Consider the following 57671-nt stretch of genomic DNA (forward strand, 5'->3'; position numbering starts at 1 on the left):
TGACGCCTTGGGCGATCGGCAGCGCGCGGCCATGGATGCCGTGCAGGCCATAGGCGTTGATGTAGCCGGAAATCCGGCCCGAGCAGCCGATGCCCGAGATGACGGCGAGCTGCTCAGGCTCGAGTCCGACGTTCGCCGAAGCCCGCTGGATGGCGGCCTGGATGGAGAAGTCTCCGCAGCCCGGGCACCAGTTCGGCTTGACGTTGTTGCGGAATTCCTTAAATGTGGCCAATTTGGCTCATCTCCTTCGACGCTTCATAAACCTCGGACGGCAGGAACGGATTGCCGTCGTATTTGAGCAGGCTGCGGATCTTGTCCGCGCGGCCGCAATGGAGCTTGATCTGCGCCGCCAGCTGGGCGGTCGCGTTGTTCTCCAGGACGATGACGGTGCCGGCCGCCTCCAGATACGGAGCCAGCTGCTCCGCCGGGAACGGATGGATCTGGCGGATCTGGATCTGGCCGGTCGAAGCTCCGTCCCGCTCGAGACGGGTGCGCGCTTCCTCGATCGTGCCGCCGGTCGAGCCCATGCCGACGATCAGGATGTCCGGGCGCTCCTGCGGCACGTCGACGCGGATCGCCTCGGGGATGAGCAGGTTGGCCAGCTTGCCGAGACGCTTATCCATCATCCGCTTGCGGTTGAGCGCATTCTCGGACGGACGTCCGGTCTCGTCGTGCTCGACGCCGGTCACATGATGCAGGCCGCCCTTGTCGCCCGGCAGCGAGCGCGGCGATACGCCGTCCTCGGTGAGCTCGTAGCGCTTGAACAGCACGTTCGGCTCGAGCTCAGGCAGCTCGCGCTGCAGCTTGCCGCGGCGGATCTCGATGCGGTCGTAGTCGAGCGGCTCGCAGCTCTGCTTGCCGAGCGACAGCTGCAGGTCCGTCATGAGGATGACCGGTACCTGGTACTCCTCGGCGATGTTGAACGCCTCGACCGTATCGTAGAAGCAGTCCTCGATGCTCGCCGGGGCGATGACGACCTTGGGAATCTCGCCGTGCGTGCCGTAGACCATCGCATTGAGGTCGGACTGCTCCTGCTTGGTCGGGAGTCCGGTGGAAGGACCGCCGCGCTGCGTGTCGACGATGACGAGCGGCTGCTCTGTCATGCCGGCGAGGCCGATCGCCTCCATCATGAGGGACAAGCCGGGGCCGGCGGATGCGGTCATCGTCCGCACGCCGGCGTAGTTCGCGCCGATCGCCATCGTGACGGCCGCGATCTCGTCCTCCGTCTGCACGACCGTGCCGCCGAACTTCGGCAACTTCTTGATGAGGTATTCCATGATCTCGGACGCCGGCGTGATCGGATAGGCGCTCATGAGGCGGCAGCCCGCGGCTACGGTGCCGAGGCCGATCGCCTCGTTGCCGATCATGAACAGCTTCTGCTTGCCGTCGGCCGGCTCCAGCGCGAACGCCTCCAGCGGTCCCCCTGCCTGCCCGAGGACGAATTCGGCGCCGCGCTTGACGGCTTCGACGTTCTTTTCGACGATCGCCGGACCTTTGCGTCCGAACTCTTCCTCGACCGCCTGGTTGAACACCTCAAGCGGCAGGCCGAGCAGCGCCCAGGAAGCGCCGGAGGCGACCATGTTCTTCATGAGGGACGTTCCGAGCTCTTCGGCGATCGCCGTGATCGGCACGGCGAACAGGCGGGCGTCGATGCCCTCCGGCAGCTCCGGCTTGAATTTCGCGTCGGCGACGACGACTCCGCCGGGGCGCAGCTCCGGCGCGTTGAGGTCGATGCTCTCCTGATCGAATGCGACAAGAATATCGAGATCGTCCGAGATCGCTCGGATCGGCTGCGTGCTGATGCGAATCTTGTTATTGGTATGGCCGCCCTTGATTCTCGAAGAAAAGTGGCGGTACCCGTACAGATAGTACCCGAGACGGTTGAGGGCGGTGGAGAAGATCCGGTCCGTGCTTTCCACGCCTTCTCCCTGCTGGCCCCCGATCTTCCAAGACAGCTGACTAATCACGATAAGTCCAACTCCTCATCTGCTGTGAGAACTGCTTTCAATCCTTCTAAATTTTATGCCTCGCTATTGAAAAATGCAAGGAAATATCGGAACTTGCCGCATTCGGCATTCCAATGAAAGCGATAAAGATTCCTGATAAAGCAGTCATATCCGTTTAATCCGGGAGGTTTTTCAATAAAAAGCGGACCGCGTTGCCGCCCAGGAGCTTTTCGGCGAACGTCGCGCCGTAAGCCCGCTCGACTTCCTGCCGCACATGGACCGCTTCGCCGGCATGGCGCAAGCCTTTCGCATATTGCTCGATGCCGTCGAAATCCGATCCCAGCATCAATTGGTTTTCCCCTCCGAGGGAGCAGATATGTTCGATATGAGGCAGCAGGTCGCGCGCCTCGGCCTGCCCGCGATCCGTCATGAAATAAGGCACGTAGGTCAGTCCGATGCGGCCGTCCATGGCGATCAGAGCGCGCAGTTGGTCGTCGGTCAGGTTGCGCGGATGCGGGCAGATGCGCCGCGAGTTGGAATGGGAAGCGATCAGCGGCCGTTCGGTCCGCTCGACGAGCTCCCAGAAGCCGGTGTCGGTCAGATGGGAGACATCCAGCATCAGGCCGAGTTCGCGCGCCTCATCGACCAGCTTCCGGCCTTTGACGGTCAGCCCACCTTGCCTCGGCTCCAGCACGCCGTCCGCGGCCCAGTTGGCGTAGTTCCACGTCAGCCCGAGCACGCGCACCCCGAGGGCGAATGCCGTCCGGAGCAGCGCCCCGTCTCCTTGCAGCGCATCCGCTCCCTCCAGCGTCAGCAGCGCGGCGATCTTGCCCTCCTGCAGCGCCCGCTCCAGATCGCGACGTCCGCGAATCTTCCGGTACCCGGCATGAGCGGCGATCTTCCGCTCGAACAGATCAATCGACCGGAGCACCGCATCCATCGTCTTCGGCTTCGATTCCGTCAAATAGATCGCATAAGCCTGAAGCATGTAGCCGCCCGCCCGCTGACGGTCGAGCGTCGCGTCGACCGTGACCGGCCCGTGATTGTTGGCCGAGTCGATCGGATCTAGATCGGGATCCGCCAGCAGCTTGCTCAGCACGTCGCAGTGGAAATCTGCGATGAGGCCCTCTTGGCCCAATTCCTTCACGTTCAATTCGTCCGCCTCCTGTCCGTTCGCGGCCCCCGATGCCGGCCTTTCCTCTACGTTATGCCGCCGGCTCGACGAAAACGCAAAAAAACCTGCTTACGCCGTAAACAGGTCGTTGCCTATGAGACTTATGCTCCGCTCAGCGAGGCTCTACGATCAGCTTGATTGCGGTTCGGTCCTCGCCGTCGATGACGATATCGGTGAAAGCCGGGATGCAGATCAGGTCAACGCCGCTCGGCGCGACGAATCCCCTTGCGATCGCGACCGCTTTGACGGCTTGATTCAAGGCGCCTGCTCCGATCGCTTGAAGCTCGGCCGCACCACGCTCCCGGAGAACTCCTGCCAGCGCCCCTGCTACGGAATTAGGATTGGACTTTGCGGAAACTTTTAAGACGTCCATGTCGAGTACCTCCTCAGGAATAGTGGCGTATCCCTATATCCCTAAACCTATTCGAGAGAGGACAAAAAATTCCTTCTTCCGCAGCGCATTACCCCTGCCATGCGATGTCAGGTCAAGAGGCAGCTTAAAACATCGCGAGCGACGTTTCCGTCAGCCGAATCTTCTCGAACCGCTGCGCCCGTCCTGTCGCTTCATCCAGCACAGCCAGCACGCCGTGCAGATGCCAGTCTCCCTCCGCCACGACGAAGCGCGACGGCAAGCCGGTCAAGAACTTGTGCAGCACCGCATCGCGCTCCATCCCGAGGATGCCGTCCATCGGCCCCGTCATGCCGACATCGGTCAGAAACGCCGTGCCCTCCGGCAGAATCCGGTCATCGTTCGTCTGGACATGCGTATGGGTGCCGACGACGATGGAAGCCCGGCCATCCAGATACCAGCCCATCGCGATCTTCTCCGATGTCGCCTCGGCATGGAAATCGACGAGCACGCAGCTCGTCTCGCGCTTCAGCCGCTCCAAATGCGCGTCGGCCGTCTTGAACGGGCAGTCGTTCGGAGGCAGGAACGTGCGTCCCTGGACGTTGAGGATGCCCAGCTTTTTGCTGCCGGCCTTGATGACCGTGGAGCCGATGCCAGGAGCTTCGCTCGAGAAGTTCGCCGGACGGACGAGCCGCGATTCGTCGTCGATCCAATCGAACAAATCCTTGTTGTCCCACGTGTGGTTGCCCATCGTGATGCCATTCACGCCCCAGTCGAAGAACTCTTTGGCGATCGCGGCGGTGATGCCGCGGCCGGCGGCGGCGTTCTCGCCGTTGACGATGACGATGTCCGGGTTGTGCTTGGCTCGGAGCGCGGGCAACGCCTTGCGCAGCGCCGCTCGGCCGACGTTGCCGACGATGTCGCCGATAAACAGAACTTTCATTCTTGTTGCCTCCTGTCATGACAAAATCCCGCTCCGGCAGGAGCGGGATGGTCTGGGTCGCCTACTTGGCGTATTCGACCGCACGGGTTTCGCGGATGACCGTGACCTTGATATGTCCCGGATAATCCAGCTCCCCTTCGATCTTTTTGGTGATGTCGCGCGCCAGGCGGAACGCTTCCGTATCGTCGATCTTCTCGGGCTGAACCATGACGCGAACCTCGCGCCCAGCCTGGATGGCGTACGATTTCTCGACGCCGTCGAACGATTCGGAGATCGCCTCGAGCTTCTCCAGACGCTTGATGTACGTCTCGAGCGTCTCGCGGCGCGCTCCCGGACGGGCAGCGGACAGCGCGTCCGCAGCTCCGACGAGCATCGCAATGACCGAGGTCGCCTCGCAGTCGCCATGATGGGACGCGATGCTGTTGATGACGACCGGATGCTCCTTGTACTTGCGGGCCAGCTCGACGCCGATCTCGACATGGGAGCCCTCGACTTCATGGTCGAGCGCCTTGCCGATATCATGCAGCAAGCCGGCACGCTTGGCCAAGGTGACATCCTCGCCCAGCTCGGCAGCCATCAGGCCGGTCAAATAAGCGACCTCCATCGAGTGCTTCAGCACGTTCTGGCCATAGCTTGTCCGGTACTTCAGGCGGCCGAGAATTTTGATGAGATCCGGATGGATCGCATGCACGCCGACCTCGAAGGTCGCTTGCTCGCCGTATTCGCGGATCCGCTCGTCCACCTCGCGGCGGGACTTCTCGACCATCTCCTCGATCCGGGCGGGATGGATCCTGCCGTCGGCGACCAGCTTCTCCAGCGCCGTGCGGGCAATCTCCCGACGAATCGGATCGAATCCGGACAAGATGACCGCTTCCGGCGTATCGTCGATAATCAGGTCGATGCCGGTAAGCGTCTCGAGCGCGCGGATGTTGCGGCCCTCGCGGCCGATGATACGGCCCTTCATCTCCTCGTTCGGCAGCGTCACGACGGATACCGTCGTCTCCGCGACATGATCGGCGGCACAGCGCTGGATGGCCAGGGAAATGATGTCGCGGGCTTTTTTGTCCGCTTCTTCCTTGGCTTGCTGCTCCAGCTCCTTGATCATCTGCGCCGTCTCATGACGGACCTCCTGCTCCACGTTGTTGAAGATGATCGTCTTCGCATCCTCTGTGGTCAGGCCGGAAATCCGCTCCAGCTCGCTCTGCTGCTGACGGTAGATGGAGTCAATCTGCTCTTGCGTTTCCTCGATTCGTTTCTCCTTGTTGGCTACCAATTCTTCTTTGCGTTCGAGTGCCTCAATTTTCTTATCCAACGACTCCTCTTTTTGCAGCAAGCGCCTTTCAAGACGCTGATTCTCATTGCGTCTCTCCCGAATGTCCTTGTCCGCTTCCGAACGGAGTTTATGGATTTCGTCTTTCGCTTCCAGCACCGTTTCTTTTTTCACCGCATCCGCTTCCTTTTTCGCCTGTTCGACGATTTGGAGGGCGGCCTGCTCGGCACTGGAAATCTTAGCCTCGGCAAACGACTTTCGGACGAAGTAACCAATCCCAAAGGTAATCGCGCCAACAACGAGAACGATCAAGATCCACCAGATGGTGTCCATCTTGTTCACCTCCTCGTTGCATTCACCAAGGCATCAGCCGGGAATGATATTCAATTGTTGCCATTCGGATCCATACTGTGCTTTACGACTGTAGAAATGGAGACAAAAAACCTGAACCCATTTACGGAAGGAAAGGCATCCCATACCAGATGGATGCTTTATTATTGTAGCTTTCCATAAAATCAATTGTCAAGCCAGCCCCCGTCGGCATCGTCCTCGCCTCCGGCAGCGCCTTGAATATGCCGCACGGTCTCCCGCACGAGATCGCTCGAAAAGCCCCTTCGCAGCAGAAAGCCGGTCAGCTTCATGCGCTTGTCGCGCTCGTCTCCCTTCAGGCTTCGCCATTTCTTCTCTCCGGCCTTGAGCGCGGTCCGCCGTTCCTCCTCGTCGTCGAGAGCTTCGACCGCGCGGCCTGCCGTCTCCTTGGGGATGCCGCGCTGCTCCAGCTCCATCCGGATGAGCCGCCTGCCCTTCTGGCTGCCTCGCAGCCGCTGGGAAGCGAACATGCGGGCATAGTCGCGGTCGTCGATAACGCGCTCCTGCTGCAGCCGCTCGATCGCGTGGCGGATGTCCTCCTCCTCGAATTCCTTTCGCTTCAGATAAGAGGTCATTTCCTTTGTCGTCCGCATCTTGAAGCCGGCGTAGAAGACGGCGGCCGCATACGCCCGGTATCGGGCGTTCTCCTCCGCGATGCGCGCCATCAGCTTCGGCTCGATCCGCGCACCCTTGAGCAGGCGGTATTTGACGAGGATGTCCTCATGCACGGACAGCTCGGGCTCCTCGCTGCCTTCGATATAGATCCAATAGATCGATGCCTTTTTCTCATCCTGCTCGACGCGCGTAATCCGTTTTTCCTGTTCCTCCATCCCAGCCGCCGCCTCCCTCGTCCTTTAATGAAGAAAAAGCATCCCTGACTCCATCAGGGATGCTTGCCATGCCGGTATTTCCGCAGAGCGGAAAGGAAATCAGACGTCGAGCTCCAGCTCCTCGAACTCGTCCTCCTCGTCCTTGGAGACTTCGGCGCCGGCGGCGCGGTCCGCAGCCGCGTTGAGGTTGTGCGCTTCGCGAATCTTGCCTTCAATCACACCCGCGACCGCCTCGTTGTCCTTGAGGAACTGCTTGGCATTCTCTCGTCCTTGGCCCAGACGGTCGCCATTATAGCTGAACCAGGCGCCGCTCTTCTGCACGATGTCCATCTCCACGCCGATGTCGATGATGCTGCCGACGCGGGAAATGCCTTCGCCGTACATGATGTCCAGCTCGGCCTGACGGAACGGAGGCGCGACCTTGTTCTTGACGACCTTGATGCGGGTCCGGTTGCCCACGACGTCCGTGCCTTGCTTGATGCTCTCGATGCGGCGCACGTCCAGACGCACGCTGCTGTAGAACTTCAGGGCGCGTCCGCCTGGAGTCGTCTCCGGGTTGCCGAACATGACGCCGACCTTCTCGCGAAGCTGGTTGATGAAGATGGCGATCGTCTTGGACTTGCTGATCGCTCCGGACAGCTTGCGCAGCGCCTGCGACATGAGGCGCGCCTGCAGGCCGACGTGGGTGTCGCCCATCTCGCCCTCGATCTCGGCCTTCGGCACGAGCGCCGCGACGGAGTCGATGACGATGATGTCGACGGCCCCGCTGCGCACGAGCGCCTCGGCGATCTCCAACGCCTGCTCGCCCGTATCCGGCTGGGACAGCAGCAGCTCGTCGATGTTGACGCCGAGCTTGCTGGCATAGAGAGGATCCAGCGCATGCTCCGCGTCGATGAAGGCGGCTTGTCCGCCCGTGCGCTGCACTTCGGCGATCGCGTGCAGGGCGACGGTCGTCTTGCCGGACGATTCCGGTCCATAGACTTCAATAATGCGGCCGCGAGGGAAGCCCCCGATGCCGAGCGCGATATCCAATGCGAGCGCGCCGCTGGAGACCGTCTCTACGGCCAGCTGGGCGGATTCGCCTAGTTTCATGATGGAGCCTTTTCCGAACTGTTTCTCAATCTGGCGAAGCGCCATATCTAAAGCTGCGCGGCGATCTGACAAGAGATCCACATCCTTCATTCGTCGATTTATAGTTCTATTTTAGTCTACTTGAAGCGGTTTGCCAAGACTTTTTTCGAACATACATTCGCTTTTTTTGAAGCGCGCTCCGTCCCTCCCCGAGTCCCGCCGCAGCCCTGAGAAAGACAAAGAACCGCAGCTGGTCCGACTCGCTGCGGTTCTTCCGTCAACTGCTTCTATTGTACGCCATCGGCGCCGGCCCGCGCAAGCGCCCGCACGGCGCGGCAGCTACTCCGCAAGCGCCAGCCAGAGCCGGTACAGGGCGTGCTTGGCGGCGCGGATGCGCACCATGTCGCGGTTGCCGCCCGCATTCAGCTCATGCGTCTGGACCTCCCCGCCCTTGCGGGCGATGCCGATATAGACGAGCCCCACCGGCTTGCCCTCCGAAGAGCCCGGTCCCGCCACGCCGGTGACCGACACGCCCCAGTCGCTGCCGGTCGTCTCCGCCACCCGCTGCGCCATCAGCGCCGCGGTGGACGCGCTCACGGCACCGGGGGCGTCCGGACCGTCCAGCTGGGCAAGCGGAATGCCGAGCAGCTTGTGCTTCATCGTATTCGTATACGTGACGATACCGCCGAGGAACTCGCCGCTGCTGCCGGGGATGCCGGTAATCAGCTCGGCCAGCAGGCCGCCCGTGCAGCTTTCCGCCACGCTGACCCGCATCCGCCTCGTCCGCAGCCTTCGCAGCACCGCCTCCTCGAGCGAGATGTCCTCCTCCGCGTAGATATGCGCGCCGAGGCGCTCGCGGATCCGCTGCGCCATGCGCTCGATGCGGTCGAGCGCCTGCGCTTCGTCGGCAGACTTGCTGGAGAGGCGGATCGCGACCTCTCCCTCCTTGGCATAGGGGGCGATCGTCGGATCGCTCTGGCTCTCGATCAGATCGATCAGCTCATGCTCGAGCCGCGACTCGCCGATGCCGGCGAAGCGCAGGATGCGGGAGTGGAGCGGCGCCCCCGCGCCGATCTCGGCCAGCAGCCAGCGCGTCGCCGGTCCTTCGAACATCGGGACCATCTCCTTGGGCGGGCCGGGCAGCAGGATGTAGCGGGTGCCGTCCTGCTCCAGCGCATTGCCGACGGCAAGCCCCGCCTCGTTCTCCAACGGCTCGCTGCCCTCGATCCAATTGGCCTGCCGGCGATTGCTCTCCACCATATGGCTGCCCCGGGAGGCAAAAAACCGCTCCATCGCTTCCATCGTCGGCTCGTGGACGAGGATGCGGCGGCCGAGATAGCCGGCAAGCACGTCTTTGGTCAGGTCGTCCATCGTCGGGCCGAGCCCGCCGGTGAACAGCAGCAGGTCGGCACGGGAGCGCGCCGTATCGATCGCCTGACGGATGCGGGCGGCGTTGTCGCCGACGACCGTCTGGAAAAAGACGTCGATGCCGAGGGCGGCGAGTCCTTGGGAAAGATAGCGTGCGTTCGTATTGACGATCTGTCCAAGCAGCAGTTCCGTTCCAACAGCGATGATTTCGGCTTTCACAGCGCTTCACTCCTGTCGTGGATTGGGCTGTCGGTAACGGACAAGGTCCCTTTCCCGAAAAGGAAAGAGACCTTGTAAGCTACTCGACGGGAATCAGGTTGCGGTTCTTGACGAAGTAGTCGATGCCGGACCAGATCGTGATCAGCGCAGCCGCCCAGCTGAGGATGATATCCATGCGGATGTCCACCAGCGCGAACGGGAAGTTGTTGAGCAGCAGCGCGATGATCATCGCGATCTGGATGCCGGTCTTCCACTTGCCCCAGGTGCTTGCCGCAAGCACGGCGCCCTCCAGCAGGGCGACCTGGCGCAGGCCCGTCACGGCGAACTCGCGGCTGATGATGACGATGGCGATGAACGCGGAAAGCTTGTCCATCTGCACGAGCGAGATGAGGACGGCCGCGACGAGCAGCTTGTCCGCCAGCGGATCAAGCAGCTTGCCGAGATTGGTGACCATCTTGTTCTTGCGGGCCAGATAGCCGTCGAGCCCGTCGGTGCTCGCCGCGATGATGAAGATCAGGGCGGCGATGATTTGCGTGTATGTAAGCTCGAAATCTTCGAACCGGACCGTTCCCAGATCGAACCGGATCAATAGAAAAAACAGGATGACAGGCACTAAGAAGATGCGCGCGAGCGTGATCTTGTTGGCCAGGTTCAAGCCCTTCCCCTCCCTGACGTTTCAAACTTCACAAGTATAATCGAAGCGGAAGCGGCCTGTCAAAACGAGGATCGACGGCCGTCAGCGATAGTTGGTGAACTGCAGCTCGAGCTCGAGGTTGGCGCCGCGCAGCAGCGAGATGACCGCTTGCAGATCGTCCCGGCTCTTGCCCGTCACGCGCAATTGATCGCCTTGAATCTGGCTTTTCACCTTCAGCTTGGAATCGCGGATGAGCACGTTGATCTTCTTGGCGTCGTCCTGGCCGATGCCTTGCTTGAGCTTGATCCGCTGGCGCACCGTGCCGAGCGTGGCCGCCTCGATCTTGCCGAAGTCCATGTTCTTGATCGGCACTCCGCGCTTGATCATTTTCGTCTGGAGGATGTCGATGACGCTTTTCAGCTTGTACTCGTCGTCGGAAGCGACGACCAGCTCCTCCTTCTCCAGCTTGATGCTGCTCTTGCTCCCCTTGAAGTCGAAGCGGTTCTCGATTTCCTTTTCCGCCTGGACGATGGCGTTGTTCAGCTCCTGCAGGTCTACCTTCGATACGATATCGAACGAACTTTCCGAACTCATGGATCCAGTCCTCCTTGCGTTTTCATCGTCCTCTATTATAAATCATCCGAAAGCGAAAGTATAACGCGCCGCCGCGGCGCAGAAAGGCGCTTCTTCCCGCAGGAAGAAAGCGCCCTTCAACCTTCTATCGCCCGTGCCTGCCGACCCTCGCGGCAAGCGGGCGGCCGCGCTTCAAGCGCCGAATTACTCGCCCGCCTCGTCCTGCGATGCCGCATCGCCCGAGGACGGATCGAACTGGAAGCGCTTCGGACCGGGACGGTCGCCGTCCTCGAGAAGCGTGCCGTCGATGTAGAATTCGGTGTTGTCCGCGCGTCCCGTGTTCACGTAGATGACCGCATCAAGCGGAATTTCGATCGTGTCTTCAGCCGTAACGTTCTGGTTGTAGAGGCGCTCGCCGGATTTTCCGCCTTTGCGGACCTCCAGCCAGGCTCCGCCGGAAAACTTGAGCTGAAGCATCGGCTGGCCGGTGACTTGATAATAGTCCACTCCGCCCGACTTGCGGTCGAACGTGACCGCGCCTGCCGGAGGCGTCGGAGTCGGCGTAGCCGTCGGGCTCGGGGATGCGAGCTCGCCGCTGCCCGGGGACGCCGTCGGCCGGCTGTCGTTCGGTCCCGGAGTCGCCGTCGTCATCGGCGTCCGGTCCGTGGAGTCGGCGCTCTTGGCGCCGTCGTCCCGAATGACGAACATCCAGAGCAGGAACACGATCAGCCCGAGGAACGCCCACATCAGCACGGAAAAGCCGAGCTTGCCGAAGCGCTCCGACATCGTCCGCGACGTCGACGCCTTGCGCGGCGGCTGAGGAGAAGCCGACGGCTCGGCGGCGGAAGTCTGCGGAGCGGAGGGCAGCTCGTTCTTGTAGTAGCTGAGCACTTCCTCCGCGTTCAGCCCTACCGCCTCGGCATAGTTTTTGACGAACGCGCGGGCGTAGAAGCTGCCGGGCAGCGCGCTGTAGTTGCCTTCCTCGATCGCGATCAAATAATGCTTGCGGATCTTGGTCATCTCCTGCAGCTCGTCGAGGGACAAGCCGGATTCTTCCCTTGCGGTCCGCAGGGTTTGGCCCAGTTCAGACATGGCTGGCATAGCCTCCTTTCCGATTAGAAGTCATTGTAGTTGACCGTGAAGGAGTCGTAGGAGATCTCCTCGTCCGGGGTGTTGCGAAGCTCGATGATCGTCGTAAAAGTGCTGTAATCGAAATTGGATTCGCGGATGAAGATGTCCGGATGCTCGATGACTTTGGTCGACGGCATCTCCATGATTTCCTGCAGCAGCGAATGATGCCGCTCGTTGGAGCGGATCGTGCTGACGATGCCATCGATGATGAAGATGTTGTCGGGGTTCATCTCCTCGCTCGAAAGCTGGCTGCGCACGGTTTGCCGGAGCAGCGTGGAGCTGACGAACGTCCAGCGCTTGTTCGAGCAGACGCTGCCCGCGATGATCGACTCCGTCTTGCCGACCCGCGGCATGCCGCGCAGCCCGATGACCTGGTTGCCGTCGCGCTTGAAGATCTCGCCGAGAAAATCGACGAGCAGGCCGAGCTCGTCGCGCGTGAAGCGGAACGTCTTGCGGTCGTCGGAGTCGCGCTCGATATAGCGTCCGTGGCGCACGGCCAGGCGGTCGACCAGGCTTGGCGGACGGAGCTTGTTGACGGTGATGTTCTCGACCTTCTGCAGCATCTTGCCGAGAATCTCTATCTTCTCGTCGTCGTTGGTCTGCAGCAGCATGCCGCGGGTGCGGTCCTCCACCCCGTTGATCGTAATGATGTTGACGTTGAGCATGCCCAGCAGCGAGGCGATGTCGCCGAGCAGGCCTGGCCGATTCTTATGTATTTTGTATTCCATATACCACTGTTTCGATTCCATCAATCACACCGTCCCAAGGTTGCAGGCGCTTCGAACCGCCTTCATTATAAGCCTACATTCTACAGGATTCGCCACGTTTCCGCAATGAGCACGCTCGTTCTACATGACAGAAAAGCTCCCGTTAGACCGGGAGCTCTCTGCCGTGACGCCGATGACTAGCGATGTCCGACCAGCTTCACCATCAGCCGGGCGATCGTCTTGCGCTCATTTTCGTCGCCGACATCCCAGATTTCCTTCAGCATGCGCTGCTCTTCGTTTTTCGGGTCGACCTTCTCGTCGAGGAAAGAGCCGATTTCGTAAGCGAGGTTGCCGATCGCCTCTTCGCTCAAGCCGAGCTTCTTGCCTTGTTCCAGTCGCTCTGCAAGAAATTCCTTCCAGGAATCGAAGTTCGAAAGTACGGTAGACATGCTCGGTTCGCCTCCTTAAAGTCGTTGAGGAATAGCACCATCAACGGCATTAGTGTGCGCGGCGGCCGGGTCAGCTATACGACGATCAGGGCTGGCAAAAGGTTTCAATCTTCAGGTGATCCAGCCGCCGTTCGGGCTGATCACCTGTCCGGTGATGTAGGACGACTCCGGCAGCGACAGGAAATAGACGAGCGAGGCGATCTCGTCGGGCTGGCCGAGCCGCCCCGCGGGAATGTCCTGCTCGAGCTGCTTCAGCTCCTGGGAATCGAAGCCGCCGAGCATTTCCGTGTCGATCGCGCCGGGAGCGACGGCGTTCACCGTCACGCCCGAGGGGGCGAGCTCTTTGGCGAGCGCTTTGGTGAAGGCGTTGACGCCGCCCTTGGTGGCGGAATAAAGCACCTCGCACGAGGCTCCCGCGACGCCCCATACGGACGAGATGTTGATGATGCGTCCCCAGCGGGCGCGGATCATCTCGGGCATGAACAGCTGGGTGCAGAGGAAAACGCCCCGCAGATTGACCGCGGTGACGTCGTCCCACTCGGCGTCGGTCAGATCGGAAAGCAGCCCGTAATGGGAAATGCCGGCGTTGTTGACGAGGATGTCCGGCAGCAGATCCGCTCCGGCCAGCTTCTCGCGCATCCGCTCCAGGCTCTCCCGCGAGCGCAGGTCGGCCGACGCCGTCATGACGCGCCCGCTTCCGAGCGCGAGGCATTCGCGCGCCGTCTCGTTGGCCTGCTCATGCGAGTGAAGGTAATGAAGCGCGACATTCATGCCCTCGCGGGCGAAGCGCCGCGCGATCGCGGCGCCGATGCCGCGGCTGCCTCCGGTGACGAGCACGTTCATTTCATGCAAGGGCTTCAGCTCGGCTCCGCCTCCTGCTCGGCTGTCGGCAGCACGAGCGAGACGGCGAGCTGTCCGAAGTCGAAATGCTCGCGCAGCCGCGCGTTCGCCTGCTCGAGCGTCAGGCTCTCGTAAGCCGGCAGCAGCTCGAACAGATCCTGGCCGCGGAATTTATAGCGGGTGAATTCCCCGGCGATCGATTCCGGCGAATTGAGCATGCGCAGGTAGCTGCCGATCCGCTTTTTCTTCGTGCGCTCGAACGCGGCGGCGTCGAGCCCGGACTGCAGCGCCTCGCCGATCGCCTCCTTGATCCGCTCGACGAGCCGATCCGGATCGTTCGTATCGCCGCCGATGATGCTGAAGCCGTAGTCCGTGCTGCAGTTGTACTCATAACCGAACGAGTCGGAGATGAGATTGTCGTCGTACAGGCTCTGGTACAGCGGCGAGCTCGAGCCGAGCAGCGTCTCGAGCATCAGCTTCGTCGTCACGTCGCGGCGCAGCAGCTCGGCGCTGCCGAGGCCGTTCGTCTTTTCTTTGAAGCCGAACAGGCACTTGGGCAGCGACACCTGCAGCGAGAGCGACTTCAGCGGCTCGCGCACGCCCTGCGGCTCCGGATCGAAGAAGCGCTCGATCTCGCCGATGTCCTCGAAGGACTTGGCCGCCTGGTTGCTCCGGATCAGCTCCATGATCCGCTCGGCATCAATGCCGCCGACGACAAACAGCAGCATGTTGGACGGATGGTAAAACGTGTTGTAGCACAGGTAAAGCAGCTCCTTGTCGATCTGGTAGATCGACTCCACGGTGCCGGCGATGTCGATGTGCACCGGATGCTTCTGGTACATCGCCTCGATCAGGCCGTAGTACACGCGCCAGTCCGGATTGTCGCTGTACATGTTGATTTCCTGCGCGATGATGCCCTTTTCCTTGTCGACGTTCTGATCCGTGAAGTACGGATGCTGCACGAAGTCGATGAGGGTCGTCAGGTTGGCCTCGATCTGCTCCGTCGCCGAGAACAGGTAGACGGTGCGGTCGAAGCTCGTGAACGCGTTGGCCGAAGCCCCCTGCGAAGCGAAGGTGGCGAAGATGTCGCCCTGCGGCTCCTCGAACATCTTGTGCTCCAGGAAATGGGCGATGCCGTCCGGCACGCGCGTCAGCGGCTGGCTGCCGCTGCGGAAATGGTTGTCGACGGAGCCGTAGCGGGTCGAGAACGTCGCGTACGTCTTTTGGAAGCCTGCCTTCGGAAGCAGATAGACGCTCAGCCCGTTCGGCAGCTGCTCGTAGTACAGCGTCTCCTCGACGCCGGGGTAATGTAGCTTCTGCATGTCGGCTAGCCCTCCTTTCGGTCGCGCAAAAAGTACACCGTATCCAGCTCGACGCCCTCGGCTACGGATACGATCTGCTCCGGCGTCACCGCCTGCACCGCATCGAGCAGCTCCTGCGCCGTGCGCCGGCGTCCGGACAGGACGCTGTTGAAGTCGAAGGCGATCATCTCGTAAGCCGAATCCTGCAGCTCGCGCAAGGAGTTGACGAGCATCGCCTTGGTCTGGCCGAGCTCCAGCTCCGACAGCTGCCCTTGGCGCATGCTCTCAAGCTGCTCCTTGATGATGGCGACCGCTTTTTCGTAATTGGCGATCTCGATGCCGGACTGGATCGTCAGCAGCCCCTTGTGTCCGTCCATGCGCGAGGAGGCATAGTATGCGAGGCTCTCCTTCTCGCGCACGTTCATGAACAGCTTGGAGTGCGGGAATCCGCCGAGAATGCCGTTGTACAGAAGCGCCGCCGCGTAGGCGTCGTCGCCGTAGGCGATGCCGGTCCTGAGGCCGAGGTTCAGCTTGCCCTGGGCGACGTTGAGCTTCTCGACGACCGTCTTGACCTCGCCGCTGCGGCGGCGGATGTCCGGCGGCCCGTACTCCGACGGACCCGTCGACGGCAGGCGGAACGAAGCCTCCGCCAGCTCGCGCACCTCGTCCAGCGTCGTATCGCCGACGACGTACAGGTCGAGCACCGCCCCGGCCAGCCAGGCGGCATACGCCTCATGCAGGCTCGCCGGATCGATGCCGGGCAGATCCTGCAGCCGGCCGAGCGAGTGCAGCCGGTACGGATCGCCTTCGCACATGATTTCCAGGCAGCGCTCGCCCGCGTAGCGGATCTTGTCGTTGATGATGCTCTCCAGCTTGCGCGCGAGGGTGCGCTTCTCGCTGTCGACATATTTGGATCGGAACGCTCCGTCCTCCAGCGCCGGCGAGGTCACGGCCTCGCCGAGAAATTTCATCGAGCGCGCCAGCAGGGAGCTGTCCGAGCGGACGAACCGATCGTTGATGACGTCCATGCGGAACTGCACGATCTGCGAGCTGCCGCGCTTGTAGACGTCGAAGCCGAATCCGGCTCCGTACATCTCGTCGAGCTGCTCGCGGAACGCGATCGTCTCCGGAGCGCTCTGCGTGCCGCGGCGAAGCACGAAGGGCGTCAGCGCCGTCTTGGTGACGGTATCCTCCTGCAGAGGAATGCCTGCGAACAGGGAGATTGCAAAAGTCTTGAACCGCTTCGTCGGCAGCACATGCAGCCGGATCCGGCCGGTTGTCGCTTGCTGAAAAGACATGGATGGAAACGCCTCCCGCCATCGCTTATTGGTCGAACTTGCACTTCCGCTTGCTGTCCTTCCATTCTATCCCAAGGCGGCCTTGGCCCGCAAACAGAGAAGGCAACCGGAAGGAATGCCCTCCCGGCTGCCCGTGAGCCGGCGCAGCCGGCTGATGCTACATGCAGAAAATATGCTTGCCGATCGTCTTCACCTGCGGACGGCTCCAGATCCATTTGGAGGTGGCCGTAACCGGATTGAAGTAGTACAGGCAGCCGTCCGAAGGATCCCAGCCGTTGATCGCGTCCTGCACGGCCTGCTTCGCCCGTTCGTTCGGGGTCAGCCAGATCTGGCCGTCCGCGACCGCGGTGAAGGCGAGGTTCTGGAAAATGACGCCGGTGATCGAGTTCGGGAACTCCGGCGACCGCAGCCGGTTCAGGATGACCGCCGCGACCGCGACCTGGCCTTCGTACGGCTCTCCGCGCGCCTCGCCGTAGACGGCGTTGGCCATGATCTTGATGTCGTTGGCGGACAGCCCGAGCTTGTTGGACTTGTCCATCGAGCTGTTGGAAGCGCCGGCCGATCCGGCGGATCCGCCTCCGGAGGCGCCGCTGCCGCCGCCGCTCGAGCCGCTTTCGCCGCCGGGAAGGTCCGCTGCAGTCGGCTTCCAGCTCTTGGTCGCTTCCCACAGCTTCAGCTTCGTTTTCGGCCCGACGACGCCGTCGGACTTCATGCCGAACTTCCATTGGAACCAGGTCACCGAGTTTTTCGTCTTCGGTCCGAACTGCCCGTCGATCTTGCCTTCGTAGTAGCCGAGGAAGCGCAGGCGTCCCTGCAGCTCTACGACGTCCTTGCCGGACGCGCCCATCTGGAACGTCGCGTTGCTGAATGTCTCGGCCGCGCGCGGAGGCCAGCCTTCCTTGAGCGTATACAGGCTGAGCAAAAGCAGCGTGGCTGCGACCGTCATGACGATCAAACGCATTTTTTTCATGGGGATCTGCCTTTCTGCTACGGGATGTTTAACCGTCCCTAGTATGAGAAAGGCAAGTCCCTTCTATGCATGTTTCTGGTTCGCCTGGAACTGGTCGAGCGTCATCATGACCTCGCGCGGCTTGCTGCCTTCGTAAGCGCCGACGATGCCCTTGGCCTCCAGCTGGTCGATCAGCCGGGCCGCGCGCGTATAGCCGACGCGCATCCGGCGCTGCAGCAGCGAGACGGATGCCTGCTGCGCCTCGACGACGATTTGCATCGCCTGGTCGAACAGCTCGTCCAGATCTTCGCCGTCCCCGCTCTCCCCCGCCTCGTCCAGCTCCGGCACGAGGTCCTCCTTGTACTCCGCTTCGGCCTGCGAGCGGGCGTACTCGACGACGGCCTCCACCTCGCCGTCCGACAGGAACGCTCCCTGGACGCGGATCGGCTTGGACATGCCGACCGGCAGGAACAGCATGTCGCCGCGGCCGAGCAGCTTTTCCGCTCCGACCATGTCGAGGATCGTCCGCGAATCGACCTGGGACGAGACGCCGAACGCGATCCGCGACGGAATGTTGGCCTTGATGACGCCCGTAATGACGTCGACGGAAGGCCGCTGCGTGGCGATGATCAGGTGGATGCCGGCCGCCCGCGCCATCTGCGCGAGCCGCGTGATGCTGTCCTCGACGTCCTTGGCGGCGACCATCATCAGATCGGCGAGCTCGTCGACGATGACGACGATGTACGGCAGCACGGCGTTCGGATTGTCCTGCATCAGGCTGTTGTAGCCCTCGATGTTGCGCGTGCCGGACTTGGAGAACAGCTCGTAGCGCTTTTCCATCTCGACGACGATCTTCTTGAGCGCGAGCGACGCCCGCCGCGGATCGGTGACGACCGGCGCGAGCAGATGCGGGATGCCGTTGTACATGTTGAGCTCGACCATCTTCGGGTCGATCATCATGAACTTGACCTCGTCCGGAGCCGCCTTGTACAAAATGCTCGTGATGATGCCGTTGATGCACACCGACTTGCCGGAGCCGGTCGCCCCGGCGACGAGCAGATGGGGCATCTTGGCGAGATTGCCGACGATCGACTGGCCGGCGATGTCGCGCCCGAACGCGATCGACAGCTTGGACGAGGCGCTGGCGAAAGTCGGCGTCTCCATCACCTCGCGCATCGTCACGACCGCCACCTCGGCGTTCGGCACCTCGATGCCGATCGCCGACTTGCCCGGGATTGGAGCCTCCATGCGGATATCCTTGGCCGCGAGCGCGAGCGCGATGTCGTCGGTCAGCCCGACGATGCGGCTGACCTTGACGCCGGTCGCGGGTTGCACCTCATAACGGGTCACGGCCGGTCCAGGCACGACATCAAGCACCTTCGCGCGGACGCCGAAGCTCTCGAGCGTCGCCTCGAGCTTGCGGCGGGAGTCGTTGTTGATGTCGGTCATGTCCCCCGCCCGCCCGGTCGAGGCGGGCTTGGCGAGCAGCGACAGCGGCGGCAGGCGGTATGGCTTGGCCGTCCGCGCCTGGGCCGGAGCGCCCTCGCCGTCGCCCTCCGGGCCGGCGAGCGCTTCCGACTGCTCCGCCGGATGGACCGCCGGCGGCGGAATCGGAAAGTCGGCCGCATCGTCCAGCAAGCCCGCCGACCGATCGGCAGCTGCCGGCTCCGGCAGCGGTTCCGATTCGGGACGGACGGCGGAGACGGCAGGCGGCAGCGCGGCCGGAAACGGCTGCGCGTCCTCCCAGTCGTCTCCATCGTCGTCTTCCCACGGAGCGGCGTCGCGAGGCGGCTCCGCTTGCCGCCCGCGCAAGGAGATGGACGGCTTGACGGCTGCCTTGGCCTGGCTCAGCGCGGACTCCTCCATCAGCCACTCCTTGTCCGCTTCGCCGGCAGAACCTTCCTGCTCGCCCTCGTCCTTGCGGCTGCCCCAGGAAAAGAAGAGCGAGCGGCTCTTGGCCGCCGGCGCGGCGACCGTGCTGCCGAAGTCGTCGTCCTCTCCGTCGGCGTTGAGCCCGTAGCCCAGATGATCCGGCCCGGCGGAGGCCGCGGCTGCCGCCCCGGCGCCGGTTCCGGCGGCCTTTTTCGGAGCCTTCGGCTTGCGCGGCCGGCCGGCGGCCTTGGCCTGCAGCAGCTTGGCCAGCCGGCCCAGCCGGTCCCGCACGACCCGCCCGAGCTCGACGTACGAGCGGCCCGTGATGAGCATCGCCGAGATGGCGAACATGACGATCAGCAGCAGCTTGGAGCCGAAGTAGCCGAACAGCGTGTAGAGCAGCGAGTATTGGAGCGCTCCGAGATAGCCGCCGCTGACCGAGGCTCCGATCGGTCCTCCCGGATCGGCCTCGGTGCCGTCCGTGAGCAGGCCGTCGCGGATGTCTTGTCCAAGCTGGGCAAAGATGGCCGAGCCGCTGACCAGGTCCGCAGGCGCGAGCTTGCGGTCGATCTCCCCGATCGAGCTCATGAGCGTCAGCGCCATGAGCAGCAGCAGGAAGCCGGTCCTGCGGTACGTCCACCCCTTCGGCCACCTCCTCGTCACCATGACATATAGGCCGGCCGCGATGCCGACGAGCGCGAGCGCAAAATGAAACTTGCCCAAAACGAGCGCGAACAGCTTCGTCAGCGACCTGCCGACCGTAGCCTCGCCTGACAAGGCGATTACCGACACCGTTATGAGCAAGATTCCGTAAACCTCGTATTTTAAGTTTTCTCCGAACGTGCGTCTTTTGCGCCGCCTTTTCTTGGCCAATCCTCTCACCTCTGGTTCAGTATTATACCATAGGTGGTGGAATGTTCCTATCGGACGGGCAGCACCGAGCCCGGCTGGAACCTCGGGTCCAGGTAGCATTCCAGCGGGCCGTCGACGATGCGGACGACCTTTCCCCAGCCCGGCTCGAGCGGCTCGAGCTGCAGCAGCACGCCGTCCAGGCGCGCCTCGAGCCAGGGCTCCCGCTCGGCATCCGCTCCGTTCAGGACGAGCTCCAGCGGCATGATCGTGTAGAGGGTCATTGAGGCAGTCCGCCTTCCGCTGCGGGCGCCGCAGCCGTCAGCGGCGCGGCAGGCGCGAACGGCGCCGCAGCCGCGCTTGCCTTCGGCCTGCGCTCCTGGATGAGCCCGTTGAGCGCCGCGAGCGCCTTGCCGAGTCCGCCGACCTCGTCGATCAGCCCATGCCGCACGGCATCCTCGCCGATGACGGTCGTGCCGATGTCCCGCGTCAGCTCGCCCATCTTGAACATGAGCTCCTTGAACGTCTTCTCCTGCACCCGCGAATGCGACGTGACGAAGCGCACGACCCGCTCCTGCATTTTTTCCAAGTATTCGAACGTTTGCGGCACGCCGATGACGAGGCCGTTCATCCGGATCGGATGGATCGTCATCGTCGCCGACTCGGCGATGAACGAACGGTCGCCCGCCACCGCGATCGGCACGCCGATCGAATGGCCGCCGCCGAGCACGAGCGTAACGGCAGGCTTGCTCAGCGAGCTGATCATCTCGGCGATCGCGAGGCCCGCCTCGACGTCGCCGCCGACCGTGTTGAGCACGATCAGGATGCCCTCGATCTTGCTGCTTTGCTCCGCCGCCACGAGCTGCGGGATCAGATGCTCGTACTTCGTCGTTTTGTTTTGCGGCGGCAGCACCATATGGCCCTCGATCTGGCCGATGATCGACATGCAGAACACATTGGACGGGTCCGCGGCCGGCACCGCCATCTGCCCCAGCTGCTGGATCGCGTCGAGCTTCGCCTTGTCGATCGCCGCCGCAGGCTCCGCTTCCATGCGCGCGCCGGTGGATTGCTCGTTCAAGCGTCATCTCCTCCTTTTTCTCCCTTGGATTGCCTGTCTAGTATGAGGCGGGAGGCATCGCCCCATACGCGGCCTTGGGAGCACGAAAAAGCCTGCCTCCGGAATGGAGGCAGGCGGATCGCATTTCAATTATACTTCCATGATGATCGGCAGGATCATCGGGCGGCGGCGGGTCTGCTCATAAAGGAAGCGGCCGAGCGCATCCTTGACGTTGGTCTTGAGCGAAGCCCACTCGTTGACCTTGTCGTTCATGAGCTTGTGCAGCGTCGTCGTGACGATGCGGTTGGCCTCGTCGAGCAGGCCCTCCGACTCGCGGACGTACACGAAGCCGCGGGAGATGATGTCCGGACCGGACTTGATCGTGCCGTCCTGCTTGCTGAGCGTGACGACGACGACGAGGATGCCGTCCTGGGACAGCAGCTTGCGGTCGCGCAGGACGATGTTGCCGACGTCGCCGACGCCGAGGCCGTCGATGAGCACGTTGCCGGAAGGCACCTTGGAGCCTTTGCGGCCGACGCCGCCTTGGAACTCGACCGTATCGCCGATGTCGCAGATGAAGATCTTGTCTGGATCGACGCCGACCGCCTCGCCCAGCTTGGCGTGCTGGCGGAGCATGCGGTACTCGCCGTGGATCGGCATGAAGTACTCCGGCTTGATGAGGTTGAGCATCAGCTTGAGCTCTTCCTGGCTGCCGTGGCCGGATACGTGGACGCCGGAGACGGAGCCCGGACCGTAGATGACGTTGGCGCCGAGGCGGAACAGCTCGTCCACCGTGCGGCCTACGTCGCGCTCGTTGCCCGGGATCGGCGTCGCCGCAATGATGACGGTGTCGCCCGGCAGGATGTCGATCTTGCGGTGCGTCGAGCGGGCCATGCGCGTCAGCGCCGACATCGGCTCGCCTTGGCTGCCCGTGCAGAGGACGACGACGCGGTCGGCCGCCATCTTGTTCACTTCCTCCGGCTCGATGATCATGCCTTCAGGAATGTTGAGATAGCCGAGCTCGCCGGCGATCGTCACGACGTTGACCATGCTGCGGCCGACGATCGCGACTTTGCGCTTGGTCGCCATCGCCGCGTTGAACACCTGCTGGATGCGGTGGACGTTGGACGCGAACGTCGCGACGACGACGCGCTGCTGCGACTTGCGGAAGATCTCCGTCAGCTCGACGCCGACGTTGCTTTCCGAAGGAGTCATGCCCGGACGCTCCGCGTTGGTGCTGTCCGACAGCAGCGCCAGCACGCCGCGCTTGCCGATCTCGGCGATGCGCTGCAGGTCGGCGTACTGGTCGTTGACCGGCGTGAAGTCGAACTTGAAGTCGCCGGTATGGACGATCGTGCCCTCCGGCGTGTCGAGGCAGACGCCGACGGAGTCCGGAATGCTGTGGTTCGTCTTGAAAAAGCTCGCCGTGATCGAGCCGAGTTCTAGCACGGAGTCGGCGTTGATGAGGATGCGCTTCGTCTCGCCGAGCAGGCCGGCTTCCTTGAGCTTGCCCTCGATGAGGCCGAGCGTCAGCTTGGTCGCGTAGACCGGCACGTTCAGGTGGCGCAGCACGTACGGCAAGCCGCCGATATGGTCCTCATGGCCGTGGGTGATGATGATGCCGCGCACTTTGTCGCGATTGTCGGTCAGGTACGTGATGTCAGGAATGACGATGTCGATGCCGAGCATGTCCTCCTCGGGAAACTTCAGGCCGGAGTCGACGACGACGATGTCATTGCCGTATTGGATGACATACATGTTTTTGCCGATCTCGCCTACGCCGCCTAGGGCGAAGACGAGCAGCTTGTCTTGGGGATTCTTTTTGGACAAGGGAAATCTTACCTCCTAATATATGTGAAATAGTTAACGATCGAACGAATCGTGTAAGCCGCGAAACGGCTCGCCCCCCCTCGAGGACGGTCTCCGCAAAGAAGACGGAAGCCGGAGCTCGTGCCGCTCCTGTCGATCCCAAAGCGCCGAACCGCGGCCGGAAAACCGCTTCCATGCGGGGTACGACCAAATACATGCAACGTTATGCACGGATCCACCCATCCGCCGCGCGAATGGGGTCGAAGCCATATTCACTTTGCCGCACCAGTCATTTAGGAATATTATACATGATGCAAAAGATGGAACACAAGCCGAAGCTCAACCCCTTCCGTCCAAGCGCCGGAATTCCGTCCGGAAACGCGCAAAAAAGCCAGCCCCGGCGGGGCTGGCGATGGATAAGTCCGGAATAAATTCAGTGCCGCTGGCAAAGCGAAGGGCTCAGTACCGCTCCAGCAGCCGCTTCAGCGTCTCGGTCTCGGCCTCGTCCGCTTCAATCAATGGCAGGCGCACGCCTCCGACGGGCAGCCCTTTGAGCTCCAGCGCCTTTTTGACCAGCGTCGGGCTCGGAGCCGCGAACAAGCCCTGATACAGCGGAAGCAGGCTCCGGTGCAGCTCGGCCGCTTCGGCCGTGCGGCCGGCGAGGAACGCGTCGATCATCGCTTTCATCCGGCTGCCCGCGATATGCGAGGCTACGCTCACGACGCCGTGAGCGCCGACCGCCAGCGCCGGCAACGCCGCGCTGTCGTCGCCCGTGTAGACGCGGAAGCTGTCCGAGACGCCGCTGATGATCGCGGCCACATACTCCAGCGAATGGCATTCCTTGGTCGCGATGATGTTGGCGACGTCGCGCGCGAGCCGGATCGTCGTCTCCGGACTCATGCTGACGATCGTGCGTCCGGGAACGTTGTACAGCATGACCGGGAGCGAGGTCGATTCGGCGATCGCCTTGAAGTGGCGGTAGAGGCCTTCCTGGCTCGGCTTGTTGTAATAAGGGACGACCAGCAGCGCTCCGTCGACGCCGGCCTGTTCGGCCGCCGCCGTAAGATGGATGCTATGGGCGGTGTCGTTGCTGCCCGTGCCTGCGATGATGCGCGCGCGCCCGGCGCTGCGGGCGACGGCGAAGCGGAACAGCTCGAGCTTCTCCTCGTCGGTCAGCGTCGGCGATTCGCCCGTCGTGCCGCTGATGACGATGCTGTCGCTCTTTTGGACGTCGATCAGCTCGTCGATGAGCTTGCCGGCCGTCTCCCAATCGACCGCGCCCTCCGGAGTGAACGGAGTCGCCATTGCTGTAATCAGTCTGCCATAATCCATGAAGGTACCCTCCTCGGCATAGGCGGCTTCCCGCTCCCGCACCCAGCCCCAATGAATGATAAGTATGCCTGATGGCGATGATTGCTGTCAAAGATGCAGCTCGAACTTGGCGTGCAGCGCCCGCAAGGCGTTGCCCATATGCTCCTCGCGGACGAGCACCCAGATCGTCGTGTTGGAGTCGGCGGACTGCAGAATCGGTATGCTTTGCTCCGCAAGCGCCTCCACGATCTTCGCCATGACGCCGGGCACGCGGTGCATGCCGCCGCCGATGACCGACACCTTGGCGCAGCCGCTCACCGTCTCCGGCTCGAAGCCGAGCTCCTGCAGCACGCGCGTCGCTTTGGGCGCGTCGTCGTCCATGACCGTATACAGCGCTCCGGCCGGCGTGACGTTGATGAAGTCGACGCTGATATGATGCCGCGCCATCGACTGGAACACCTGCAGCTGCGTGTCGGCGATGCCGTCGACGGTGCGGACGGAAATCTGCGTCACGCCCTGCACATGGGCGATGCCCGTCACATGGCGGTCCTTGAGCGGCGACGCGAGGCTGAGCGCGGTCGGCAGGTCGGTGACCAGCGTGCCCTCGTCCTCGGAGAAGGTCGAGCGGACGCGCAGCGGAATGCGCGCCTGCTGGGCGATCTCGACCGCGCGCGGATGGATCACCTTGGCGCCGAGACGGGCCATGTTGCAGATTTCGGCGTAGCCGACGACCGTGAGCGGCTTCGCATCCTTGACGATGCGCGGATCGGCTGTCAGGATGCCGTTGACATCCGTATAGATGTCGACCATCTCCGCCTGCAGCGCCGCGCCGAGCGCGGTCGCGGACGTATCGCTGCCGCCCCGTCCGAGCGTCGTCAGGTCGCCCTGCGCGTCCTGGCCCTGGAAGCCGGTGACGACGACGACCTCGCCCTGCTCCATATGCCGCTGCATCCGCTCCGTGCGGATCTCCTCGATGCGAGCTTCCCCGAACTGGCTGCCGGTCAGGATGCCGGCGCATCCGCCCGTGAGCGCCACGGCGGGAATCGAGCGGGCCGCCAGCGCGCTGCAAAGGACGACGGCCGAAATGATCTCGCCGCAGCCCATCAGCAGGTCGCGCTCCCGCGCGCCGAGCTCGCCCCCCTCTTCCTTGGCGAGCGACAGCAGCGTATCCGTCGCATAGGGATCGCCGGTGCGCCCCATCGCCGAGACGACGACGACGAGCTTATGCCCGGCGGCGCGCTCCCGCTCGATATGGTTCACGACAAGCTCCCTCGTCTGGCGGGTCGCCACCGACGTCCCGCCGAACTTCAATACCCGTACCCCCATTGATGTCATCCCTTCTCTGCCCTTGATGCAAGCAGAACAAACCCGCTTGAAGGCGAGGACCGCGGCCCCCGCCTGTAAAAAAAGCCGCCAGCGTAAAGCTCGCTGCCGGCTGTCTATCGTTGGTGCTTGCAGCGGATCCGGCCGGTCAGGCCGCTCCGCTCACGCCCTCTCGACGAGGACCGGCTGCATCTGCCTGCCCTGCAGGGCATGCTCGCAAGCCTCCATCACCAGGTCCATGCGGGCGACGAGCGAGTTCGGCTTGTTCACCGGATCGTCCTGGCCGAACGGCACGAAGTAGATGTTCTTCGCGACCATGAGCTTGGCGATGTTGGCCATGTTGAGGCCGAGCCCGTCGTTGGTGGAGATGGCCAGCACGACCGGACGGCCGTTGCGCATCTGGGCCTTGGCCGCCATGAGCACCGCTCCGTCGGTCAGCGCGTTGGCGAGCTTGCTCGTCGTATTGCCGGTGCACGGCGCGATGAGCATGACGTCCAGCCGCTTGGACGGGCCGAGCGGCTCCGCCTGCACGACGGTCGAGATGATCTCGTTGCCGGTGATCTCCGTCAGCTGCCGCCTCCACTCCGCCGCCGTGCCGAACCGGGTATCCGTCGTCATCAGGCTCTGCGTGACGATCGGCACCACGTCCGCGCCTGCGTCGACGAACCGCTGAATCTGCGGCATCACTTCGGCGAAGGTGCAGTGGGAGCCCGAAAGCGCGTAGCCGACCGTAAGTCCGTTCCAGTTCATTGTGCATTCCCCCGCGCGCTGATCTCTTCCAAAATCAGCTGAGTGACACAATCCGCTATGATGCGACCAGCGGTCACGGGGGCGACGATGCCGGGCAGTCCCGGTGCCAGAATGGCCTTGAGGCCGCGCTTCTCCGCGAAGCGGAAATCAGTGCCGCCCGGCTTGGAGGCCAGGTCGATGATGACCGCGCGGGAAGGCATTCTGGCTATCATTTGCGCTGTGACTATCATAGTGGGAATTGTGTTAAAAAGCAAGTCGATGTTGCCCGCATGATCCTGCAGATCCCGCGTGTAGAAAGGCTTCGCGCCCATCTCCGCCGCCCTCGCGAACGGCTCGGGACGGTTCACGCCGGCCAGCACGGTCGCCCCCAGCCCCTGCAGCGTGCGCACGAGCGTCAGTCCGGTGCGGCCGAGGCCGAGAACCATGCAGGTCGATCCGTGGATCGTGATGTCCGTATGCTCGATCGCCATCTTGACGGCTCCTTCGGCCGTCGGAATCGAATTCAGGATGGCGACGTCGTCCCGCTCGAACAGCTCGACGAGGCCGAGGCCGTGCTCGCGGCACAGCTCCTTCAGATACGGTCTGGCCATGCCCGCATAGATCGTGGCGTGCTTCGGCAGCCGGGCGAGCATCGCGCCCGTGAGCCGCAGCTCGCTGTCGCTGAAGGCCGCCGGAATGAGGCCGGCGTCGTCGGTGCCTACTGCCGGCAGGATCACCGCATCCGTCTTGTCAAACAGCTCTTCCCGCAGCTCGGAGTCCGAGCTGTCTCCGGGAAGGGTACGAAGCCCGTCGAATCCGGACACCGTAAGCGAAGCATCCAGCTCGGACAGCCTGCGGATGACCTCAAGCTGTCTTGCATCGCCGCCGATCAGCAGCACCTGAACGCCGGTCAGCATGCTGGCGTCACATCCTCTCCCCATAATCGCGTCGTACGGCTTCCTTACGATTCCATCGCAAACGACCGCCCGCCGAAGCCTGCAGCCGTTTTGCCTGGTATAGGGCAGTTTATGCCGCAGGGCGGGCGGGGGTTACTGTCGGGCCGCCGCGGATCACGCCGCAGCCGAGCCCGAAAAAGCCGCAGCCGCGGCCATCCCGTAAAAGGACGGCCGCGGCTGCGGCTAAGCTATAGGCTATGGAAGAGGCGTCGCTCGGCTCACTTGCCCGTATGGCCGAAGCCTCCGGCTCCGCGAGCCGTATCGGGAAGCTCGTCCGCCTCCTCGATCGCCACGGGAGGCACGGACTGGAACACCATCTGGGCGATCCGCTCGCCCCGCGCGATGAGGAACGGCTCCTCGCCGTGGTTGATCAGCAGCACCTTGACCTCGCCGCGATAGTCGGCGTCGATCGTGCCGGGCGAATTGAGGCAGGTGACGCCGTGCTTGTAGGCGAGCCCGCTGCGGGGGCGGATCTGCGCCTCGAGCTCCGGCGGCATCGCCATCGCGAAGCCCGTCGGGACGAGGATGCGCGCTCCCGGCTGGAGCACGACCGGCTCCGCGACGGCGGCGTGCAGGTCGAAGCCCGCCGCAGCGGCGGACATGCGCGCCGGAAGCGGCACGTCCTCGTTGCCCGGAAGCCGCTTAAATTGGACTTGATGCAAAGCGGTCCCTCCTCAGAGCCGCGGCCGGCCCTTCTTCCGTTCCGACCATCGCGACGGCGAAAGGCTTCTCCAGCATGCGCGCGGTGACGGTACGGATGTCCCCCATCGTCACGGCCTCGATGCGCTCGATGATCTCGTCCATCGTGAAGTGGCGGCCGAGCATGAGCTCGTTTTTGCCGTTGCGGTTCATGCGGCTGCTCGTGCTCTCCAGGCTGAGGATGAGGCTCCCCTTGAGCTGCTCCTTGCCCCGGCGCAGCTCCGCCTCGCTCAGGCCCGATGCGGAGACGTCGGCGAGCAGCTCCATCGTCAGGTCCAGCACGTCGGCCGTCTGCTTGGGCGCCGTGCCCGCATAGACGGTGAACAGGCCGGAGTCCGCATAGGAGGTATGGTAGGAGTAGACGGAGTAGGCCAGGCCGCGCTTCTCGCGGATCTCCTGGAACAGGCGCGAGCTCATCCCGCCGCCGAGGGCGTTGTTGAGGAGCACCATCGCATACAGCTTGTCGTCGTCGATCGAGCAGCCGGGGAACGTGAGGCAGATATGGTTCTGCTCCGTCTGCTTCGGATGGAACAGATACTGCCCGTTGAACGCCGCAGGCGTCAGGCTGCGGCCGGCGCCGCGCGCGCTCATGCCCGAGAATTTCTCCTCCAGCAGCGCGAGCAGCGCCTTCTCCTCAATGTTGCCCGCCACGCTGATGACGGTATTCTCGATCGTATATTGATCCTGCATATAACGGCGCAGGTCGTCCGGTCCCATCGCCTCCAGCCGCTCCTCCAGGCCGAGGATCGAATAGGCGAGCGGATGGTCCCCGTACGACGCGCGCGAAGCCTCGTCATGGACCTTGTCGTCCGGCGTATCCTCGTACATCGAGATTTCCTCGAGGATGACGTTTTTCTCCTTGGCCAGCTCCTCCTCGTCGAAGCGGGAGTTGAAGAACATGTCCGCCAGCGCGTCGATCGCGAGCGGCAGATGCAGGTCAAGCACCTTCGCGAAGTAGCATGTATATTCTTTGGCTGTGAATGCGTTCACGTTGCCCCCGATGCCGTCGAACAGATCCGCGATGTCCTTGGCGCTGCGCGTATCGGTGCCTTTGAACAGCATGTGCTCGATGAAATGGGAGATGCCGTTGTTGGCCGGGGTTTCGCTGCGCGAGCCCGTCTTCACCCAAATCCCGAAGGAAACGGAGCGGCAGGTCGGGATCGGTTCCGCGACGACGCGAAGCCCGTTGCTTAGTCGATATAGATTCACCGGTTCTCCTCCTCGAAGTTTAACTATCATCATATCAAAATCAGCGGCCGCTCTCAACCGCGCCGTCCAGCCGCTCCTCGGAAAGCGTCTCGCTCACCGGGACGAGGCTCAGCCCTTTTTGCTTGGCCGAATCGATGATGCCCTGAAGCGCGCGGCTCGACGCATAGGTCGGATGCATCAGCACCAGCGAGCCCGGCTTCAGGCCGCGGGATATTTTGGCGAGCACCGCATGCGGCTGCGGCTTCATCCAATCGACCGTGTCGAGCGTCCACAGCACCGTCGTCATGCCCTGCTCCCGCGCGGCCTTCACCGTGAGCGCGTTGAAGCTGCCTGACGGAGGCGCGAAATAAAGGCTTTTCACGCCGAGCGTCTGCTCGATCAGCGAGCTCGTGCGCTCGATCTGGCTTCGCTGCTGCGCCGGGCCGAGCCGGCTCATGTCGGGATGGGTGTAGGCATGGTTGCCGATCTCATGGCCGCCCTCCTTGATCTTGAGCGCCAGCTCCGGGTATCGCTTCAGCCAGCTGCCGTCCAGGAAAAACGTCGCCTTCACCTCGTTGCGCCGCAGCGTCTCGAGCATCGGCTCCAAATATTCGTTGCCCCAGGCCACATTGATCATGAGCGAGGCGGCAGGCTTGGCCGGATTGCCCTTGTAGACCGGCTCCAGCGGAAAGTCCGCCAGCCTTTTGGCCGGCGCGACCGGCTTGTAGCGGAACGTCAATCCATCCTCCGGCCGCTGCAGCGTCGCCCGGTAGGACGCCTCCACGTCGACCTCCCGGCCCTCGTAGCCTGGAATGGCGCGGAACCAGCGGTCGACCGACGCGTCGACCGGCGGCACGTAGCGGCTCGCCGCCTCCTCCCGGATCTGATCCAGCAGCGAGCGGTCCGCGTCCCTCGCCGCCATCGCCGCGCGCAGCTCGCCGTCTCCCAGCGAGCGGACATACGTTCCGGCCGGGCTCCAGGCCGCAGCCGCGAGCACCAGCACGGCCCCGCATGCGGCCGACGCGCACCATGCACGGAGATTCATCTGCCTCACCCTCCACCTGTTCTCCCCCCAATGTATGAGGAGATCAAGGCGATTATGCGGCTTGGCCCATTTCTCCGGGACAGGTCCGGATTCGGCGGCGGGACGCGGCGGCGCCAAGGCAATAAAAAAGAATCAGAGGCGACGCTCTGATTCTTGGTTCGTGCTGCTCGGCGGCTCTAGGAGCCGGCTGGCGTCTCAGCGGTGAGGACCGCTTTGCGGGACAGATTGATGCGTCCCTGTCCGTCGATCTCGGTCACCTTGACGGTAATGACGTCGCCGATGCTGACCGCGTCCTCGGTCTTCGCGACGCGCTCGGTCGACAGCTGCGAGATGTGGACGAGGCCGTCCTTGTTCGGCAGGATCTCGACGAACGCGCCGAACTTCTCGATGCGCTTGACCGTGCCGGTGTAGATCTCGCCGACGACGACTTCCTTGACGATGCCCTCGATGATCGAGCGCGCGCGCTTGTTCATCTCTTCGTTGGACGAAGCGATGTACACCATGCCGTCCTGCTCGATGTCGATCTTGACGCCGGTCTCTTCGATGATCTTGTTGATGATCTTGCCGCCGGCGCCGATGACGTCGCGGATCTTGTCCGGGTTGATGCGGAGCGTCATGATCTTCGGCGCGTACTGCGACAGGCTCGCGCGCGGCTTGTCCATGACCTCGTTCATCTTGCCGAGGATATGCATCCGGCCGACGCGCGCCTGCTCGAGCGCCTGCGTCAGGATGCTGCGGTCGATGCCGTCGATCTTGATGTCCATCTGGATCGCGGTGACGCCTTCCGCCGTGCCGGCTACTTTAAAGTCCATGTCGCCGAGATGGTCTTCCATCCCCTGGATGTCCGACAGGATGGAGAAATGGTCTCCGTCCTTGATGAGGCCCATCGCCACGCCGGCTACCGGAGCCTTGATCGGCACGCCGGCATCCATCATCGCCAGCGAGCTGGCGCAGATGCTTGCCTGGGACGTGGAGCCGTTGGACTCCAGCACCTCGGAGACGAGGCGGATCGTGTACGGGAAGTCCGCTTCGGACGGCAGCACCTTGGAGAGCGCGCGCTCTCCGAGAGCGCCGTGGCCGATCTCGCGGCGGCCCGGAGCGCGCAGCGGACGGGCTTCGCCGACGCTGAACGGAGGGAAATTGTAATGGTGCATGAACCGCTTGGTCGTTTCCGGGCTGATTCCGTCGAGAATCTGCACATCGCCGAGAGCGCCGAGGGTGCAGATGCTGAGCGCTTGCGTCTGGCCGCGCGTGAACAGGCCCGTGCCGTGCGTGCGAGGCAGCAGGTTGACATCGCATTCGATCGGACGGATCTCGTCCAGTCCGCGTCCGTCCGGACGGATCTTGTCATGCGTGATCAGGCGGCGCACTTCTTCCTTGACGATGTCGTACAGCGTTTCCTTCACGTCGCCCATGCGCTCCGGCTGGTCGGCGTACAGCTCCTCGAAATGCGCCACCGTCTCGCGGTTGATGGCGTCGATCGCTTCCTGGCGAGCATGCTTCTCCTCGATCCGGATCGCTTCCACGAGGCGAGCGGACGCGAAGCCGCGCACCTCGGCGCTCGTCTCGGCGTCGACGGCATGGAGCACGACGTCCATCTTCGGCTTGCCGCTCAGAGCGGTCAGCTCGTCGATCGTCGCGCAGATCTTCTTGATTTCGTCATGGCCGAACATGATCGCTTCGAGCATGACTTCCTCGGACACCTCGTTCGCCTCGGCCTCGACCATCATGATCGCGTCGCGGGTTCCGGATACGACGACATGGATGTCGCTCTTCTCTTCCTGCTCGACGGTCGGGTTGATGACGAACTCGCCGTCCACGCGGCCGACGATGACGCCGCCGATCGGGCCGTTGAACGGAACGTCGGACACGCTCAGCGCGGCGCCCGTGCCGATCATCGCCGCGATTTCCGGTGGGCAGTCCTGATCGACGCTCATGACGAGGTTGAGCACCTGCACGTCGTTGCGGAAGCCTTCCGGGAACAGCGGGCGGATCGGACGGTCCGTCAGGCGGCTCGACAGGATCGCCTTTTCGCTCGGGCGTCCCTCGCGCTTGATGAAGCCGCCCGGGATTTTGCCGACGGCATAAAGACGCTCTTCGTAGTTGACCGTCAACGGGAAGAAGTCCAGATCCTTCGGACCCGAGGACGCGGTCACCGTGCAGAGAATGACGGTATCGCCGTAGCGCACCGTAACCGCCGCGTTGGCCTGCTTCGCCAGGCGTCCGGTCTCGAGTACGAGCTCGCGGCCGCCGAGTGTCATTTGAACCTGGTGCATGATATCCCTCCTATTTGTTGAATCCATTCGACAGGCAGCTTCCGAATCCTCTGCCCTCCAGCTGCGCGAGCGGCAGGGAACGAATTATGTATGGGTGCAGGTAAGGTTTCCTTCATGATAAAAAGCAACCCGGCTGCGCCTCGTCCGGAATCCCGGACAGCTTGCAAACCAGGTTGCTTCTTTTACAGCGGCATTCCTAGCGGCGAAGGCCAAGCTTCTCGATCAGAGCGCTGTAACGGCGTACATCGTTGTTTTTCAGGTAAGCCAGCAGCTTGCGGCGCTGACCGACCATTTTCAGAAGACCGCGGCGCGAGTGGTGATCCTTCTTGTGCGTCCGCAGGTGGTCTGTCAGGTTGACGATGTTCTGAGTCAGGATAGCGACCTGAACCTCGGGGGAACCCGTGTCAGTTGCATGCGTCTTGTGCTCTTCGATGAGCTCTTGCTTGCGTTCTTGCGTAAGTGCCATCCATGTTCACCTCCAAATTCGTTATCGTTGCCTAAGTCGCCGTCAGCCTCGCCGCCGCCGGTGAGAGCGGCCGGCCAAGCCGGGGCCAGCGTATCCAGAGGAAGCCTCTTGGACAACATGACACAGTATAGCATCAACGGAGCCTAAAGTAAACCGGAATGCTCCGTCAGCCCCGAAGCAGCTCGGCGGACCGGTCCCGGTCCTTGCCCAGCTGCTCCACGAGCTCCGCCACGCCGGAGAACTTGCGCTCGGGCCGCAGGAAATGAAGGAACTCGATGCGCACGCGCAGGCCGTACAGATCCCCCTCGAAGTCCAGCAGATGGGCTTCGAGGACAGGCACGATGCTCTCCTTGTTGAAGGTCGGCTTCATGCCGTGGTTCAGCACGGCGGGCAGCGTTTCCGCCGGATGGCCGTCCCGCTCCGGCAAATGGACGCGGACCGCGTAGACGCCGAGGCGCGGCACGACATAAGCGGCGTCCTGCAGGACATTCGCGGTCGGAAAGCCGATCGTGCGCCCCCTCGCGTCTCCGTGGACGACGACGCCGCTCACGGCGTACGGGCGGCCGAGCAGCTCGGCGGCCAGCTCGACCTGCCCGTTTTCCAGCGCTTCGCGCACATAGGTGCTGCTCACCTTTTGCCCGTCGCGGCTGTAGGCCGGCATGATCTCGACTCCGAAGCGGCCCGCTCCGAGCTCGCCGAGGCTGGTCGCGCTGCCTTCGCCGAAATGGCCGAAGCGGAAGTCGAAGCCGACGACCGCATGGCGGACGCCGAGACGCAGCAGCACCTCGTCGACGAATACGCGCGGACTGATTTCGGCGAAGGCGGGCTCGAAGCGCATGACGTATGCCGCATCGACGCCGGCCTGCCGGAACAGCTCGAGCTTGTCCTCCAGCGGCGTCAGGCTGGCGGCATAGCCGCTGCCTCGCCCGAGCACCTCGCGAGGATGGGGATCGAACGTCATGACGGCCGCTCGGATGCCGGCGGCGGAAGCATGGGCTACGGCCCGCTCGATGACCGAGAGATGGCCGAGATGCACGCCGTCGAAATGGCCGATCGCAAGCGCGCAAGGCTCATGGACCGCGACCTCCAGCGGATAGCTTACAACATGGATCTCCATTTGCTCTCCCACCTGCATTTCTCTTTAGGTTCAGACCTCTTCCGGACGGGCGAACACCTTGACCGCCTTCAGCATGCCGTCCTCCGGCTCCGCTTCGAACAGGCCGGCGAACAGGCCGCTATGGCTGTAGAGCCGGATCATGCCGCCGGCTGGAGCCGTCCCGTCCAGCCAGTCGAGCGGAATCCGCCGGCCCTGCAGCGCCTGGCGCACGGCGGGAGTGGCCGCCGTGAGGGCGGGGATATGCGAGAGCGTGCGGTCGGCCGCCAGCAGCGGGCTGCCTTCCGCTCCATCCCGCTGCAGCGCCTCCAGCTGCTCCAGCGTGACGCAGTCCTCGCGGCGGAAGCCCGCGGACTCGGTCCGCGTCAGCTCCGCCATCGCCGCGGGCACGCCCAGCTTCTCGCCGATGTCGACGCAGAGCGTGCGGATATAGGTGCCTTTGGAGCAGAGCACGCGGAACCGGATGCGGGGATGGTCGAGGCTCAGGTCCGCCTCCAGCAGCTCCAGCTCGTGGATCGTCGCCTGGCGAGGCTTGCGCTCGACCGTCTTGCCCTCGCGGGCCAGCTCGTACAGCCGCTTGCCGTCGACCTTGACGGCGGAGTACATGGGCGGCAGCTGCCAGATGTCCCCGACGAACGAGAGGAGCGTCTCCAGGAGACGCTCCTCTCCGATTTCGACCGAATCGACCTGCGCGATCGTCTCGCCGGTCAGATCCTGCGTATCGGTCGCCACGCCGAATTGCAGCACCGCCTCGTATTCCTTGGGCAGCTCCTGCAAGTACTCGACGAAGCGCGTCGCCGGTCCGATGCAAAGCGGCAGCACGCCGGTCACCATCGGATCGAGGGTGCCGGCATGGCCGATGCGCTTCGTGCGAAGCAGCCGGCGGCATTTGGCTACGACGTCATGGGACGTCCAGCCGGCCGGCTTCCAGATCGGGAGGATTCCATTCATCTCGGCTCCAGCGCCTCCCCGATGGCGGACAGAAGCGCCTCGATCTGAACGTCGTCCTCGAGACGGCAGCCGGCCGCGCGGATATGGCCGCCGCCGCCGAACGCCGAGGCGATCGCGGCGACGTCGAGCGTTCCGCCGGAGCGGAGGCTCGCCTTGACGCTGCCGTCGCGCAAGCCCTTCAACAGGACGCCTGCCTCCACGCCTTCGACGTTGCGGGCGTAGTTCACGAGCCCTTCGAGATCCTCGGGCGCGGCGCCGATCTCCGCCATGTCCTCCGGCGTGATGAGCATCGAGCAGACCCGGTCGTCGAACCGGAACTCCATCCGGTTGAGGCCCAGACGCAGCAGCTTGAGCTGCGGCAGCGTCATCGTCTCCAGCAGCCGATCCGCGATGCGGTAGCCGTCCGCGCCCGCCTCAAGCAGCCGCGCAGCGGTCTGCATGACGCGGGTATCGGTGTTGGAATAACGGAAGCCGCCCGTGTCGGTCAGCAAGCCCGTGTACAGCAGCTCCGCCGCGGCCGCATCGAGCGCATGGCCGGATGCCGCGATCAGCTCGAACAGGATCTGCGCCGTCGCCGCCGCCTCCGGCACGATCAGATTGCAGACGCCGTAGGCGTCGTTCGTCGGATGATGGTCGATATTGAGCAGCTCGGCGCCTTCCGCGAACCGCTCGGACAGCTGGCCGATCCGCTTGAAATCGGCGCAGTCGACCGCTACGATCCGCTTGAAGCGGAGGTCGGGAGCGAGCGAGTCCAGGCTCAGGATCCGCTCGCTGCCGCTCAAAAAGCGAAGGCGATCCGGCACCGGATCCTGGTTCGCCAGCACGACGCGCTTGCCGAGCCGGTCTAGCAGCCAGGCGGCGGCGAGCGTCGAGCTGATCGCATCCCCGTCAGGCTGAACATGGGAGACGACTAAATAGTCGTCTCCCTCGTTCAGAAAACTCATTGCGGCTTCGAAGTCGCGGTGCATGCCGCCGCTCATTCGCCGCCGTTCTCCCGGTTGATCTTCGTCAGAAGCGATTCGATCCGGCTGCCGTACTCGATGCTGCCGTCGAACTTGAACAGCAGCTCCGGCGTATGGCGAAGGCGGATCCGCTTGCCGAGCTCGGAGCGGATGAAGCCGGTTCCCCGCGCCAGAGCCTTGAGCGTCTCTTCCTTCTGATCGTCGTTCCCGAGCACGCTCAAGTAGACGCGCGCCTGGGACATATCGTTCGTGACGTCCACTCCGGTTACCGTAATGAAGCCGATGCGGGGATCTTTGAGCTCGGTCTGGATGATCTGGCTGAGCTCCTTCTTGATCTGCTCCCCGACGCGGCCGACACGGATTTTAGCCATGATGGACCACCTCTTCTTAGCGTTCTACCTTTTCCTGGACGAAGCCTTCGATGATGTCGCCTTCCTGGATGTCGTTGAACTTCTCCAGCGTGATGCCGCACTCGTAGCCTTGCGACACTTCCTTGACGTCATCCTTGAAGCGCTTGAGCGTATCGATCTTGCCTTGATGCACGACGATGCCGCCTCGAATGACGCGGGCTTCGGCCGAGCGCGAGATCTTGCCGTCCGTGATCATGCAGCCGGCGATCGTGCCGACCTTGCTGACCTTGAACAGGTTGCGCACTTCGGCATGGCCGGTGACGACTTCCTTGAAGATCGGGTCGAGCATGCCCTTCATCGCCTGCTCGATCTCCTCGATGACGTTGTAGATGATGTTGTGCAGGCGTACGTCGACCTTCTCCTGCTCGGCCGCTACCGCCGCCTGGGATTCCGGACGGACGTTGAAGCCGATGACGATCGCGTTGGAAGCCGAAGCAAGCGCGATGTCGGATTCGGTGATGGCGCCTACGCCGTTGTGGATCGACTTGACGCGCACGCCTTCGACCTCGATCTTCTCGAGGGAGCCGCGCAGCGCTTCGAGAGAGCCCTGCACGTCGGCCTTGATGATGACGTTGAGGTCCTTGATCTCGCCTTCCTTGATGTGCTTGTAGAGATCGTCCAGCGTGACGCGGGAGTTCGCGCCCATCTCGGACTGGCGCTGCTTGATCGAGCGGCGCTCGGAGATCGCGCGGGCTTTGCGCTCGTCCTCGAACACCATGAACGGATCGCCGGCTTGAGGCACTTCCGTCAAGCCTGTGATCTCGACTGGAGTCGACGGATCGGCTTCCTTGAGACGGCGTCCCTTGTCGTTGATCATCGCGCGTACGCGGCCGAACGTATTGCCGGCGACGAACGCATCGCCGATCTTGAGCGTGCCGTGCTGCACGAGCACGCGGGCGACCGGACCTTTGCCCTTGTCGAGCTCGGCCTCGAGCACGGTGCCGCGAGCGCGCTTGTTCGGATTCGCTTTATAGTCGTTGACCTCGGCCACGAGCAGGATCATTTCGAGCAGCTCCTCGAGGTTGGTGCGCTGCTTGGCGGAGACGTTCACGAAGATCGTATCGCCGCCCCACTCTTCCGGCACGAGCTCATATTTGGTCAGCTCTTGCTTGATCGTATCCGGGTTGGCATCCGGCTTGTCGATCTTGTTGACCGCCACGATGATCGGCACCTTGGCCGCCTTGGCGTGGTTGATCGCTTCGACCGTCTGCGGCATGACGCCGTCGTCGGCCGCCACCACGATGATCGTGATGTCCGTCACCTCGGCGCCGCGAGCGCGCATCATCGTGAACGCTTCGTGGCCCGGGGTATCGAGGAACGTGATCTTCTTCTGGTTGATCTCGACCTGGTACGCGCCGATATGCTGGGTGATGCCGCCGGCCTCGCCGCTCGTCACGTTGGTGGAGCGGATGGCGTCAAGCAGCGTCGTCTTGCCATGGTCGACGTGGCCCATGATCGTGACGACCGGAGCGCGGGACACGAGGCTCTCCTCTTCGTCCTTCTCCTCGACCGTCTCGAAATCGTCCTCTTCGACCGGAATCTTGACTTCGACTTCCTCGACCTTGAACTCGGAGGCGACCAGCTGGATCGTCTCGATGTCGAGCTCCTGGTTGATCGTCGCCATGACGCCGAGGAAGATCAGCTTCTTGATGACCTCGGAAGCGTCCTTGTGGAGCAGCTTCGCGAGCTCGCCGACGGTCATGCTGCCGCGGACGATGATCTTTTTCGGCGTGTTGTCGATCTTGTCCCGCTGCGGCTGGCTGCTCTTGCCGCCGCGGCCGTTTTTGCCGCGGCTGCGGAAGTTTCCGCCGCGATCGTCGAAGCGGCCGCCTTGGCCGCCCGGCTTGCCGCCGCCGCGGCGGTTGCCGCCTTGGCCGCCCGGTCCGCCGCTGCGTCCCGCGCCGCCGCCCGTGCCGCTGCGGCTGAAGTCGCGCTGGCCGCCGCCCGCCGGCTTGTTGTCGCCGAACGTACGCGGAGCAGGAGCCGTGCTGCGGCTCTCGCCGCGGGAAGCCGTGCCTGCGCCTGCGGCTTGGCCGGCTGGCCGGCTGCCGCCGTAGCCGCCGCCTTGACCTGCCGGACGGCCTGGGCCGCCGCCCTGGCCGCCTGGACGATTGCCGCCGTAGCCGCCGCCTTGGCCTGCCGGACGGCCTTGGCCGCCGCCTTGGCCGCCGGGACGATTGCCGCCGTAGCCGCCGCCTTGACCTGCCGGACGGCCTTGACCGCCGCCTTGGCCTGCCGGGCGTCCTTGACCGCCGCCCTGTCCTGCCGGACGGCCTTGACCGCCGCCTTGGCCTGCCGGACGACCTTGGCCGCCGCCTTGGCCTTGCGGACGGCCTTGGCCGCCGCCTTGGCCTGCCGGACGTCCTTGGCCGCCGCCTTGTCCGCCGCGGCTTCCGCCTTGGGAAGTACGCTGAGTGCCGTTGCTGCTTGAGTTGTTCGATGTCGTATTCATAGTCACCTGTCGATCCTGTTGGTTTGGTTGTTGGGTTTGCTCTTGACGTGGAATAGTATGCACTCCTTGTTGCTCCGGCCGCTTTTCGGTCTGACGGGCGGAGGACGTGCCGGCCTGCTGGCCGCCCTGCGCCCGCTTCGCCGCGGCGTTCGCTTTGATGTCGCGGAAGAATCCTTCCACCTTGCTGACCATGCCGCTCTCCATGACGCTCATGTGGTTGTTGACCGGCGTATCCAGCCGCTTAAGAATCGTGATGATTTCCTTGCTGCTCATGTTAAGGGACTTCGCGTATTCATACACGCGAAGCTTCTCTTTGCCTTCTTTACCGTCTTGTGGTTTAGTCAATATTCTCCACCTCCGTATTCTGGCTCAAATGACCCCGAATCATGTCGGCAAATCCCCGATCCGTTATGGCGACGACCACCCTCTCTTCCTTGCCGAGGGCATGCCCGAGCGTCTCGCGGGAAAAAGCTTCGGCCATAAATACGCCGTAGGACGAGCATTTGTCACGGTATTTCTTGCGGGTGTTGCCCGAAGCGTCGGCAGCCACAAGCACGAGCGCCGCCTTTCCCTGGCGCACGGTCCGCAGCACCGTATCGTCGCCGGTCACGACTTTGCCGGCGCGCATCGCCATGCCCAGGCTGGAGAGAGCCTTATTCGCCATCCTCGTCATCCTCCTGCGCCTTGGCGGCGAGGAACTGCTCCTCGACGGAGATGAACTCGCGCTCCAGCTGGTCATAGATTTCCGGCGGCACCGCCTGCTTGAGCGCGCGGTCGAGCGCCTTGCTCTTCTTGGCGAGGCGGAAGTTCTCCGCCGTGCCCTTCAAATAGGCGCCGCGGCCGGATTTCTTGCCGGTCAGGTCGATGCTGATCTGGCCGTCCGGCGTGCGGACGACCCGAATCAGCTCTTTTTTCGGAAGCATCTCCTGGCTTGCGACGCATCGGCGCAGAGGGATCTTTCTCGGTCTCATCGGCGAATTCCCTCCTTCCCGCTCAGTCGATCGTGACGGAGTCCTGGTGCATCGCGGCGCCTTGGGTCCGCTCGCGGCCGAACTCCTGCTCCGCCTGCGTCTCGCTCTTGATGTCGATCTTCCAGCCGGTCAGCTTCGCCGCGAGGCGCGCGTTCTGGCCTTTGATGCCGATCGCCAGCGACAGCTGGTAGTCCGGCACGATGACGCGGGCCATCTTCTCCTGCTCGAAGACGATGACCTCCAGCACCTTGGACGGACTGAGCGCGTTGGCGACGTACTCCTCGACGCTGTCCGACCAGCGCACGATGTCGATCTTCTCCCCTTTGAGCTCGGAGACGATCGTCTGCACGCGCATGCCCTTCTGGCCGACGCAAGAGCCGACGGGATCGACCTCGTCGTTGCGGGAGTGGACCGCGATCTTGGAGCGGAAGCCGGCCTCGCGCGCGACCGAGCGGATCTCGACGACGCCGTCGTAGATCTCCGGCACCTCGAGCTCGAACAGGCGCTTCAGCAGCCCCGGATGCGTACGCGATAGGATGATCTGCGGACCTTTTGTCGTGTTCTCCACCTTGGTGATGAACGACTTGACGCGATCGCCGTGCTTGAACTTGTCGGTCGGCATCAGCTCGGTCAGCGGCAGCACCGCCTCCACCTTGCCGAGATCGACGAACAAGTGGCGCGTATCTTGGCGCTGCACGATTCCGTTGACGATATCTTCTTCTTTATCGATATAAGCGTTATAAATCAGGCCGCGCTCGGCTTCGCGGATGCGCTGCGTAACGACCTGCTTGGCCGTCTGGGCGGCGATCCGTCCGAAGTCGCGGGGCGTAACCTCGATCTCGGCCACGTCGTCGAGCTGATAATGCGGATTGATTTCGCGCGAAGCCTCGACGCTGATTTCCAGGCGCGGATCGAGCACTTCTTCCACGACGTTCTTGCGCGCATAGACCTTGATCACGCCGGTATGGCGGTTGATGTCCACGCGCACGTTCTGAGCGGTGTTGAAGTTGCGCTTGTAGCTGGAGATGAGCGCCGCTTCGATCGCTTCCAGAAGCACGTCCTTGGCGATTCCCTTCTCGCGCTCGATCTCGTTCAGCGCTTCAATAAAATCCATACTCATGAAACTGTCAATCCCCCTTTCGCGAATTAGAAAACGATAGCCAGCCGGGCGCTGGCCACCTTGGCATATGGAATCGAGTAGCTCTTGCGTCCGACCTGGACGGAGACGGTCTCTCCGTCGAAGGCGAGCAGCGGACCCTCGAATTCTTTCAATCCGTCGACCGGCTCGTACGTCGTGACGCACACCTGCTTGCCGACCGCCTTGCTGATATCCTCAGGCTTCTTGAGCGGACGCTCCGCTCCCGGAGAAGAGACCTCCAGAAAATAAGCGTCTGTGACGGGATCGTTCTCGTCCAGGCGCTCGCTCAGGTATTCGCTGATTCGGCCGCATTCGTCGATGTCGATTCCGCCGTCCTTGTCGACGAATACGCGGAGGAACCAATGGCTGCCTTCCTTGACATAGTCAATGTCGACAAGCTCGAAGCCGTTTTCGGTAAGAAAGGGCGTGATCATCTCTTCGACGACCGCCTTGATTCGGGATGTGCTCAACTCCGATAGACCCCCTGATCCAAACGTAAAAAGTAGTGGACAAAACGTGAAGAGTGGGTTTCCCCACTCTTCAGAAAGTACATCTATCCTCATGATTACCAAAAAAATTATACCATAACCCCAGATGACTGACAAGAATTGTTTTCCTCTAAAGCGATGGAGACAACCGGCGCCAGCGCTAGAAAAGCGACAGCTGGTTGGACTCCGGAAGGCCGCGGAAGCAGCCCATTCCGCCCAGCACCTCGACGATCGTCTTGGTCGCCTTGGAGCGCTGCTGGAAGTCTTCGACCGAGAGGAACTCTCCGCCGTCGCGAGAGGCGGCGATGTTGCGCGCGGCATTTTCGCCGATGCCGGCGATCGCCGCGAACGGCGGAATGAGGCTGTCGCCTTCGATCGTCCAGCGCGTCGCCTCCGAGCGGTACAGGTCGATCGGCTTGAACGAGAAGCCGCGCGCCGTCATTTCGAGCGCCATCTCCAGGATGGAGATCGACGCCTTCTCCTTCGGCGAGGCGGCGAAGGCCTTCTGCTCGATTTCCACGAGCCGCTTCAAGATCGCGTCGTAGCCTTGGCAGAGCAGCTCCAGGTCGAAGTCCTCCGCCCGCACGGTGAAGTAGGTCGCATAGTAGGCGATCGGATGGTAGAGCTTGAAGAACGCGGTGCGCACGGCCGAGATGACGTAGGCGGCGGCATGGGCTTTCGGGAACATGTACTCGATGCGGAGGCAGGAGTCGATGTACCACTGAGGCACCTTGCAGCGCTTCATCTCCTCGATCCATTCCGGCGTAAGTCCCTTGCCCTTCCGCACGCTCTCGGTGATCTTGAACGCGAGGCCCGCGTCCATGCCGGCCTTGTAGATCAGATAAAGCATGATCTCGTCGCGGCAGCCGATGACGGTCTTGATCGTGCAGGTGCCTTTTTTAATGAGCTCCTGCGCGTTGCCGAGCCAGACGCCCGTTCCGTGCGACAGCCCCGATATTTGCAGCAGGTCGGCGAACGAGCTCGGCTGCGTCTCCTCGAGCATCTGGCGGACGAACTTCGTGCCCATCTCCGGCACGCCGTACGTCGCGACGCTCGAGCGGATCTGCTGCGGCGTCACGCCGAGCGCCGTCGTCGAATTGAAGAGGCTCATCACCTTCGGATCGTTCATCGGGATCGTCGTCGGGTCGATGCCGGTCAGATCCTGGAGCATGCGCATCATCGTCGGATCGTCGTGGCCGAGAATGTCGAGCTTGAGCAGGTTGGCGTCGAAGGCGTGGTAGTCGAAGTGGGTCGTCATCCAATCCGCGCTCGTATCGTCGGCCGGATACTGCACCGGCGTGATGTCCTCGACTTCGATGTAGTCGGGCACGACGACGATGCCGCCGGGATGCTGGCCCGTGCTCCGCTTGACGCCGGTGCAGCCCGATGCGAGGCGGCTGAGCTCCGCTCCCCGCCATTTGCGCCCCTTCTCTTCTTCATATTTCTTGGCGAAGCCGAACGCCGTCTTTTCCGCGACCGTGCCGATCGTGCCCGCACGGAACACCGCCTTCTCGCCGAACAGCACCTTCGTATAGTTATGGGCGATCGGCTGGTATTCGCCCGAGAAGTTGAGGTCGATATCGGGAACCTTGTCGCCCTTGAAGCCGAGGAACGTCTCGAACGGGATGTCCTGGCCTTCGCCGCGCATCATCGCTCCGCACTTGGGACAGGCCTTGTCCGGCAGGTTGAAGCCCGAGGAGACGCTGCCGTCGAGAATCCAGTCGCTGTGGCAGCAGCCGTCCGTCTTGCACAAATAATGCGGCGGCAGCGGATTGACCTCGGAAATGCCGAGGAAGGTCGCCACGACGGAGCTGCCGACCGAGCCGCGGGATCCGACCAGGTAGCCGTCCTCGTTGGATTTCTTGACGAGACGCTCCGAGATGAGATAGTTCGCCGAGAAGCCGTACTTGATGATCGGCACGAGCTCCTTCTCCAGCCGGTCGATGACGACCTGCGGCAGCTCCTCGCCGTACATGCGCCGAGCCGTCGCGTAGCAGGTGTCGCGGATCTCGTCGTCGGCCCCCTCGATGATCGGCGTATACAGCTTGTCCGGGAACATCTCGTACGTCTCGAAGCGCTCGGCGAGCTCCACCGTATTCGTCACGACGACGCGATAGGCGAGCTCTTCGCCGAGGAAGCGGAATTCCTGGAGCATCTCGTCCGTCGTGCGGAAATGCGCGTCCGGCTTGCGCTGGTCCTTGAGCGGGCTGAAGCCGGTAATGCCCATGATCGTGATCTCGCGGTACATCTTGTCGCGCGGATGCAGGTAATGCACGTTGCCGGTGGCGATGACCGGCTTGCCGAGCTTGTCGCCGATGCGGCAGATCTTGCGCATCGCCTCCTCGATCTCGGCGCGGCTGCCGACGAGTCCCTTGTCGACGAGATGCATGTAGAAGTCGACCGGCTGGATTTCCAGCACGTCGTAGAATTCGGCGACATCTTCCGCTTCTTCGACCGTCTTGTTGAGCACAGCCTCGAAAAACTCGCCCTTCTCGCAGCCGGAGATGACGAGCAGCCCTTCCCGCATCTCCTTGAGCTTGCTCTTGGGAATGCAGGCGACCCGCTTGAAATGCTTCGTATGCGAGAGCGAGATCAGCTTGAACAGGTTCTTCTTGCCGACCGCGTTCAGCGCGTAGATGTTGCAGTGGAACGGCCGCGAGTTGGACAGGTCCATGCCGACATAATCGTTGAGCTGATGCAGCCCCGTAATGCTGCGCTCGGCCGCGTCGCCGATCAGGCCGTACAGCACGCCGGCGAGCGCCACCGAGTCGTCGACGGCGCGGTGATGGCTTTCGAGCGAGACCTTGTATTTGTCCGACAGCGTGTTCAGCCGGTGGTTCTTCATCGTCGGGTGAAGGAAGCGCGCCAGCTCCAGCGTATCGAGCACCGGATTGGACAGCTCCGGGATGCCGATCTCCTTGCAGGCCGCCTGGATGAAGCCCATGTCGAAGCGGGCGTTGTGCGCGACGAGCACGCTGTCGCCTACGAACTCGGCGAATTCCTTGAGTTTTGGAGCGAGCTCCGGCGCGCCGCGCACCATGTCGTCCGTAATGTTCGTCAGCTGCTGGATGTGGTACGGAATCTTTTCGTGCGGATCGATGAACGTGGCGAAGCGGCCGATCTCATGCCCGTCCTTGTATTTGACGCCGGCGAGCTCGATGATTTTGCAGGCCGTGATCGAAAGTCCCGTCGTCTCGATGTCGAACACGACATACGTCGCATCCTTGAGCGATTCCTCGCGCGGATTCAGCACCATCGGCACGGCGTCGTTGACGACGTTCGCCTCGACGCCGAACAGCACCTTCACGCCGTTCTTCTTGCCGTGCTTGAACGCGTCGGGAAAACATTGCACGTTGCCGTGGTCGGTGACGGCGATCGCGCCGTGGCCCCATTTGGCGGCAGTCTTGATATACGCGTCGACCGGCGTGACGGCGTCCATCGTGCTCATCGTCGTGTGCAGATGAAACTCGACCCGCTTGACCTCCGCCGTATCGGTCCGCTCCTTGGGCGGCAGCACCTCGTGCAGGTCGTTCGGCATCATGACCAGCTCCGGCTCCTGCATGAACCGGTCGTATTCGACGCGGCCGCGAGCCTTGATCCACTTGCCGTTGGCCAGCTTGGACAGCACCTTGACGTCTTCCTTCGTCTTGGCGAACATCTTCATCGCCATCGAGTCGGTGAAGTCGGTGACGTTGAACGTGAACAGCGTGCTGCCGTTGCGCAGCTCCTTGACGTCGAGCCCGAACACCGTGCCTTGCACGGCGATCTTCTTTTCTTCCTCGACGATGTTCATCATCGGCACCGGCTCGTCGCGGATGTCGTAGCCGACCGCGAGCTTGACGTCGCCGTCCTCCGGCTCCGGCACCGCCTCGGAGGCGACGCTCGTCATGATCTGCTGCACCTGCTCGCTGTTTTCCTGGACGACGCGCTTCTCGAACTGCTCGTACAGCTCGCGCGAGCTTTCGCCTGCGGCGAGCTTCACCCGCAGCGTGCGGCGGAAGCGCTCTTCGTAGAAGGCTACGATCGCCTCGTCGATCTTCTTGCGCTTCGCCAGCTCGAGACCGGCCCGGTCCATCAGCATGATCTGCAGCACGCCGCCGCTTGCCGAAGGCGCGGCCTTGGCCAGCCAGCCGTTGACCGACGCCATTTCCCGCTGCGCCCACTCGACGAACAGCGGCCAATATTCCAGAGCCAGCTCGTCCGTGGAGATCGAATCATCATAAGTAAAGCAAAAGGTGACGTCCGCCAGATGGCTGAACTTCTGCTTGATCGTCTGGCAGAACACCTTGTAATAGTCCCGTTTCACGAGCAGACTTTTGGCGATGCAGAACGTCCACTCGCGGTTGCTCGGGCTGACCAGCACCTTCTCGATATGGCCATCCTGAAAATGGGCTCCGATCAGGTCCGGCGCCAGCTCCGCCTGCTTCATCAACAGCTCGAAGCGCTGTCGCTTTGCCTCGCTCATATGTTCCCTCCCTGCTTGAAGACCGTCCGATTCCAGCAATCAGACTCTATTATACCGTCGAAAAATGGAGAAAGACATAGAAAGTTGCCGCCCTCGCCGCGGCAGCCGCTCTCCAAAAAAACAAAGCCAAGCCCCTGGCGGGACTTGGCCTTGAACAAGCCTGGATATCAGTACGCCCGGGCGAATACGACCGTATGGGCGGCTTTCTCGCCGCAGCACAGGCAGGACGCCTTGCGTTCGGAAGGCTCGAACGGAATGTTCCGGCTCGTCGCGCCCGTCTCTTCCTTGACCTGCTTCTCGCACGCCTCGGAGCCGCACCAGCCGGCCGTGACGAAGCCGCGCTTCTGCTCGAACAGCGCCTTCATCTCGTCAAGCGTATCAACCGCGAACGTGTTCTCCGTGCGGAAAGCGGCCGCCTTCTCGTACATCTCGCGATGCACCTGCTCCAGCATGCTCTCGATCTCGGCGAGCAGGTCGCTCTGGTTAACGATGCGCTTTTCGCCGCTGACGCGGGAGACGAGCACGCAGACGCCGTTGTCCATGTCGCGAGGGCCGAGCTCGAGACGGATCGGCACGCCGCGCATCTCGTACTCGTTGAACTTCCAGCCCGGGCTGACGTCCGAGCGGTCGTCGACGCGCACGCGCACGCCGGCCTGCTTGAGCTGGCCGAACAGCTCGTCCACCCGCGCGAGCACCGCGTCGCGGGTTTTCGGCGGTCCGATCGGAATCATGATGACCTGCGTCGGGGCGATCTTCGGCGGCAGCACGAGGCCGCGGTCGTCGCCGTGCACCATGATGAGCGAGCCGATCAAGCGCGTGCTGACGCCCCAGGACGTCGTATGCGCGAACTGCAGCTGGTTCTCGCGATCGAGATACTTGATGTCGAACGCGACCGCGAACTTGCTGCCAAGGTAATGCGAGGTCCCCGCCTGCACGGCGCGCCCGTCCTTCATCATCGCTTCGATCGAATAGGTGTCGACGGCGCCTGCGAACCGCTCGGACGGCGTCTTCTCGCCGCTGATGACCGGAATCGCGAGATAATCCTCGACGAAGCTGCGGTACACCTCGAGCATGCGCATCGTCTCCTCGCGCGCCTCCGTCTCGGTCTCATGCGCCGTATGTCCCTCCTGCCAGAGGAACTCGCTCGTGCGCAGAAACGGCAGCGTGCGCTTCTCCCAGCGGACGACGTTCGCCCACTGGTTGATGAGCACCGGCAGGTCGCGGTACGACTGGATCCATTTGCTGTACATATGGCCGATCATCGTCTCGGACGTCGGACGGATCGCCAGCCGCTCCTCAAGCGGCTCGCCACCGGCCTCGGTCACCCACGGCAGCTCGGGGTTGAAGCCCTCGACATGCTCCTTCTCCTTTTGGAAGAAGCTCTCGGGGATGAACAGCGGGAAGTAGGCGTTGCGGTGGCCGGTCGCCTTGAAGCGGCGGTCCAGCTCTTCCTTGATATGCTCCCAGATCTCATAGCCCTCGGGACGGAACACGATGCAGCCGCGCACCGGCGAGTAATCCATGAGCTCGGCTTTTTTGATGACGTCGATATACCAGCGCGAGAAATCCTCCGCTTGAGGCGTTATTTCCGTTACGAACTGCTTTTCCTTCGACATGGCTGAACCGCCAGCTCCCCTCTACCCTTTGACAAGTCGCAATATATCGTTGTAGGTCACGGCCAGCATCAGCAGCATGAGCATCATGAAGCCGATGACGTGGACCATGCTCTCCCGCGCCGGATCGATCGGCCGTCCGCGCAGCGCCTCGATACCGATGAACACGAGGCGGCTGCCGTCAAGCGCCGGGATCGGCAGCAGGTTGAAGATGCCAAGATACAGACTGAGCAGCGCCGCCCAGCTCGTCAGCTGCGTCAGGCCCTGGCGGGCGATCTGGCCCGTCACCTCGGCCGTGCGCACCGGACCGCCGAGGTCGTCCAGCTTGAAGTCGCCGGTGATCAGCTTGCCGAAGCCCTGGAAGATGCTTACCGTCATGTCCTTCATGAGCGTGAACGTGCCGGTGATCGTCTCGCTGAACGTGGCCGCCCGGCGCGGATAGCCGGCCGTGATGCCGACCTTGCCCATCTTGGTGTCGGCGTCGAGCTTGGGCGTCATCGTGAACGTCATCGTCTCGCCGCCCCGCTCGACGACGATGTCGAGCGGCTTGCCGGCCGACTCGCCGATCACCTGGATCATGCGGTCGTAGTCCGCTTGGATGTCCTCGCCGGCGACCGTCTGGATGACGTCGCCTTTGTGCAGGCCGGCCTGCTCCGCCGGCATGCCGCCGACGATGCTGTTGATGACCAGATGCCGCGGGTTGTCGACGGCGACGCCGGCCATCTGGATGTACGCGGCGAACAGCACGATCGCGAGGATGAAGTTCATGAACGGTCCGGCGGCGATCGCGAGCGCCCGCTGGCCGACCGTCTTGCTGCCGAACTGCCGGTCCAGCGGAGCGATCTGCGTCTCCCTGCCCTTGGCGATCATGAGCGCTTCGGGATGCACCTCGTAGCGCTCGGAGTCGCCCTCGACGAGCAGCTGCACGAACAGCCGGCGCTCCAGGTCGATCGCCTCGACCTCGCCGCGGACGACGCCGCTGCGCTCATCCAGCTTGTCGAGGTAGAGGCGCGTCGCCTGGCCGTTCTTGACGCGGATCGCGATCGTCTGGCCCGCCTGGATCTCGACGAGCTCCGGATCCTCTCCCGCCATGCGGACGAATCCGCCTGCCGGCACGAGCCGAAGCGTGAAGCGGGTCTCGCCCCGCTTGATCGAGAACAGCTTCGGGCCGAAGCCGATGGCGAACTCGCGGACGAGGATGCCGGCGCGCTTCGCAAAAAAATAATGTCCCCATTCGTGAATGGTGACAATGACGAAAAACACGAGAACGGTCATGAAGATGACCTGCAATGTACCCATCGATGTCGGTGCCTCCTGTCGCTTTAGGCCTGTACCTTAGATTATCATTATTCTCCAGCCTGGCACAAGAGAACCGACTTAGAGGGAGGCGGCCAGCCGGCGGGCCCACTGGTCCGCCTCGGCGATCGTTCCGAGATCGGGATCGGATGCAGGAACATGCTTCTCCATCGCTTGCTGCAGGATGGCCTCGATCGCGAGGAATTCGATCTCTCCGCGCAGAAAGCGCTCGACCGCGACCTCGTTGGCCGCGTTGAAGACGGTCGTCGCCGTCCCTCCGATGCGGCCGCACTCGTAGGCGAGCGCGAGGCAGCGGTAGCGGTCGAAGTCCATCTCCCGGAACGTAAGCTTGCCCAGCTCGGCCAGGCTCAGCCGTTCCGTCGGCGACGGATGCCGCTCGGGATGCGACAGCGCGTACTGGATCGGCACGCGCATGTCCGGCAGTCCGAGCTGCGCGATGACGCTGCGGTCGTTGAACTCCACATAGGAGTGGATGATGCTCTCGGGATGGATGAGCACGCCGATGTCGTCATAGCCGAGGCCGAACAGCCAGCGGGCTTCGATGACCTCCAGTCCCTTGTTGACCATCGTCGCGGAGTCGATCGTGATCTTGGCTCCCATCGACCAGTTCGGGTGGCTGAGCGCCTCCTGCACGGTGACGCCGCGCAGCTGGTCGCGCGTGCGGTCGCGGAACGATCCGCCCGAAGCCGTCAGCGTGATGCCCCGCACATCCTCGCGCCGCTCGCCGTTCAGGCACTGGAAGATCGCCGAATGCTCGCTGTCCACCGGCAAAATCGAAACGCCCCTGCGCCGAGCCGCCTCCATGACGAGATGGCCGGCCGTCACGAGCGTCTCCTTGTTGGCGAGCGCGATGTCGCGGCCCGCTTCGATCGCGGCCAGCGTCGCCGGCAGGCCGCGGCTGCCGACGAGCGCGGTGACGACCGTATCGGCGTCGCCGCCGCCGGCAAGCTCGACCAGCCCCTGCTCGCCCTGCAGCACCTCGATCTCCTGCGGCAGCGCCGCGCGCGCGGCGCGAGCCGCCTCCTCGGTCGCCAGGCAGACCCGCTTCGGCCGGAAGCGGAGCGCCTGCTCGATCAGCAGCGCGGAGTTGGCTCCCGCCGCCAGGCCGTCGAGCGCATAGCGCTCCGGATGGTGCGCGACAATGTCCAGCGTCTGCGTGCCGATCGAGCCGGTCGATCCGAGCACCGTAATTTTTTTCACTGCGATCGACTCCTTGTCTTGCAGTATGTACCGGCCCGGAGCGGGACCGTTCCTAGAGCGGGAGCAGTCCCGTCAGCACGAGCAGCGGAAAAACGACGATCCAGCTGTCGCAGCGGTCGAGCACTCCGCCGTGGCCGGGCAGCAGCTTGCCGCTGTCCTTGACGCCGCGATGGCGCTTGTACGCCGACTGGATCAGATCGCCGAACTGTCCGGCGACCGCCGCGACGGCGCCGATCGCGACCGCGCGGCCAAAGCCGATCGTCTCCGGAGCTGCGAGCTGGAAGGCGATCGCAGCGGCGATCGCGCAGGCGATGCCGCCGAGCGAGCCTTCGATCGTCTTGTTCGGGCTGATCGCCGGCCACAGCTTGCGCTTGCCGATCGCCTTGCCGATGAAGTAGGCTCCGATATCCGAAGCCCAGATGGCGGCGAAGCTAAGGAAGCTCAGGTACAGGCCATGCGGCTCGATGCCTCTGACATCGCCCATGGCGGCGAAGCCGAAGCCGACATAAACGGCCCCCAGCAGCAGCAGCGCGGCTCCATCGACCGCGATCCGGTTTTTGGTGACGACCGTCACCGACAAGAGCAGAAGCAGCAGCAGCCATATCGCTGCGCTGTCCGACGGAACGTCGAGGCCCATCTCTTCCCATGGGAGCATAAAAAAAAGCACCCCGGCGAAGCCGAGCAGCCCAGCCGGGTGGAAAGGAGAAATGCCGTTCAGGCGCGCGAATTCAAAAAAGCCGATCAGGGCGAGCAGCAGCAGCAGCAGCTCGTATGGCGTCCCGCCGATGACGAGCAGCAGCAAGAAGAGAGCGCCTGCCCCGAGGCCGGTTAGGATCCGTTGTTTCATCGCTATTTTCCTCGCTTGGAAGCGGGCTAGGACAATCCTCCGAACCGTCTGCCCCGCCGCTGATATTCGATGATGGCTTCCTGGAACTGCTCCTCCGTGAACGAAGGCCAGTAGACATCGGTAAAGTACAGCTCGCTGTAGGCCAGCTGCCAGAGCATAAAGTTGCTCAGCCTCAGCTCGCCGCTCGTGCGGATCAGCAGATCGGGATCCGGCAGGTCGCTGCTGAGCAGCCGGCTTTCGAACAGCGCCTCGTCGATCGACTCCGGATCAAGCTTGCCTTCGGCCGCTTCGCGGGCGATGGAGCGGACGGCGTCCGCCATCTCCGCCCTGCTGCCGTAGTTGAGCGCGAAGTTGAGCACGAGGCCGGTGTTCTCCTTCGTCTTTTCGATCGCTTCCTCGAGGGCTTCGATCGTAAAGGACGGAAGATGCTCCCGGTAGCCCATCATCCGCACCTGCACGTTGTTCTCGATCAGCTCTTCCAGCTCCAGAGCGAGAAACTCCTGCGGAAGACGCATCAGAAAATCGACTTCCGGCTTGGGGCGCTTCCAGTTCTCGGTGGAAAAAGCGTACAAGGTCAAATATTTCACGCCGGCTCTGTCGGCAGCCATCGTAACCTTCTTGACCGCCTTCATTCCGGTATGATGGCCGGCGATTCGCGGCAGGCCGCGATTCTGGGCCCATCGCCCGTTGCCGTCCATTATAATGGCGACATGCTGCGGCACATTTTCCCCGGACGGAAGCTCCGCTTCCTGCGGAGATGCCTTGCCCCGTTTTGACCACAGTCTGTCGATCATCTTCCTTCCTCCCCGCAGGCGTTGAATCCCGTTGTCCAGTCCCAATCAGACTTCCATGATTTCCTTCTCTTTGGCGGACAGCACCTTGTCGACCTCGGCGACGAACTTGTCGGTCGTCTTTTGGATGTCGTCCTGGTGGCGCTTGGACTCATCCTCGGAGATGTCCGTCTTCTCGAGCTTTTTAATGGACTCGTTGGCGTCGCGGCGGATGTTGCGGATCGCTACCTTCGCCTCTTCGCCGAATTTTTTCGTCATCTTGACGAGCTCCGAACGGCGCTCCTCGGTCAGCATCGGCACCTGGATGCGGATCGAGGCGCCATCGTTCGAAGGCGTCAGGCCGAGATCCGACTTCATGATGGCGCGCTCGATATCCGCGAGCGACGATTTGTCCCATGGCTGGATGAACAGCGTGCGGGAGTCCGGCGTATTGATGTTCGCCAGCTGGTTGAGCGGCGTCAGCGCGCCGTAATAGTCGACCGAGATGCGGTCGAGCAGAGCCGGAGTCGCGCGGCCGGCGCGAAGCGTCGCGAGATCGCGCTTAAGCGCTCCGATCGCTTTTTCCATGCGCTCGGCAGCATCGGATTTGATGGTTTGCGGCATGTCAGTTGGCACTTCCTTTCACGATGGTTCCGATCTTCTCTCCGAGCACGACCCGCTTAATATTGCCTGGGATCGTAATCGCGAATACGACGAGCGGAATGTTGTTGTCCATGCAGAGCGAGGTGGACGTGGAGTCCATGACGCCCAAATTGCGGTTGAGCACGTCCAGATAAGTCAGCGTTTCGAACTTCTCGGCCGTGGAGTCCTTGAACGGATCGGCGGAGTAGACGCCGTCCACCTTGTTCTTGGCCATGAGGATGACCTCGGCTTCGATCTCGGCTGCGCGAAGCGCGGCTGTCGTATCCGTCGAGAAGAAGGGATTGCCGGTTCCGGCTGCGAAAATGACGACCCGCCCCTTTTCCAGATGGCGGATCGCGCGGCGGCGGATATAAGGCTCGGCGATCTGCTGCATGGCGATGGAGGTCTGAACGCGCGTCGGAACGTCGATCGATTCCAGAGCGTCCTGAAGGGCGAGCGAGTTCATGACCGTTGCGAGCATGCCCATGTAGTCGGCCGTGGCCCGGTCGATGCCTTTCGCCGTGCCGGCGATGCCGCGCCAGATGTTGCCTCCGCCTACGACGATGGCCACTTCGACGCCCAGCTCCACGACCTCCTTGATTTGCTGCGCAATGGACGAGATGATTTCAGCCTCGATGCCGTAGCCAGCCTGGCCGGACAGCGATTCTCCGCTCACCTTCAGTACGATGCGTTTGTAGACGGGATTCTCCAACGTCAATACCCCCATGTTCAAGACAGATTTCGGTGCTTAAAAAGTTTCAACAATGCGGCGTCGAACGAAAGCTTCCTAAAAAAAACAGGCGGGGCGGAAGCCCCGCCCCGCCTGTCCTCGCGTTCGGTATCGGTTAGAAAGACGCCGGCCGACCGGATGGCCGGCAGCGTCTGGCAATGGAACGCGGCTTACAGCTTCGCTTGCGACATGACTTCTTCGACGAAGTTGTCGACTTTTTTCTCCAGGCCTTCGCCAAGCTCGAAGCGAGCGAAGCGACGGATGGAGATGTTCTCGCCGATCGTGCTGATCTTTTCGTTCAGCAGCGTCGAGATCGTCTTGTCCGGATCCTTGATGAACGGCTGCTCCAGCAGGCAGAACTCTTCATAGTACTTGCTCAGGCGGCCTTCGACCATCTTTTCGACGATATGGGCCGGCTTGCCTTCGTTGAGCGCTTGCGCCTTCAGGATCTCGCGCTCTTTTTCCAGCTCTTCCGCTGCCACTTCCTCGCGGCGGACATATTTCGGACCTACGGCTGCGATCTGCATCGCGATGTCCTTGCAGAACTCGCGGAACTGGTCCGTCTTGGCGACGAAGTCGGTCTCGCAGTTGATCTCCACGAGCACGCCGATGCGTCCGCCAGCGTGGATGTAGGATTCTACGACGCCTTCCGTCGCGACACGGCCGGCTTTGTTCGCCGCAGCGGCAAGGCCTTTCTCGCGAAGCAGCTCGGCTGCTTTCGTCAGATCGCCGTTCGCTTCTTCCAGCGCTTTTTTGCAATCGAGCATGCCTGCTCCCGTTTTTTCACGCAATTCCTTGACTGCACTCGCATTGACTGCCATCTGATTTTCCTCCCGATGCCTTCATTCAGGCCAAGTTGTCCGCTTCGAGCGGATTGTTTCCTCTATGCACCCTCAAAAAAAGGGCGGCGAGGAGGCTTTCACCTTCTGACCACCCTTATCGTTCACAGCTGTAGGAATTTCCTGGCGAATCCAGCTTAGGCGGTCGTTTGCTCGCCTTGGTTGGCTTCGACGATGGCGTCAGCCATCTTGCCCGTCAGCAGCTTCACGGCGCGGATCGCGTCGTCGTTGCCCGGGATGACATAATCGATCTCGTCCGGATCGCAGTTCGTATCGACGATGCCGACGATCGGGATGCCCAGCTTGCGAGCTTCGGCGACCGCGATGCGCTCTTTGCGCGGGTCGATGATGAAGAGGGCGCTAGGCAGCTTGCGCATGCCTTTGATGCCGCCGAGGAATTTCTCGAGGCGATCCTTCTCCTTGCGGAGGATGATGACTTCTTTTTTAGGCAGGACATCGAACGTGCCGTCCCCTTCCCATTTTTCCAGCTGGCGCAGACGATCGATGCGCTTTTGGATCGTGGAGAAGTTGGTCAGCGTACCGCCGAGCCAGCGTTGGTTGATGTAGAAGTTGCCGCAGCGCTCCGCTTCTTCCTTCACGGAGTCTTGAGCTTGCTTTTTCGTGCCGACGAAGAGGATGGAGCCGCCGTCTTCCGCGATGGAGCGGACGAAGTTGTACGCCTCTTCTACTTTTTTGACCGTCTTTTGCAGGTCGATGATGTAAATGCCGTTACGTTCGGTGAAGATATAGCGATCCATTTTAGGGTTCCAGCGGCGAGTTTGGTGACCGAAGTGAACACCAGCCTCGAGCAGCTGTTTCATGGAAATCACTGCCATCTTCAACACCTCCTAGTTGGTTTTTATTTGTGTCCTCCGCCGATGTCATCTTCCGGCAAGACTTCCGCTCGCGGAAGCACCCTTGACAGAATTAACCGGCGTGTGTTTTTAACACCGTCAATTACTATAGCATACCGGGCTTGTCAGCGCAACTGTCCCCTCAAGCGAAAAAAACGAGACGCCATCCGCTTGGAACGGGCGGCCCCTCATCGGTTTTGCTTGTCCAGCCACGCCTTGCCCTCTGCCGGGTCCATCGGCTGGCTGGCTAGAATCTTCTTCAGCTTCTCGAGGCCGGGCTTGCCCTCGATCTTGAAATAGCCGGCTCGGACAAGCGGGACCGGCCGCTGCTTCTCCATGTAATCGAGAAAGCCTTTCTCGCTCGCGATGAGATTGCGTTCCTTCAATAAAGAGGCGGTCTCCGTCAGGCTGCTCCCCGGCTCGATCCGGATGACGACGACCGGGAGGCTCTCCGCCGGCTTGCCGGACGGCTTGGCGGATTCCGATTTCGTTCCGCCTTTGGGAGCCGCCGCTGGAGACGGACGCGCCGACGGCGAAGCGGCCGGAGAGCCCGAAGGCTGCGGACTGGCAGCAGGCTCGATGGAAGGCGCAGGCTGCGCTCTAGGACTCGGGTCGCCGCCCGCCTCCGCCTCCTCGGCTTCGGCCATCTCCGCTCTCGTCCGCTCGACGGCCGCCTGGACGAGCAGCTCCGCTTCTTCCGCCGTATAGACCGCCGCCTCGTCCGGCGGATCCGGCAGCGCGGCTCCGCCCTGGCCGGCCAGCAGCAGCTGCAGCAGCAGGGCGCCGGCCATGATGCCGACGCCGAGGCCGGTCCAGAACATGCGGTTAGGAGGCTTCATGGCGAGCCCCCTCCTGCTTGGCCAGCTGCTGGATGAGCAGCACCTCGCCTTTGTTCATGCCGAGCCGCTTGGCGATCTGCTCCACGGAGAGGCCTTGCTCATGCAGGTCGAAAAGCATCTTGAACCGCTGCCTGATGCCCGACTTGGACGCTGGCGCCTGCGCCGAGGCGGCGGACTCGGCAAGCCCTTCCTGCGGCGCTTCGGCCGGCTGCGAGGCAGCGGCAGCCGGAGCGGCGGGACGTTGCCCGGCGGGTCCGCCGGCAGCGGAAGCCGCCGCCACCGACGCGGCCTGCAGCTCCATCTCGCGCTGCAGCCGCGTGCAGCGCTCCTCGAGCTCGGCGATCCGTTCCTCGCGCCGCCTCGCCTCTTCCTTCTCTTGTTCTTTTGACGACAGCACAAGGCCGGTCAGATCCCGCTGGCTCTGCTCCATGTTTTCCATGAACTGTTCCAGCGCGAGCTCCATTTGCTGAAGTCCGGCGTCCGAAGAGCCTTCGCTCTTCGTCTTGTTCGCGCCGCGTCCCCGCGCCAGCAGATTGGACCAGACGAGCACCACCGCTCCGACGAGGACAATATAGTGCCAGGGCTGCATGTTCATCGTCCGTCCTCCTTCTCCTGTAATCTCTGCGATCCCAAGCGGCTTACAAGCGGATGTCGATCCGGCGGCCTTTATACGGATGCGCCGTCCGCTCTTCCGGGAGCTCTCCGCTTTCCGCCTTGCCTCGCCTGTCGCCGGCTTTCGCGCCGCCGCTCCCGCTTTCTTCTTGCCGGTAGCCGATCTTGGCGTCGGCCCGGCTTTCCAGCTCGGTGCTGCGGCTTCGATCCTGCTCCGTTTTTTTGGCCGCCTGCTCCGCCTGCTGCCGCGCCTCTGCGGCCAATCGGCTTTGCAGCTGGCTTTGCTGCATTCCGGTTTCCTGGGTCTTCGGCACGGACACCTGCAGATCGACCGGTCGATAAGGCATCGCATCCTCCTCCTTGCAGCTGCCTTCCGCATGCCGCAAAAGGCTTGCTCGGCAGCGCCGCTAGACGATCTGGCCCATGTGGATCTCGCCTTCGATGAAGCGGAACTGCACGCGGGACGTCGGCTCCTTGATGAACCGGGTATAGCGTCCGATGACGATTTTCGTTCCCCCGAATACGGTGCCCCGCACCTCGACCTTGGCCGTGCTCGAATCCTCGAGCGAGCGCTCGATGTCCAGGATCCGGTCCCGGGCCTCCTCGATCTCCTGCACCGCCTGCTTTTTCGTCGCCGCCAGCTTGATCCGAAGGGCCAGCTTGTCGGAAGCGATCGTGCCAGCCGCCGCCATCTGATCGAGAATGGCCAGCGCCTTTTCCGTCTTGTCGAGCGCTTCGCTTTTCGACCTTACGGCGATGCGCAGCTCCTTCAGCTCCTCGCGCAGCTCGGGCTTGACGCCGACCTCGATCGACGTGGCCGTCGACATCGTATTGCCCGCGGTGCGCACCTGCACCGTCTCGCCGGCCTGCACGACGCCGCCGACGAGCAGCCCCTTGGCGCCGCCGCAGACGACGTTCCGGCCGGCGCGCACCTGCGAATGCATGATGCTCTGGCTGACGAGCACATCCTCGCCGGCGAATACCGTGCCGTCCTGGATGAACGAGCAGCGGACCGAGTGTCCCGCCTTCACCGAGCCTTTGCCGCCGCCCATGATGCCGCCGGTGATCTCGATCGATCCGTCCGTCTCCAGCTCGGCCCCCTCGACGCCGCCGACGACGCGGATGTCTCCGGCCGCCCTCACGCGGAAGCCTGTCAGCACATTGCCGCGCACGACGACGGTCCCGACGAAATCGATATGGCCGGTATGATAGTCCACGTCTCCGTTGACCTCATAAACGGGGAACACATTGATCGAGTCGCCGCCGGTAATCGTAAACAAGCCGTCTATCGCCGCATAGACCAGCGTCCGATCGGCATTGCAGACGACGTTTTTGCCCGCTTTCAGGCGCGCTTCCTTGCCTTTGCGGCCCGGGACCGCGATTCCGGTCACCGTTTTTCCCGGTTCGCCTTCCGTCGCGGGCAGCTTGCGGGCGATAAGCTGGCCTTTCTGGACGT

At 62.9% G+C, this 57671-nt stretch carries 54 protein-coding genes (2 of these 54 cut by a window edge); all 54 read right to left on the minus strand.

Annotated features, from left to right (window positions below; all coding sequences use genetic code 11):
* Positions 1-232 carry the 5' portion of a 2-oxoacid:ferredoxin oxidoreductase subunit beta gene (locus H582_RS0103265; protein ID WP_028597360.1) on the minus strand. The gene continues 641 nt to the left of window position 1, outside the view, so only the first 232 of its 873 coding nucleotides appear in the window; it begins with the start codon at positions 230-232; the stop codon falls past the left edge of the window.
* Positions 219-1967, minus strand: a complete 1749-nt coding sequence (locus H582_RS0103270) for a 2-oxoacid:acceptor oxidoreductase subunit alpha (protein WP_028597361.1) — start codon at positions 1965-1967, stop codon at positions 219-221. The genes H582_RS0103265 and H582_RS0103270 overlap by 14 nt, the downstream gene beginning before the upstream one ends.
* A gap of 154 nt (positions 1968-2121) precedes the next feature.
* Positions 2122-3093 carry a dipeptidase gene (locus H582_RS0103275; protein ID WP_127464369.1) on the minus strand — a complete coding sequence of 324 codons (972 nt, stop codon included), beginning with the start codon at positions 3091-3093 and terminating at the stop codon, positions 2122-2124.
* A 139-nt stretch (positions 3094-3232) separates the two neighbouring features.
* Positions 3233-3493 carry a stage V sporulation protein S gene (locus H582_RS0103280; RefSeq protein WP_028597363.1) on the minus strand — a complete coding sequence of 87 codons (261 nt, stop codon included), beginning with the start codon at positions 3491-3493 and terminating at the stop codon, positions 3233-3235.
* Between the two features lie 124 nt (positions 3494-3617).
* The gene (locus tag H582_RS0103285) at positions 3618-4412 is read right to left on the minus strand and encodes a TIGR00282 family metallophosphoesterase (RefSeq protein ID WP_028597364.1); all 795 of its coding nucleotides are present in this window, start codon (positions 4410-4412) and stop codon (positions 3618-3620) included.
* 61 nt (positions 4413-4473) lie between these two features.
* Positions 4474-6015, minus strand: a complete 1542-nt coding sequence (gene rny / locus H582_RS0103290) for a ribonuclease Y (RefSeq protein ID WP_028597365.1) — start codon at positions 6013-6015, stop codon at positions 4474-4476.
* Positions 6016-6197: 182 nt separating this feature from the next.
* A complete protein-coding gene (locus H582_RS0103295; protein ID WP_028597366.1) occupies positions 6198-6881 on the minus strand; it encodes a regulatory protein RecX in 684 nt (227 codons plus the stop codon).
* A 99-nt stretch (positions 6882-6980) separates the two neighbouring features.
* A complete protein-coding gene (recA, locus tag H582_RS0103300; RefSeq protein WP_043110850.1) occupies positions 6981-8045 on the minus strand; it encodes a recombinase RecA in 1065 nt (354 codons plus the stop codon).
* A gap of 246 nt (positions 8046-8291) precedes the next feature.
* Entirely contained in the window at positions 8292-9539 is a 1248-nt protein-coding gene (locus H582_RS0103305; RefSeq protein ID WP_028597368.1) for a competence/damage-inducible protein A, read from the minus strand.
* Between the two features lie 79 nt (positions 9540-9618).
* Entirely contained in the window at positions 9619-10194 is a 576-nt protein-coding gene (gene pgsA, locus H582_RS0103310) for a CDP-diacylglycerol--glycerol-3-phosphate 3-phosphatidyltransferase (RefSeq protein WP_028597369.1), read from the minus strand.
* Between the two features lie 81 nt (positions 10195-10275).
* Positions 10276-10767 (minus strand): YajQ family cyclic di-GMP-binding protein, encoded by a 492-nt coding sequence (locus H582_RS0103315; protein WP_028597370.1) that lies wholly within the window; start codon positions 10765-10767, stop codon positions 10276-10278.
* A gap of 183 nt (positions 10768-10950) precedes the next feature.
* Complete coding sequence (locus tag H582_RS25795; RefSeq protein WP_164820109.1) at positions 10951-11838, minus strand: helix-turn-helix domain-containing protein; 888 nt, start codon at positions 11836-11838, stop codon at positions 10951-10953.
* Between the two features lie 23 nt (positions 11839-11861).
* Positions 11862-12626 carry a DUF3388 domain-containing protein gene (locus tag H582_RS0103325; protein ID WP_028597371.1) on the minus strand — a complete coding sequence of 255 codons (765 nt, stop codon included), beginning with the start codon at positions 12624-12626 and terminating at the stop codon, positions 11862-11864.
* Between the two features lie 155 nt (positions 12627-12781).
* Positions 12782-13033 (minus strand): DUF3243 domain-containing protein, encoded by a 252-nt coding sequence (locus H582_RS0103330; protein ID WP_028597372.1) that lies wholly within the window; start codon positions 13031-13033, stop codon positions 12782-12784.
* A 111-nt stretch (positions 13034-13144) separates the two neighbouring features.
* Positions 13145-13876, minus strand: a complete 732-nt coding sequence (ymfI, locus tag H582_RS0103335; RefSeq protein ID WP_052332921.1) for an elongation factor P 5-aminopentanone reductase — start codon at positions 13874-13876, stop codon at positions 13145-13147.
* A gap of 14 nt (positions 13877-13890) precedes the next feature.
* Positions 13891-15195: an EF-P 5-aminopentanol modification-associated protein YfmH gene (gene yfmH, locus H582_RS0103340; protein ID WP_028597374.1), complete on the minus strand. Its 1305-nt coding sequence runs from the start codon at positions 15193-15195 to the stop codon at positions 13891-13893.
* 5 nt (positions 15196-15200) lie between these two features.
* Positions 15201-16472, minus strand: a complete 1272-nt coding sequence (yfmF, locus tag H582_RS0103345; protein ID WP_028597375.1) for an EF-P 5-aminopentanol modification-associated protein YfmF — start codon at positions 16470-16472, stop codon at positions 15201-15203.
* Between the two features lie 157 nt (positions 16473-16629).
* A complete protein-coding gene (gene sleB, locus H582_RS0103350; protein ID WP_028597376.1) occupies positions 16630-17442 on the minus strand; it encodes a spore cortex-lytic enzyme in 813 nt (270 codons plus the stop codon).
* 63 nt (positions 17443-17505) lie between these two features.
* Positions 17506-20166, minus strand: coding sequence for an FtsK/SpoIIIE family DNA translocase (locus H582_RS0103355; protein WP_028597377.1), 2661 nt, complete (start codon positions 20164-20166; stop codon positions 17506-17508).
* 47 nt (positions 20167-20213) lie between these two features.
* Positions 20214-20426 carry a YlzJ-like family protein gene (locus tag H582_RS0103360; protein WP_028597378.1) on the minus strand — a complete coding sequence of 71 codons (213 nt, stop codon included), beginning with the start codon at positions 20424-20426 and terminating at the stop codon, positions 20214-20216.
* Complete coding sequence (locus tag H582_RS25800) at positions 20423-21193, minus strand: ClpP family protease (protein WP_084136546.1); 771 nt, start codon at positions 21191-21193, stop codon at positions 20423-20425. Before H582_RS25800 ends, H582_RS0103360 begins: the two co-directional genes overlap by 4 nt.
* A 156-nt stretch (positions 21194-21349) precedes the next feature.
* A complete protein-coding gene (locus H582_RS0103370) occupies positions 21350-23029 on the minus strand; it encodes a ribonuclease J (protein WP_028597379.1) in 1680 nt (559 codons plus the stop codon).
* Between the two features lie 438 nt (positions 23030-23467).
* Positions 23468-24340 (minus strand): 4-hydroxy-tetrahydrodipicolinate synthase, encoded by an 873-nt coding sequence (dapA, locus tag H582_RS0103375; RefSeq protein ID WP_028597380.1) that lies wholly within the window; start codon positions 24338-24340, stop codon positions 23468-23470.
* Between the two features lie 87 nt (positions 24341-24427).
* Positions 24428-25645, minus strand: coding sequence for an aspartate kinase (gene dapG / locus H582_RS0103380; protein WP_028597381.1), 1218 nt, complete (start codon positions 25643-25645; stop codon positions 24428-24430).
* A 159-nt stretch (positions 25646-25804) separates the two neighbouring features.
* Positions 25805-26392 (minus strand): dipicolinate synthase subunit B, encoded by a 588-nt coding sequence (locus tag H582_RS0103385; RefSeq protein WP_028597382.1) that lies wholly within the window; start codon positions 26390-26392, stop codon positions 25805-25807.
* Complete coding sequence (dpsA, locus tag H582_RS0103390; protein ID WP_028597383.1) at positions 26389-27288, minus strand: dipicolinate synthase subunit DpsA; 900 nt, start codon at positions 27286-27288, stop codon at positions 26389-26391. Before dpsA ends, H582_RS0103385 begins: the two co-directional genes overlap by 4 nt.
* A 257-nt stretch (positions 27289-27545) precedes the next feature.
* Positions 27546-27989, minus strand: coding sequence for a dUTP diphosphatase (gene dut / locus H582_RS0103395; RefSeq protein WP_028597384.1), 444 nt, complete (start codon positions 27987-27989; stop codon positions 27546-27548).
* Positions 27970-29265, minus strand: coding sequence for a M16 family metallopeptidase (locus H582_RS0103400; RefSeq protein ID WP_052332938.1), 1296 nt, complete (start codon positions 29263-29265; stop codon positions 27970-27972). Before H582_RS0103400 ends, dut begins: the two co-directional genes overlap by 20 nt.
* Positions 29266-29275: 10 nt before the next feature.
* Entirely contained in the window at positions 29276-30259 is a 984-nt protein-coding gene (locus H582_RS25805) for a polysaccharide deacetylase family protein (protein ID WP_043110851.1), read from the minus strand.
* A 176-nt stretch (positions 30260-30435) separates the two neighbouring features.
* Positions 30436-32535, minus strand: coding sequence for a polyribonucleotide nucleotidyltransferase (gene pnp, locus H582_RS0103410; RefSeq protein ID WP_028597386.1), 2100 nt, complete (start codon positions 32533-32535; stop codon positions 30436-30438).
* A gap of 196 nt (positions 32536-32731) precedes the next feature.
* Positions 32732-33001 (minus strand): 30S ribosomal protein S15, encoded by a 270-nt coding sequence (gene rpsO, locus H582_RS0103415; protein WP_028597387.1) that lies wholly within the window; start codon positions 32999-33001, stop codon positions 32732-32734.
* Between the two features lie 166 nt (positions 33002-33167).
* On the minus strand, positions 33168-34118 hold the full coding sequence (locus H582_RS0103420) for a bifunctional riboflavin kinase/FAD synthetase (RefSeq protein ID WP_028597388.1): 951 nt from the start codon (positions 34116-34118) through the stop codon (positions 33168-33170).
* A 30-nt stretch (positions 34119-34148) separates the two neighbouring features.
* On the minus strand, positions 34149-35066 hold the full coding sequence (gene truB / locus H582_RS0103425; protein ID WP_028597389.1) for a tRNA pseudouridine(55) synthase TruB: 918 nt from the start codon (positions 35064-35066) through the stop codon (positions 34149-34151).
* Positions 35063-36046, minus strand: coding sequence for a DHH family phosphoesterase (locus H582_RS0103430; RefSeq protein WP_084136535.1), 984 nt, complete (start codon positions 36044-36046; stop codon positions 35063-35065). The genes truB and H582_RS0103430 overlap by 4 nt, the downstream gene beginning before the upstream one ends.
* Positions 36043-36399, minus strand: a complete 357-nt coding sequence (rbfA, locus tag H582_RS0103435) for a 30S ribosome-binding factor RbfA (protein WP_028597391.1) — start codon at positions 36397-36399, stop codon at positions 36043-36045. Before rbfA ends, H582_RS0103430 begins: the two co-directional genes overlap by 4 nt.
* 16 nt (positions 36400-36415) lie before the next feature.
* Entirely contained in the window at positions 36416-39235 is a 2820-nt protein-coding gene (gene infB, locus H582_RS0103440) for a translation initiation factor IF-2 (protein WP_028597392.1), read from the minus strand.
* On the minus strand, positions 39228-39554 hold the full coding sequence (locus tag H582_RS0103445; RefSeq protein ID WP_373864109.1) for a L7Ae/L30e/S12e/Gadd45 family ribosomal protein: 327 nt from the start codon (positions 39552-39554) through the stop codon (positions 39228-39230). The genes infB and H582_RS0103445 overlap by 8 nt, the downstream gene beginning before the upstream one ends.
* Entirely contained in the window at positions 39544-39861 is a 318-nt protein-coding gene (gene rnpM / locus H582_RS0103450) for an RNase P modulator RnpM (RefSeq protein WP_028597394.1), read from the minus strand. Before rnpM ends, H582_RS0103445 begins: the two co-directional genes overlap by 11 nt.
* Positions 39862-39883: 22 nt before the next feature.
* Entirely contained in the window at positions 39884-40981 is a 1098-nt protein-coding gene (gene nusA, locus H582_RS0103455; RefSeq protein WP_028597395.1) for a transcription termination factor NusA, read from the minus strand.
* Between the two features lie 26 nt (positions 40982-41007).
* The gene (rimP, locus tag H582_RS0103460; RefSeq protein ID WP_028597396.1) at positions 41008-41469 is read right to left on the minus strand and encodes a ribosome maturation factor RimP; all 462 of its coding nucleotides are present in this window, start codon (positions 41467-41469) and stop codon (positions 41008-41010) included.
* A 178-nt stretch (positions 41470-41647) separates the two neighbouring features.
* Positions 41648-45952 (minus strand): PolC-type DNA polymerase III, encoded by a 4305-nt coding sequence (locus tag H582_RS0103465; RefSeq protein WP_028597397.1) that lies wholly within the window; start codon positions 45950-45952, stop codon positions 41648-41650.
* 167 nt (positions 45953-46119) lie between these two features.
* Positions 46120-47568, minus strand: a complete 1449-nt coding sequence (gene proS, locus H582_RS0103470; RefSeq protein WP_028597398.1) for a proline--tRNA ligase — start codon at positions 47566-47568, stop codon at positions 46120-46122.
* Positions 47569-47589: 21 nt separating this feature from the next.
* Complete coding sequence (gene rseP, locus H582_RS0103475) at positions 47590-48864, minus strand: RIP metalloprotease RseP (protein WP_028597399.1); 1275 nt, start codon at positions 48862-48864, stop codon at positions 47590-47592.
* Positions 48865-48942: 78 nt separating this feature from the next.
* Complete coding sequence (locus tag H582_RS0103480) at positions 48943-50082, minus strand: 1-deoxy-D-xylulose-5-phosphate reductoisomerase (RefSeq protein WP_028597400.1); 1140 nt, start codon at positions 50080-50082, stop codon at positions 48943-48945.
* Positions 50083-50134: 52 nt separating this feature from the next.
* Positions 50135-50929: a phosphatidate cytidylyltransferase gene (locus H582_RS0103485; RefSeq protein WP_028597401.1), complete on the minus strand. Its 795-nt coding sequence runs from the start codon at positions 50927-50929 to the stop codon at positions 50135-50137.
* A 26-nt stretch (positions 50930-50955) separates the two neighbouring features.
* Positions 50956-51723 carry an isoprenyl transferase gene (locus H582_RS0103490; protein ID WP_028597402.1) on the minus strand — a complete coding sequence of 256 codons (768 nt, stop codon included), beginning with the start codon at positions 51721-51723 and terminating at the stop codon, positions 50956-50958.
* 45 nt (positions 51724-51768) lie between these two features.
* Positions 51769-52323: a ribosome recycling factor gene (frr, locus tag H582_RS0103495; protein ID WP_028597403.1), complete on the minus strand. Its 555-nt coding sequence runs from the start codon at positions 52321-52323 to the stop codon at positions 51769-51771.
* 1 nt (position 52324) lies between these two features.
* Positions 52325-53053, minus strand: a complete 729-nt coding sequence (gene pyrH / locus H582_RS0103500; protein ID WP_028597404.1) for a UMP kinase — start codon at positions 53051-53053, stop codon at positions 52325-52327.
* A gap of 188 nt (positions 53054-53241) precedes the next feature.
* Positions 53242-53892 carry a translation elongation factor Ts gene (gene tsf, locus H582_RS0103505; protein ID WP_028597405.1) on the minus strand — a complete coding sequence of 217 codons (651 nt, stop codon included), beginning with the start codon at positions 53890-53892 and terminating at the stop codon, positions 53242-53244.
* Positions 53893-54047: 155 nt separating this feature from the next.
* Positions 54048-54746: a 30S ribosomal protein S2 gene (rpsB, locus tag H582_RS0103510; protein WP_028597406.1), complete on the minus strand. Its 699-nt coding sequence runs from the start codon at positions 54744-54746 to the stop codon at positions 54048-54050.
* Between the two features lie 206 nt (positions 54747-54952).
* On the minus strand, positions 54953-55603 hold the full coding sequence (locus tag H582_RS29750) for a hypothetical protein (protein ID WP_052332922.1): 651 nt from the start codon (positions 55601-55603) through the stop codon (positions 54953-54955).
* Positions 55590-56198, minus strand: a complete 609-nt coding sequence (locus H582_RS29755) for a hypothetical protein (RefSeq protein ID WP_028597407.1) — start codon at positions 56196-56198, stop codon at positions 55590-55592. Before H582_RS29755 ends, H582_RS29750 begins: the two co-directional genes overlap by 14 nt.
* 43 nt (positions 56199-56241) lie before the next feature.
* Positions 56242-56562 carry a hypothetical protein gene (locus tag H582_RS0103525; RefSeq protein ID WP_028597408.1) on the minus strand — a complete coding sequence of 107 codons (321 nt, stop codon included), beginning with the start codon at positions 56560-56562 and terminating at the stop codon, positions 56242-56244.
* Positions 56563-56622: 60 nt separating this feature from the next.
* Positions 56623-57671: the 3' portion of a DUF342 domain-containing protein gene (locus H582_RS0103530; RefSeq protein WP_028597409.1), read on the minus strand. It continues 355 nt past the right edge of the window; the window shows 1049 of its 1404 coding nt (coding positions 356-1404); its start codon lies beyond the right edge, outside the window; it ends in the stop codon at positions 56623-56625.

The organism is Paenibacillus pasadenensis DSM 19293 (assembly GCF_000422485.1).
GTDB classification, from domain to species: domain Bacteria; phylum Bacillota; class Bacilli; order Paenibacillales; family Paenibacillaceae; genus Paenibacillus_O; species Paenibacillus_O pasadenensis.

What these genes read in the sequence shown, in the direction of transcription:
- H582_RS0103280 (WP_028597363.1), bottom strand. Translation starts at nt 3,493, where the DNA reads ATGGACGTCTTAAAAGTTTCCGCAAAGTCCAATCCTAATTCCGTAGCA.
- H582_RS0103285 (WP_028597364.1), bottom strand. Translation starts at nt 4,412, where the DNA reads ATGAAAGTTCTGTTTATCGGCGACATCGTCGGCAACGTCGGCCGAGCG.
- rny (WP_028597365.1), bottom strand. Translation starts at nt 6,015, where the DNA reads ATGGACACCATCTGGTGGATCTTGATCGTTCTCGTTGTTGGCGCGATT.
- H582_RS0103295 (WP_028597366.1), bottom strand. Translation starts at nt 6,881, where the DNA reads ATGGAGGAACAGGAAAAACGGATTACGCGCGTCGAGCAGGATGAGAAA.
- H582_RS0103315 (WP_028597370.1), bottom strand. Translation starts at nt 10,767, where the DNA reads ATGAGTTCGGAAAGTTCGTTCGATATCGTATCGAAGGTAGACCTGCAG.
- H582_RS25795 (WP_164820109.1), bottom strand. Translation starts at nt 11,838, where the DNA reads ATGTCTGAACTGGGCCAAACCCTGCGGACCGCAAGGGAAGAATCCGGC.
- H582_RS0103325 (WP_028597371.1), bottom strand. Translation starts at nt 12,626, where the DNA reads ATGGAATCGAAACAGTGGTATATGGAATACAAAATACATAAGAATCGG.
- H582_RS0103330 (WP_028597372.1), bottom strand. Translation starts at nt 13,033, where the DNA reads ATGTCTACCGTACTTTCGAACTTCGATTCCTGGAAGGAATTTCTTGCA.
- ymfI (WP_052332921.1), bottom strand. Translation starts at nt 13,876, where the DNA reads ATGAACGTGCTCGTCACCGGAGGCAGCCGCGGCATCGGCGCCGCGATC.
- yfmH (WP_028597374.1), bottom strand. Translation starts at nt 15,195, where the DNA reads ATGCAGAAGCTACATTACCCCGGCGTCGAGGAGACGCTGTACTACGAG.
- yfmF (WP_028597375.1), bottom strand. Translation starts at nt 16,472, where the DNA reads ATGTCTTTTCAGCAAGCGACAACCGGCCGGATCCGGCTGCATGTGCTG.
- sleB (WP_028597376.1), bottom strand. Translation starts at nt 17,442, where the DNA reads ATGAAAAAAATGCGTTTGATCGTCATGACGGTCGCAGCCACGCTGCTT.
- H582_RS0103360 (WP_028597378.1), bottom strand. Translation starts at nt 20,426, where the DNA reads ATGACCCTCTACACGATCATGCCGCTGGAGCTCGTCCTGAACGGAGCG.
- H582_RS25800 (WP_084136546.1), bottom strand. Translation starts at nt 21,193, where the DNA reads ATGGAAGCGGAGCCTGCGGCGGCGATCGACAAGGCGAAGCTCGACGCG.
- dapA (WP_028597380.1), bottom strand. Translation starts at nt 24,340, where the DNA reads ATGGATTATGGCAGACTGATTACAGCAATGGCGACTCCGTTCACTCCG.
- dapG (WP_028597381.1), bottom strand. Translation starts at nt 25,645, where the DNA reads ATGGGGGTACGGGTATTGAAGTTCGGCGGGACGTCGGTGGCGACCCGC.
- H582_RS0103385 (WP_028597382.1), bottom strand. Translation starts at nt 26,392, where the DNA reads ATGAACTGGAACGGACTTACGGTCGGCTACGCGCTTTCGGGCTCCCAC.
- dpsA (WP_028597383.1), bottom strand. Translation starts at nt 27,288, where the DNA reads ATGCTGACCGGCGTTCAGGTGCTGCTGATCGGCGGCGATGCAAGACAG.
- H582_RS0103400 (WP_052332938.1), bottom strand. Translation starts at nt 29,265, where the DNA reads ATGATAGTTAAACTTCGAGGAGGAGAACCGGTGAATCTATATCGACTA.
- H582_RS25805 (WP_043110851.1), bottom strand. Translation starts at nt 30,259, where the DNA reads ATGAATCTCCGTGCATGGTGCGCGTCGGCCGCATGCGGGGCCGTGCTG.
- pnp (WP_028597386.1), bottom strand. Translation starts at nt 32,535, where the DNA reads ATGCACCAGGTTCAAATGACACTCGGCGGCCGCGAGCTCGTACTCGAG.
- rpsO (WP_028597387.1), bottom strand. Translation starts at nt 33,001, where the DNA reads ATGGCACTTACGCAAGAACGCAAGCAAGAGCTCATCGAAGAGCACAAG.
- H582_RS0103420 (WP_028597388.1), bottom strand. Translation starts at nt 34,118, where the DNA reads ATGGAGATCCATGTTGTAAGCTATCCGCTGGAGGTCGCGGTCCATGAG.
- truB (WP_028597389.1), bottom strand. Translation starts at nt 35,066, where the DNA reads ATGAATGGAATCCTCCCGATCTGGAAGCCGGCCGGCTGGACGTCCCAT.
- H582_RS0103430 (WP_084136535.1), bottom strand. Translation starts at nt 36,046, where the DNA reads ATGAGCGGCGGCATGCACCGCGACTTCGAAGCCGCAATGAGTTTTCTG.
- rbfA (WP_028597391.1), bottom strand. Translation starts at nt 36,399, where the DNA reads ATGGCTAAAATCCGTGTCGGCCGCGTCGGGGAGCAGATCAAGAAGGAG.
- H582_RS0103445 (WP_373864109.1), bottom strand. Translation starts at nt 39,554, where the DNA reads ATGGCGAATAAGGCTCTCTCCAGCCTGGGCATGGCGATGCGCGCCGGC.
- rnpM (WP_028597394.1), bottom strand. Translation starts at nt 39,861, where the DNA reads ATGAGACCGAGAAAGATCCCTCTGCGCCGATGCGTCGCAAGCCAGGAG.
- nusA (WP_028597395.1), bottom strand. Translation starts at nt 40,981, where the DNA reads ATGAGTATGGATTTTATTGAAGCGCTGAACGAGATCGAGCGCGAGAAG.
- H582_RS0103465 (WP_028597397.1), bottom strand. Translation starts at nt 45,952, where the DNA reads ATGAGCGAGGCAAAGCGACAGCGCTTCGAGCTGTTGATGAAGCAGGCG.
- proS (WP_028597398.1), bottom strand. Translation starts at nt 47,568, where the DNA reads ATGTCGAAGGAAAAGCAGTTCGTAACGGAAATAACGCCTCAAGCGGAG.
- rseP (WP_028597399.1), bottom strand. Translation starts at nt 48,864, where the DNA reads ATGGGTACATTGCAGGTCATCTTCATGACCGTTCTCGTGTTTTTCGTC.
- H582_RS0103485 (WP_028597401.1), bottom strand. Translation starts at nt 50,929, where the DNA reads ATGAAACAACGGATCCTAACCGGCCTCGGGGCAGGCGCTCTCTTCTTG.
- H582_RS0103490 (WP_028597402.1), bottom strand. Translation starts at nt 51,723, where the DNA reads ATGATCGACAGACTGTGGTCAAAACGGGGCAAGGCATCTCCGCAGGAA.
- frr (WP_028597403.1), bottom strand. Translation starts at nt 52,323, where the DNA reads ATGCCGCAAACCATCAAATCCGATGCTGCCGAGCGCATGGAAAAAGCG.
- tsf (WP_028597405.1), bottom strand. Translation starts at nt 53,892, where the DNA reads ATGGCAGTCAATGCGAGTGCAGTCAAGGAATTGCGTGAAAAAACGGGA.
- rpsB (WP_028597406.1), bottom strand. Translation starts at nt 54,746, where the DNA reads ATGGCAGTGATTTCCATGAAACAGCTGCTCGAGGCTGGTGTTCACTTC.
- H582_RS29750 (WP_052332922.1), bottom strand. Translation starts at nt 55,603, where the DNA reads ATGAAGCCTCCTAACCGCATGTTCTGGACCGGCCTCGGCGTCGGCATC.
- H582_RS29755 (WP_028597407.1), bottom strand. Translation starts at nt 56,198, where the DNA reads ATGAACATGCAGCCCTGGCACTATATTGTCCTCGTCGGAGCGGTGGTG.
- H582_RS0103525 (WP_028597408.1), bottom strand. Translation starts at nt 56,562, where the DNA reads ATGCCTTATCGACCGGTCGATCTGCAGGTGTCCGTGCCGAAGACCCAG.